Raw genomic sequence first — 54,618 nt, forward strand, 5'->3', positions numbered from 1 at the left:
TGACCACCACGATCCGCTACGCCGACCTTGTCGAGAGCGTTGCCGCCGCGCTGCAGTACATCAGCTACTACCACCCGGCCGACTACATCCAGCATCTGGCGCGCGCCTACGAGCGCGAGCAGAGCGCCGCCGCGAAGGACGCGATCGCGCAGATCCTGACCAACTCGAAGATGTGCGCCGAGGGCCGCCGACCGATCTGCCAGGACACCGGCATCGTCAACGTCTTCCTCAAGATCGGCATGGACGTGCGCTGGGCCGACTTCCCGGGCTCCATCCAGGACGCCGTCAACGAAGGCGTGCGCCGCGCCTACAACCATCCGGACAACAAGCTGCGCGCCTCGGTGCTGTCCGATCCGATCTTCGAGCGCAAGAACACCAAGGACAACACGCCCGCGGTGATCTTCATGGAAGTGGTGCCCGGCGCGACGGTCGACGTGATCGTCGCCGCCAAGGGCGGCGGCTCCGAGAACAAGAGCAAGGTCTACATGCTCAACCCCAGCGAGTCCATCGTCGACTGGGTGCTCAAGACGGTGCCGACCATGGGCGCGGGCTGGTGCCCGCCGGGCATGCTGGGCATCGGTGTCGGCGGCACGGCCGAGAAGGCCGCGCTGCTGGCCAAGGAAGCCCTGATGGACGACATCGACATGTACGAGCTGCTCGAGCGCGGCCCGCAGAACAAGCTCGAGGAACTGCGCGTCGAGCTGTACGAGAAGGTCAACGCGCTGGGTATCGGCGCGCAGGGCCTGGGCGGCCTGACCACCGTGCTGGACGTCAAGATCAAGACCTATCCGACGCACGCGGCCTCCAAGCCGATCGCGATGATCCCCAACTGCGCGGCCACGCGCCACGCGCACTTCGTGCTCGACGGCTCGGGCCCCAGCTACCTGGAGCCGCCCAGCCTGGACCTGTGGCCCGACGTCCAGTGGGCACCGGACTACAACAAGAGCAAGCGCGTCGACCTGAACACGCTGACCAAGGCCGAGGTCGCCAGTTGGAAGCCGGGCGACACGCTGCTGCTCAACGGCAAGATGCTGACCGGCCGCGATGCCGCGCACAAGCGCATCCAGGACATGCTGGCCAAGGGCGAGCCGTTGCCGGTGGACTTCACCAACCGCGTCATCTATTACGTCGGCCCGGTCGATCCGGTGCGGGACGAAGTGGTCGGCCCGGCCGGCCCGACGACCGCCACGCGCATGGACAAGTTCACCGACATGATGCTGGAGCAGACCGGCCTGATCGCGATGATCGGCAAGGCCGAGCGCGGCCCGGTCGCGATCGAGTCGATCCGCAACCACAAGTCGGCCTACCTGATGGCCGTCGGCGGCTCCGCCTACCTGGTGTCCAAGGCGATCAAGGCGGCCAAGGTCGTCGGCTTCGAGGACCTGGGCATGGAAGCGATCTACGAGTTCGACGTCGTCGACATGCCGGTCACGGTGGCCGTCGACGCCGGCGGCACCAGCGCCCACATCACCGGCCCGGCCGAGTGGCAGCAGCGCATCGCCTCCGGCAAGCCGGTCAAGATCCCCGTCGCGGCGGGCTGACGCGTCAGCCGCCGTACATCTTCGACAGCTTGTCGACGATGCCGGCGGTCTGGCCGAAACCGGACATCGTCTTGTCCAGCGCCGTGTACTGCCGGCGCAAGCGCTTCTCGTAGTTGGCCACGCGATCCTCCATCGCGTCGGCCCGCTTGCCGTTGGACTTCAGGTTGTCCTGCAGGCCCTTGGTCCGCGTCGTCAGCGTGCCGTCCATGCCCAGGATCTGATCGGTGAGCGTGCGCAGCTTCACGGCCACGCCGCTGTTCTCCGCGTTGTCCTTGTCGACGCCCATGAACAGCTGCTTCATGTCGGCGCGTTGTGTCAGCGCCTTGGTGAACTTGCTGTCGTTGACGGTGATGGAGCCGTTCACGCCCATGCTCAGGCCGATGTCGGACAGGTGGCCCAGCGCGCCGGCCAGCGTGGTGCCCGCGGCGATCGCGCCGCGCAGCCGGTTCTGGATGCCGACGGCGGCGCTGTCGCCTTGCAGCGTCGCGGCGGCCTTGTTGTCGGCGTCGTACTTGGTGTTCTCGCGCAGCAGGCTGACCGCGGCGTTGTAGGCGGTGACGAAGTCGGTCACCACCTTCTTCAGCGCGTCCTTGTCCTGGCTGGCCGTGACGGTGGCGACGCCGGTCTTCATCAGCGTCATCGTCACGCCGTCCACCGCCGAATCGATGGTGTTGGTCGCCGACGAGATCGACAGCCCGTTCACCGTCAGCAGCGCGTTGGCCGCCTTCAGGTCTTCGCTCATGCGCGAGGTCTGGCCGGCGACGCCGAAGGACAGATCCGCCAGCGAGGGCTGGCCGTCCGCGGGCGGCGACGACGGCGCGGCGGTGAGGCGGAAGCCGTTCTCCGCGCCGGTCTCGCGCGAGCGGATCACCAGCCGCGAGCCGTTCACGTCGTTGACCAGCGAGGCGATCACGCCGCTGCCGGAGCCGTTGATCTTGTCGCGGATGTCGGCCAGCGAGTCGCGCGGCGGCTCGATGGTGATCGACTTGGGCGAGCTGCCGGCCTTGCCGGTGAAGGTGGACTTGTCGGCGTTCCACTCGCCCAGCTCCAGCGTCAGCGTGCCGCCGCCGAGCTTGTCGTCCTTCTTGAACATCGGGCTGGACAGGCTTTGCGCCGCCGCCAGCCGCGTCACGTTCATTGCATAGCTGCCCTCGGCCGCGCCGGCGCCGCCGGTGGCCGAGACGATGGTCGCGTCCGACGAGGACGCCGCCACGCTCTGCCAGGTCTCCGGCTTGGTCAGCTTGGCCGCCGCGTCGCGCAAGGCGCCGAGCGTGGACTGGATCTTCCCGAAGGCCGAGATCTTGGTCTTGATTTTGTCGCTCGAGGCGTTCAGGTCGTCGATCGGCTTGCGCTCGACCGACACCAGCTTCTGGACGATCGCCTCCACGTTGAGGTTGCTGCCCAGTCCTGTCGAAGTGATGCCCATCGCTTTCTCCCTGCTGTCCGACGCGCCCTCGGCGGGGCCCCTGCCCCTGGCCGGCATGTGTCACATCTCACAGGCGAAGGTTAAGGAACATTGCTGCGTCGTGAACTGATCAGATAGGCACGAAACACGACCCTGTTTGGTGCTTCGGCATCCCCGCGCACCCAACGTCGCCTCCGGCATCGCCGCCGTGGACGAGCACCGAGCCTCCCTAGTTCAAGGGTTTCCCCCGGGCGCGGCCGCCATCCATCCTCCCCGCCAGCGTTTCGCCTCGCGTACGGCGCACTTCATCGCAGCGCGGGAACCGGGGCCGGACCCCGCTTCCAGAATCCGCCGCGTGCCGATGTCAGGCATGTTTTTCGGGCATGGGATTCGGGAGTCAGAGCGATGAAACATTGGATACGGCGCGGCCTGTTCGGCCTCGCCACGCTGGCATTCCTGGCCGGCGCGGGGGCGTTGGCGGCGGTGCAGATGGCCGACACGAAGATGAACCGCCGCATCGAGGTCGCCGGGCGCGACCTGCACATTCCGCAGGACGCGAAGAGCCTGGAACGCGGCCGCTACCTGTATGCGACGCGCGGCTGCGTGGACTGCCACGGCGCCAACGGCGCGGGGCGCCGTTTCATCGACGCCGACGGCATGCGCGTGGCCGGTCCCAACCTCACGGCCGGTCCTGGCAGCGTGACACTGGGCTATACGCCGTCGGACTGGGACCGCACGCTGCGCCACGGCGTCAAGCCCGACGGCCGGCCGCTGCTGATCATGCCCAGCCAGGACTACAACCGCCTCACCGACGAGGACGTCGGCGCGCTGGTCGCCTACGTGCAATCGATGCCGCAGGCCAGCGGCGGCCCGGCGGAGATGCAGTTGCCGCTGCCGGTGCGCGTCCTGTACGGCCTGGGGCAGATCCCGGACGCGGCCTCGCGCATCAACCACGACCTGCCGCCCGAGCCGCCGGTGCCCGCCGGCCAGACGGTCGCGCACGGCCGCTACCTCGCGGCGATGTGCATCGGCTGCCATGGGGAGAAGCTGCAGGGCGGGCGCATTGCCGGCGCGCCGCCGTCCTGGCCGTCCGCGGCGGATCTGGACGACCCGCTCGGCGTGATGGCCTCGCGTTACGGCGATGCCGCGGCCTTCGCCGCGATGATGCGCAGCGGCAAGCGGCCGGATGGCTCGGGCATCGCCGTGATGCCGTTCGAATCGCTGCGCGAGCTCAGCGACGACGACATCGCCGCCCTGCATCGCTACATCCGCCTGCGCGGCACGCAGGTGGCGTCGGGCGACTGAACCACCCCGCCGCCGGCGGGCCGATCGGCGCGATCAGCCCGCGGAGGGCGCCGCGGACGATGCCGGCGCCGCGGATGCCGCGACCGCCTCCGGCGCCGCGTGCACCACGCGCTGCGGGAACGGGATGTCGATGTTCAGGCGGTTCAGCAGACGCAGGATGGTCAGGTTAACCTCGGAGCGCACGCCGCCCTGGCCGTTGTGGGGATCGGAGATCCAGAAGCCGATGGTGAGCTCCAGCCCGTCCGCGGCGAAGTTGCTCAGCGTCACCGACGGCCCCGGCTCGGACAGCACACGCGGCACGCGGCGGACCTCCTCGACCAGTTGCGGGAACAGCGCGTCCACGTCGGTGCCATAGGCCACCTGCACCACCGTCGACACCCACACCTGCGGATCGGCCAGCGACAGGTTCTCCACGCGCGTCGTGATCAGCGACTCGTTGGGCACGATCGCCTCGCGGCCGTTGAGCGCGCGGATCACCGTGTAGCGCGTCTTGATGTCGCTGATCTTGCCCTCGAAGTTGTCGACCTTGACCATGTCGCCGATGCGCAGCGAGCGCTCGGCCAGGATCATGAAGCCGGAGACGTAGTTCGCCGCGATCTTCTGCAGGCCGAAGCCCAGGCCCACGCCGACCGCGCCGCCCAGCCAGGACAGCGCGCTCAGGTTCAGGCCCACCATGTTCAGCGCCACCATGGCGCCGACGACCAACAAGGCGGTACGCGTCAGGTTGACCGCGATCTTGCGCATCGACAGGTCGACCGACTGGCCGCGCAGCAGGCGCGATTCCGCCACCGACGACAGCCACAACACGAAGATCATCACGCCGCCGACCTGCAACGCGCCCACCAGCACGTCCAGCACCGTGGGCGTGATCTGGCCCTTCTTGGCCAGGAAGGTCAGTTGGTAGTGGTCGAGCTCGTCCAGCACCACCGGCAGCACGCCGACGATCCACAGGATCGAGCCGATCCAGGCGACCCACGACACGCTGCGCTCCAGCAGCCGGATGCCGCGGGAGTCCGGCATCGCCGCCCGCAGCACGCGCGCCACCAGCCGGATCACGACCAGCGACAGCAGCACCGGGATGACGACCCGGAACAGCGCCACAGGCTCGCCCAGCAGCGGCATCAGGCGCCGGGCGCCCAGCGCCAGCAGCAGCGCGATGACCGGGAACAGCACGCCGTCGAAGACGCGCCGCCCGAGCAGCACCGACTGGCGTTCCGGCGACGGCGTGACGTGCTTGCCGATGCCGCGCACGATCAGCCACGACAGCGCCAGGCAGGCGATCACCAGCCCGACCTCGATCAGCGCGGTCGGGCGGCTCAGCATGGTGAGCAGCGATTCGAGCTCGTTCAGGCTCAGGGAGTGGTTCAGGGATTGGCTCAAGAGGGCAACCGGGAAGCTGGTGAAACCGTTGATCGGAGGACGCCGGACGCGCGGGACGGCGCGGCGGGCGGGTTGATGTCGGGAGGCCGTGTCGGCGGGAGGCGGTCCGCGGGTCGGGGCGTCGGTCGGATGTCGGCGGGCGGGGTCAGATCCCGGCCAGCGTGCGCAGGTGCACGCCGACGCTGCGCGCCAGCGCGCCCAGGTCGTAGCCGCCCTCCAGGCAGGACACGATGCGACCCTTGGCGTGGCGCCGGGCCACATCCATGATGCGCAGCGTGATCCATTCGTAGTCCGCCTCGACCAGACCGAGCTGGGCGAGGTCGTCGTCGCGATGGGCGTCGAAGCCGGCGGAGACGAAGATCATCTGCGGCCGGAAGCGCTCCAGCGCCGGCATCCAGATCGCCTCGATCATCTCGCGCACCTCGGCGCCGCGGGTGTACGGCGGCACCGGCACGTTGAGCATGTTGTCGCCCTTCGGATCGCCGCCGCTGTACGGATAGAGCGGGTCCTGGAAGATGCCGACCATGAGCACGCGGTCGTCGCCGGCCAGGATGTCCTCGGTGCCGTTGCCGTGATGGACGTCGAAGTCCACCACCGCCACCCGGTCCAGGCCGCGCACGTCCAGCGCATGCCGCGCGGCCACGGCCACGTTGTTGAAGAAGCAGAAGCCCATCGCCTGGTCGCGCGTGGCGTGATGACCGGGCGGCCGGACGGCGCAGAAGGCGTTTTCGGCGCGGCCGTCCAGCACCAGGTCGGTGGCCTGCACCGCCGCGCCCGCCGCGCGCAGCGCCGCGCCCCAGGTGTGGGCGTTGGCCCAGGTGTCGGGGTCCAGCGCCTTCATCGGCTGGGGCACGCCCTCGCGCGCCTGCTGCTCCAGCCCTTCCAGCTCGGCCTTCAGCTCGGCGACATAGAGGGGGGAGTGGGCACGCTCCAGCGACTTCAGCGCGACGCGATCGGCCTCATGCCGATCGAGCGCGGCGTCGATGCCGTGGGAGATCAGCCAGTCGTCGATCGCGGCCAGCCGCTGCGGGCATTCCGGGTGACCGGCGCCCATGTCGTGACGAAGGCAATCGGGGTGGCTGATGAAGGCGGTGGACATGGTCGGGGCATGCGCTTGGCGTCGTCGAACCAGAGGGATTTTGCGATATGGTGCGGCGATGATCTCCGACGCACCGACCTCCGTCTCCCAGCCGCTGGCCGACCTGCGCCGGCAGGTTAGCACGATCATCAAGGGCAAACAGGCGCAGACCGAGGACTGCCTGGCCTGCCTGCTGGCCGGCGGCCACCTGCTCATCGAGGACCTGCCCGGCGTGGGCAAGACGACGCTGGCGCATGTGCTGTCGATCTCGCTGGGGCTGCGCTTCTCGCGCGTGCAGTTCACCACCGACCTGATGCCGGCGGACCTGCTGGGGGTCAGCATCTACACCCCCGGCGCGCAGGCCGCGGGCGGCGCGCCCTTCCAGTTCCACCCCGGCCCGGTCTTCAGCCAGGTGCTGCTGGCCGACGAGATCAACCGCGCCGGCCCCAAGACGCAGAGCGCGCTGCTGGAGGCGATGGAGGAGTACCAGGTCAGCGTCGACGGCACCACCCACGCGCTGCCGCTGCCGTTCTTCGTCATCGCGACGCAGAACCCCAGCGAGCAGCTCGGCACGCATCCGCTGCCGGAGTCCCAGCTGGACCGCTTCCTGATGTGCATCAGCCTGGGCTACCCCGATCGCCAGGCCGAGCGCGAGTTGTTGATGGGCCAGGACAGCCGCGAGCAACTGCGCGCGCTCAAGCCCGTCATGACGCCGGACCAGTTGCGCGCGCTGCAGCGCCAGGTGCTGGAGGTCCACGTGTCGCCCGCGCTGCTCGACTACCTGCAGGCGCTGCTGGAGGCGACGCGGTCGGGTGAATGGTTCCAGGAAGGCCTGAGCCCGCGCGCCGGGCTGGCGCTGCTGCGCGCGGCCCGCGCCAAGGCGCTGCTCAGCGGGCGCGACTACGTGTCGCCGGACGACGTCCAGGCGATCCTGCCGCAGACGATCGCGCACCGGTTGCGGCCGCGCGGCGGCAGCGCCCGCGGCGCGCGCGAGCAGGTGCGCGCGATGATGGCCGCGGTGCCGCTGCCTTGATGTTGTCGGTCACCGCCGACCGGAGCGCGTCGTGCCGCTGCCCTCGCTGAAACCGCCCCGCGTGCGCTGGCCCTGGCAGCGCCGCTGGGAGGCCTGGTGGCAGGCGCGCCATCCCGCCAGCGACACCACCGCGCTGACGCAGCGCAACCTCTACATCCTGCCCAGCCGGCCCGGCGCCGCCTTTTGCGCGACCTTGCTGGTGCTGCTGCTGGCCTCGATCAACGACCAGTTGAGCCTGGGCTACCTGCTGACCTTCCTGCTCGGCGGCGCGGGGCTGGCCTCGATGCATGCGACGCACGCCAACCTGCGCGGACTCAAGCTGGACCTCAAGACGCCGCCGCCGGCCTACGCGGGACAGCCGTTGATGCTGGACATCCGTCTGCACAACCCGGGCGCGGCGCGTTTCGGGGTCGGCCTGCGCCTGCCCGGCGGCGCCGCGAAGGACACCGGCTACGCCGACGTCCCGGCGCAAGGGCACGCCCAGCTCCATCTGCAGGTCAGCCTGCCCACGCGCGGCCGGCACGCGCTGCCGCGGCTGCGCGTCGAGTCGCACTTCCCCTTCGGCCTGTTCACCACCTGGAGCTACTGGCGTCCGGCGGCGCAGGCCTGGATCTACCCGGCGCCCGAGCTCGACGCGCCGCCCGCCGCGGGCGCCGAGGAGGCCTTGCCGCAAGGTCAGGGCCAGCCCGGCCTGGGCGACGACCCCGGGCTGCGGCCCTACCGCCACGGGGACTCGCCCCGCCAGATCCTGTGGAAGAAGTCGGCGCTGGCGCTGGCCCAGCCGTCGTCGCCCAGCGGGGCCGCCGCCGCGCTGCTGGTGCGCGAACGCCTGGGCAGCCGCGCCAGCGAGCAATGGCTGGACCTGGCGGCCACGCGCGGCCTGCCGTTCGAGCAACGCCTGTCACGGCTCGCAGCCTGGGTCCAGCGGGCCGAGGAAGCGGGACTGCCCTACGGCCTGCGGCTGCGCGGCGTGGCGCTGGCGCCGGACCTCGGCCCCGATCACTTCCGCGCCTGCATGGAAGCGCTGACGCTGGCGGAGGCGCAGCCATGAGCACCCCGCCCGCCACCACCACCACCACCATCACGGCCACCGCCGGCCGGCGCAGCCCGTTGCCGCGCGAGGCGCGCGACACGCTGTTCCTGCTGGCGATCATCACGGCGACGCTGCTGCCGCACGCCGGCCATCTGCCGTGGTGGTGCGCCGTCGTCACGGCCGCGGTGCTGGGCTGGCGCGCGCGCCTGGCCTGGCGCAGCGAGGCGTTGCCGGGGCGTTGGAGCCTGCTGGTGGTGCTGGCGCTGGTGGTCGGCCTGACCTTCGCGACCCACAAGACGCTGCTGGGCCGCGAGGCCGGCATCACGATGCTGGCGATGCTGATGGCCCTGAAGACGCTGGAACTGCGCGCGCGGCGCGACGCCTTCGTCGTGTTCTTCCTCGGCTTCTTCTTGGTGCTGACGCAGTTCCTGTTCTCGCAGTCGCCGCTGATCGCGGTCTGGACGTTGCTGTGCGTGTGGGCGCTGCTCTCGGCGCTGGTGCTGGCGCAGATGCCGCAGGGCGTGCCCAGCCTGAAGCTGGCCGCGCGCATCGCGGCCCGCAACACGCTGATCGGCGTGCCGGTGATGATCGCGCTGTTCGTGCTGTTCCCTCGCCTGCCCCCGCTGTGGGGCCTGCCCAAGGACGCGGGCGCGCGCACCGGCCTGTCGGACACGATGAGCTTCGGCGCCTTCGCCGACGTGGTCAACGACGACACGATCGCGATGCGCGTGCGCTTCGACGGCGCGCCGCCGGCGCAGCCGCTGCTGTACTTCCGCGCGCAGGTGTTGACGCGTTTCGACGGCAAGACCTGGACCGGACCGCGCGTGACCTGGAGCCCGCGCGAGGACGAACGTCGGCTGACCGGCCCGGTGCTGCGCTACGAGGCGACGATGGAGCCGCTGCGGGTGACCGTGGTGCCGCTGCTGGAGGTCAACCCGGCGGCGCCCGGCACGCGCATGGCGGTGGGCCGCCAGACGGCGACGGCGGGCGCGCAGGGCCAATGGCAGGTGCCGCAACCGATCACCGAGCGCGTGCGGCTGCGTCAGGAGGCCTGGCCCCAGGCGCGATGGGGCACCAACGCGAGCCGCTCCGACCGCAACGAATCGCTGACGCTGCCGGCGGCGCTGAACCCGCGCGCGCTGGCGCTGGGGCAGTCCTTGCGCGAGCGTTTCGCCACGCTGGACGACGACGCGCGCGCCGAGGCCGTCAACCGCGAGCTGCTGACCCGCATCCGTCGCGACGGCTTCAGCTACACGCTGGCGCCGGGCATCTACGGCGAGACCACGCCCAACACCATCGACGAGTTCTGGTTCGACCGCAAGCTCGGCTTCTGCGAGCACTTCGCGTCGGCCTACGTCGTGCTGATGCGCGCGGCGGGCGTGCCGGCGCGGGTGGTGACCGGATTCCAGGGCGCGGATCCCGCGCTGCAGGACGGCGAACTGGTGATCCGCATGAGCCAGGCGCATGCCTGGGCCGAGTACTGGACCGCCGCCGACGGCTGGCGCCGGGCCGACCCGACCGCGGCCGTGGCGCCGGAGCGCATCCAGGGCCAGCCGCTGCGCCCGCCGCCGGGCGTCATCGCCGGCGCGCTGGATCAACTGCGTCCCGGACTGCTGCTGGAGCTGCGCAACGCCTGGGAGTCGCTGAACAACCGCTGGCAGCAGAACATCCTGAACTTCTCGGCGGGCGAGCAGATGAGCCTGCTCAAGCGGCTCGGCTTCGACGATCCGGACTGGACCGCGCTGGCGCAGGTCGCCGGCCTGCTGATGGCGCTGACGGCGGCGGCCGGCGCCGGCGTGGCCGCCTGGCAGCGGCGGCCGCATGATCCATGGTCGCGCCAGCGCGCCCGCGTGCGGCGCGAGCTCGACCGCCTGGGCCTGGCCACCCGCGACGACGAGACGCCGCGCCGCTGGGCCGAACGGCTCGCCGCCCGGCATGGCGACGCGGCGGCGGCGCTGGTCGCGTCGCTGTTGCAATTGGAAGCGCAGCGCTACCGCCAGGACCAGCCCGCCGGCACGTCACAATGGCAACGGCGATTCGCGACGCTGTGCGCCGAGTTGCGGGAGCGTGCGGCGCGATGAGCGACGTCCCCGCGCCGACCGGTGGCCGACCCGATCGCTCCATGCCCCACCTCGCGCGCGCGGTCCCGCCCGGACCCGCGCCCCACCCTGGATCCGCCGCCCGACCGGCGCCCTTGCCCGCATGACCGCAGTCCGCCGACTTTCTCCTCGCCGCGTCTTCCTCCGCTCCCTGCTCCAGGCCTCGCTGGCCGCGTCGCCGCTGATGCTGGCCGCGTTGCCGGCGGCGGCGGAGACCGCCTCGAAGCCCGCCGCCAAGCCCGCTCCCAAGTCCAAACCCAAGGCCGCCGCCAAAGCCCGGGCCGCCCGCAAGCCGGCGGTGCAGCCGCCCTTCGGCGAGCGCGCCGACGTGATGGCCTTCGCCGACGCGCAGGCCGAGTCGCTCGGCTACCGGCGCGAGGAACTGCGCGCGCTGCTGGCGCTGGCCCGGCCGCAGCCGACGGTGCAGCGGCTGATCCTGCCGGGGCCGCCCGGACAGGCGAAGGACTGGGGCGCGTACCGCCAGCGCTTCATCGAGCCACAGCGGCTGCAGGCCGGCCTGGCGTTCTGGGCGCAGCACGAGGCGGCCCTGTCGCGCGCCGAGGCGACCTACGGCGTGCCCGCCGAGGTGATCGCGTCCATCATCGGCGTGGAGACCTTCTACGGTCGCATCATGGGCGGCTTCCGCGCGCTGGACGCGCTGGCCACGCTGACCTTCGACTACCCGTCACCGCTGCCGCCGGGCGCGCGCGACCGCAGCCCCTTCTTCCGCGAGGAACTGCGCCAGTTCCTGATCCTGGCGCGTGAGAACGGCCTGGATCCGCTGTCGCTGAAGGGCTCGTACGCGGGCGCGATGGGCTGGGGCCAGTTCATGCCCGGCAGTTGGCGCCGTTACGCGATCGACTTCGACGGCGACGGTCACATCGACCTGATCGACAGCCCGGTCGACGCGATCGGCTCGGTGGCCAACTTCCTGCGCGAGCACGGCTGGCAGCGCGGCATGCCGACGCACTACGAGGTCCAGGTGCCCAACGACACGGCCGCGCGCGCGCAGCTGCTGATCAGCGACGTGTTGCCGCAGCTGGACGCGCGGCAGTTCGAATCGGTCGGCGCCCAGCTCTCGCCACAAGGCCGCGCGCACAACGGCCCGCTCGCGCTGATCGAGCTTCAGATGGGCGGCGCCGCGCCGATCTATGTCGCCGGCACGCAGAATTTCTACACCGTCACCCGCTACAACCAGAGCAGCTATTACGCGATGGCGGTGATCGAGTTCGCCAGCACGTTGGCAAGCTGGCGCCGGGCCACCGGCGCGCCGGTGGCGACACCGGCGTCGGGGCCGGCCAGCGGGCAGTGAGGCGGCGCGCCGGTCAGCGCTTGGGCGGCTGGGGTTTGACGTCGTCGTCCTTGCCCGGCACCGGGCGGCCGCCCTGGCGTCCGGGATGTCCGGAGTGGCTGCGATCGACGTCACCGGGCGACTCGGGACCGGTCTGACCGGTTTCCCCGACCCGGTGATCCGTGTCGTCATGCTCGAGCCCACCCAGCAGGCCGGGCGGGAAATCCTGGCGGGTGCGTGAGGTGTTCATGCGGGTCTCCTGGAGCAGGTGATCCGCACGGGCAAGGCGGATGCCGGCCACGGCGCCGGCCCCGCCCGGCCCTCGGCTTCAGCCCTTGCGCGCCGCGCGCAACCGGCGCATCACCGGCTCGTTGAGCTGCTTCGCCAGTTGATTCCACCTGGCGCTGACCTTGTCGATGCGGGCCAGCAGCGGCTGCGCGGTCGCGCTGTCTCCGCGGCCGAGCGCCCAGATCGCGTACTCCGCCCAGACCTCGACGCTGCCGAAGCGCTCGGACGCGGCTTCGAACTCCGCGCGCGCCTCCACGTCCCGGTCCAGGCCCGCCAGCGCGCGAGCGGTCAGCAGCGCCACCGGCTCGGCGCGGAAGTCGGGCTTCTCGGCGCGGATCGACGCCAGGTGTTCCAGCGCCTGGGCCGGCTGGCCGCTGAGCAGGCATGCGTGCGCGGCCCCGAGACGGATCTCCAGGTCCTTCGCGAACGGCCCGCGCAGGCAGGACTGGTACTGGCGCGCCGCCTCGGCGGCATCCCCGGCGGCCAGCAGCGCCGCGGCCAGTCGCATCTGGTTCTGCGCGGTGGGGGTGTCGTCGAACGCGGTCCGCGCCTCGCGCAGCTCGCGTCCCGGATCCATCGCACGCCCGGCGGCGCGGACCGCCCGGACGGCACCGCGCTCGATGCGCGAGTGCGGCAGGATGATCACGAACAGGTAGACCAGACTGCCCAGCAGCGGAAACGAAAACAGGATGATCAGCCAGTACAGCTGCTGGCCATGGCGCACGACGTGAACGGCGCAGAACAGCGCCAACAGGATGTGCAGACCCAGTCCGACGAATGGCATCGCCTTTTCCTCCCTCGATCGATAGCTTTGTTGACTTCTTCGCGAGCGCGGATTTTGCTCGATGGCAAGACCTGGCACATCCGGGCCGCTCCGGGCGGCGTTCGGGCCATGAGCGGCGACCGCACGCCGGAAACGAAGAAGGCGCCTCGCGGCGCCTTCGATCATGAGTTCGGGGGAAGGTCAGGGACGGTTCGAGGCGTGTTGGACGTCGACCGTCGACGGATCAATGGACCAGGCCGATCCACTCGCCACGACGCTGGTAGGCGTCGAACAGTTCCTGGGCGACGGCCTGCAGGCGTTCGTCGCCCCGGGCGTGAGCCTGGGACAGGCGCTCCAGCGCGTAGAGACGGTCGTAGAGCATGCGGGTCGGTTGCAGGGTCAGGCCGTGCTCGCCCATCAGGTCCTGCAGCACCAGCAGGTCGTCCATGCTGGCGGAGCCGGCCACCGTCAGGCCGAGATCCGGCACCAGTCCCCAGGGAGCCTGGGCGGTTTCGGGCATCAGGTGCGGGGGGATGGTGGTCAGCATGGCGGTCTCGGCGGATTCATGTCGGCGTGGGAAGGATCATGAACCGGCCGGCCGGGAACTTGAGCGGGAAAAGCGCCGGTTTTCCCGGCCAGTTCCGGCGATCGACGCGGTCGCGACGCCGTCGCGTCAAGGCCGCCTCAGGGACGGGGCTTGGCGATGAAGGTCGACAACTCGTTGCACCAGACGGCGGCGCGCAGTTCCAGCTCGTTGAGCGGCTGGACGTCGATGCGGGCGTCCAGCAGCATCTTCGCGGAGGCCTGGTTGAGGCCGATCTGATGGTCCTTCTTCTCCAGGTAGACGACGCGCTGGATGCCGACCTGGATGATGGACTGGACGCAGCGCGGGCACGGGTACTGCGTCGTGTAGATGGTGCTGCCGGTGAGCGGAAGCACCACGCAATTGAGGATCGCGTTGACCTCGGCGTGGACGATGTAGCTGTGGCGCGAGTTGGCGGGGTCGTTGTCGTCGTCGGACCAGTAGGCCGGGTCGTTGTCGTCGCAGCCGCGCGGCAGGCCGTTGTAGCCCACCCCGACGATCTTGTAGTCCGCGCTGGCGATGCAGGCGCCGTTGCGCTTGCGGCTGTCCTTGGATCGGGCGCTGGCCAGCAGGGCCACGCCCATGAACATCGAATGCCAGTCGATCAGCGGTTGGTTGTCCATGGGGAGAGCGGAGACGGAGAGCGTCCGGGGACGAAGGCGGAGAAGTGTAGTGGAGGCGGGCGCGGGGGCGCTGGCTCATGCGCTCCAGGATGACTGCCGCACGCTGATTCAGTCAGTCAGCCACAGGGATGTTGGGAAGGCGCGCGTGCATCGCCAAGCAATGAGTCATAGGCCGGGAACCCGCGCGCCGGTACGGTGACATGGCGCCCGACACCGCCTTCGCGGATGTTGCATTTCCTATGTACTTATTGACTCATGCATAGCTTTCACAACACACTGGACTGGATGACACCCCGTCCGAAACGACCACCGTCGTTCCATGAGCAGGCCGTTCTCGAGCTGGCGGAGCGACGATCACTGTTCCGCGCCCGAGACGTGCTCGACGCGGGGATTCCGTCCATGACCTTGAGCCGACTGGTCCAGGCCGGCCGCCTGCAGCGCATCAGCCATGGGGTGTATGCGCCGCGGGAGCGGGACGTCTCGGAGCATGTCTCGTTGGCGGAGGTGTGCATGCGTGCTCCGCGGGCGGTGGTCTGCCTGCTTTCCGCACTTCGATTCCATGACATCGGAACGCAGGAACCTGGCGACGTCTGGATCGCGCTACCGCCGAACGTGGCCGTCCCCCGCATCACCTCGCCCGCGGTGCGCGTGACCCGCATGTCGGGCGAATCGTTCTCGGAGGGCATCACCGAGCACGTCGTGGACGGCGTTCGCGTGCCTGTCTTCGACATCGCCAAGACGATTGCGGACTGCTTCAAGTTTCGCAACAAGATCGGCCTGGACGTCGGGCTGGAGGCCATCCGCGACGGGTGGTCCCGGCAGGCATTTCTCGCCGACGACCTGTGGCACTACGCGACGCTTGACCGCGTGACGAATGTGATGCGTCCCTACATGGAAAGTCTGATCACATGAGCCGCAACATCGCCGCTTCGGTGCGCGATCGGCTTTTGAATCTGGCTCAGCGCAACGATCTCAACTACTCGCGCGTCATGACCCGCTTCGGGCTCGAGCGTCTTCTCTATCGAATCTCCGCGTCGCCCTACGCGTCGCTCTTCCTCTTGAAGGGGGCCTTGCTCTTCTCGCACTGGTACCACGATCGTGGTCGGCCGACACGCGATGCAGACTTCCTCGCTCTCAATCCAAACGACGTGTGCCAACTCGTGGCGATGTTCCAGGAGGTCTGCGCCATTCCCGGCGATGACGGCGTCTTCTTCGACCCCACGTCCGTGCAGGGTCGCGATCTTGGGATCGCCGAGAAAGGCGTTGTCCGCATCACATTGGTCGGCGATCTGAATCGCGCGCGGCTGACCATCCAGATCGACATCGGCTACGGCGACCCCGTTTCACCAGGGCCTGAGAGCATCGCGTTTCCAACGCTCCTTGAAGACCTTCCGGCGCCCCGCTTGCTGGCGTATCCGAAGGCCACGGTGGTTGCCGAGAAGCTCCATGCCATCTGGTCGCTCGGCATGTCCAACACGCGTCTGAAGGACTACTACGACCTCGACATGCTGCTTCACGACGGCGACGTAGACCCAGCACAACTGAAGGAGGCGATTCGACTGACCTTCGAGAAAAGACGCACGCTGCGCCGACCAGGCGTGCCCGTTGGATTGTCTGGGCGCTATGCCAGCGATTCCGCGAAACGCTCACTATGGGCAGGCTTCCTGAAGAAAAATGGTCTCGCGGACTCGGCCCTCGACGATGTTGTCAAGCGGTTGGCAACCGCGCTTCAACGCCTTCAAGTCATCTGAGCCAAGCCTCGTCACGCGCCACTTCGGCGCGCGACGTCATCTTGACCCGCTCGCGCCAGACGGCCTCCCAGCCTTCGCGCTCGCGTACCCGCCTCACTTCGCCGCCATCACCCCCTTGTTCGCCAACGCATCCGCGCGCTCATTGCCCGGATCGCCGGCGTGGCCCTTGACCCAGCGCCAGTCGACCGTGTGCAGCTTGCGCAGCGCGTCCAGCCGCTGCCAGAGGTCGGCGTTCTTCACCGGTTTGCCGTCCGCCGTTTTCCAGCCGCGGCGCTGCCAGCCGCTGATCCACTCGGTCATGCCCTTGCGGACGTACTCGCTGTCCGTGTAGATCACGATGTTGCAGCTGCGCTTGAGCGAGGTCAGCGCCTCGATCACGGCCGTCAGCTCCATGCGGTTGTTGGTCGTGTTGCGCTCGCCGCCGAAGAGCTCTTTCTCGTGCCCGCCGCTGCTCAGCCAGGCGCCCCACCCGCCCGGGCCCGGATTGCCCTTGCAGGCGCCGTCCGTGTAGATGACGACGCCAGGCTTGGCGATCTTGGGGGCGGCGGCGGTGGCGGATGCAGGAGCGGTGGAATCGGTCATGAAGGGAACGAAGAAGGAATCTGTCGTCGGGCGCCGGTGTTCAGTCCTGCGCCCGATCGCGGCCGGAGCCGACGCGGTGGTGATGATGGTGATGTACGGCGGCCACGGCCGGGGCGGTTTTCGCGACGCGCTTCTTGCCGCGCGCCAGTCCGATCAGCCGCATGCCGTGCACGCGCTTGACCGCGATGACGCCATACAGCGCGCCGAGCACCGTCCACCACTTGCCGCCCGGCTTCTCGATCCACTGCCAGCGCGTCAACCAGGACTCGCTCAGCAGCGGGGGCCGATAGCAGCCGAACTGCGCGCGCTCGACCTCGAAGGACAGCAGCCTCAGCCAGTCGCGCAGGCGCCAGTAGCCGATGTACTCGCCCTCCTCCGGCAGATAGAGCCGCGGCGGACGGCCCAGCATCCGGCCGTTGACGCGGGCCAGATTCCGCCTCACCGCCCACAGGCTGGCCGGGTTCAGACCGAGGATCACGACTCGCCCTTCTGGACGCAGCACCCGCTCGACCTCGCGCAGGCAGCGGTGCGGATCGGACGCGAGTTCCAGCGTGTGCGGCAACAACACGAGATCCAGGCTGTTGGACTCGAACGGCAACGCCTCGAACTCGCAATAGACCGCGGCGCGGCCGGCCCCGTTCATCTCGACGCCGGGCTGGGCCTGCGGCTCGGGCTGGTATTCGAGCGGATGCACGGCGGGTCCGCGCGAGGGTGGTCCCGCCATCGGTTCGCGATGCGACGGCGCGTGGACATGGTTCAGCGCGAGCCATCGGTTCGTCATGCGATTGGTCCGCAGGCCATGCAATTGCGGCAAGCCCAGCTGCAGCGCGTGGTAGCCGAACCAATCGATCACGGCGGCGTCGATGAAGCGCTGTTCCCAAGCCAGCAGATAGCGGCCGGCGGGCGTGCGCAGCCACTCGGCGAGCTCGGCCGCGGCAGTGCCGTTCGCGGGGGGCGCCTCTACAATCGGCGCCACTTCGTCGTCCTGGCCCGGTGTCTTCATCGGTGGGACCTGATCGCCTTGCGTGCATGAACCTCGTCGCCGTCCCCGCCTTCACAGACAACTACATCTGGCTGCTGCATGACGGCAAGGAGGCGCTCGTCGTGGATCCAGGCGATGCGACGCCGGTGCGTGAGGCACTGCGCTCGTTGGGCCTGGACCTGCGAGGCATTCTAGTGACCCACCACCACAACGATCACGTCGGCGGCCTGCGCGACCTGATGCCGTTGCTGGGAAAAGGCGCAACGATCTGGGGGCCGGCCAACGAGTCCATGCCGGTGTCGGTTGAACCTTTGCGCGAAGGCGACCGCGTCGAGTTGCTCGGCCAGGTGTTCGACGTGCTGGACGTCCCCGGCCACACCGCCGGTCACATCGCTTTCGTGCTGAAGCAACCGACGGACGGCTCCTCGCCCATCGCTTTCTGCGGCGACACGCTGTTCTCGGCCGGCTGCGGCCGCCTGTTCGAGGGCACGCCGGCGCAGATGCACGACTCGCTGTCCAAGCTGGCCGCGCTCCCCGGGGATACCCGGGTGTGCTGCGCGCACGAGTACACCTTGTCGAATCTGCGATTTGCTCGCACAGTCGAGCCCCAGAACGAGGCGGTCGCGCGCCACGAGGCCTGGTGTCTGGCCCAGCGCGAACGGCACCTGCCCACCCTGCCCTCCACCGTTGCCGTGGAGCTCCAGATCAACCCCTTCCTGCGCTGCGACGTCCCCGACGTCCGCGAGGCCGCCCAGCGGCACGACTCGCGCGTCACGGCGCAGCCGGCCTCGGTCCTGGCCGGCTTGCGCCAGTGGAAGAACGATTTCCGTTGAGAGTCCGATGCATCGACACCCGTCCCCCGCCGCTCCCGCCCAAGCCCATTCCGCCTCCTCCGACTCCGAACGTCCGGCCTCCAAACGTCCGGCCCTGTCCCTGATCGCCGCGCTGCTGCCGCTGGTGCTGGCCGCCTGCGCGACGAAAACCGCGCCGCTGGCGAGCAACGACGAGGCGCGGGCCGCCGCCCAGCAGACGGTGAAGGCGGTCGAGGCCGCCGCGTCGGCGGTGGCGCCGTCGAAGACGCAGGTCGCGGCCGCGAGCGGCGCGCCGGTCGCCAAGCTGGACGTGCTGCTCGAGGACAACCTGAATCCCGGCGAGAAGGTCGACCTCGACGCGCCGCAGGCCCACGTCGACCTGTGGGCCCGCATGCGCGCCGGCATGGCGATGCCCGACCTGGACAACGACCTCGTGCGCAAGGCCGAGGACTGGTACAGCACCCGGCCCGACTACGTCGCCCGCATGACCGGCCGCGGCAGCCTCTACCTCTATCACGTGGTCGAGGAAGTCGAGAAGCGCAACATGCCGATGGAGCTGGCGCTGCTGCCCTTCGTCGAGAGCGCCTTCCGCAACGACGCGCAGTCCACCGCCAAAGCGGTCGGCATGTGGCAGTTCATGCCGGCCACCGGCCGCGACTTCGACCTCAAGCAGAACCTCTTCCGCGACGACCGCCGCGACGTGCTGGCCTCCACCAAGGCCGCGCTGGACTACCTGCAGCGCCTGAGCAAGATGTTCAATGGCGACTGGCAACTGGCGCTGGCCGCCTACAACTGGGGCCCGGGCAACGTCGGCAAGGCGGTGGCGCGCAACCAGAAGGCCGGCCTGCCGATCGACTACGACAACCTGCGCATCCCCGACGAGACCCGCTACTACCTGCCCAAGCTGCAGGCGGTGAAGAACATCCTGATGCGCCCGCAGGCCTACGGCCTGGCGCTGCCGGCGGTGGCGAACCATCCGTACTTCCTGTCGGTCAACATCGACCGCGACATGGACGTCGCCCGCGCCGCGCAACTGGCCGAGCTGGACGAGGACACCTTCCGCCAGTTCAATCCGTCGATGAACAAGCCGGTGATCCTGGCCGCCAGCAGCGGCCAGATCCTGCTGCCCTACGACAACGCCAGCACCTTCGTCGCCAACCTGGAGCGCCATCGCGGGCCGCTGGCCTCGTGGACCGCGTGGGTGGTGCCCAAGACGATGAAACCCGGCGATGCCGCCAAGCAGGTCGGCATGAGCGAGACCGGCCTGCGCGAGATCAACCGCATCCCCGCCCGCATGCTGGTGACGAAGGGATCGACGCTGCTGGTGCCGCGCAGCGCGTCGCGCGACCAGGACGTGTCGGAACACCTGGCCGACCATGCCAGCATCGCCTTCGCGCCGGACGTGCCGCCGATGCGCCGCGTCACGCTCAAGGCGGGCAAGGGCGACACGGTGGCGAGCGTCGCGCGCCGCTACCGGCTGGGCACGACCCAGCTGGCGCAGTGGAACAAGGTCAGCACCAAGGCCACCTTCAAGCCGGGCCAGCAGGTGATCGCGTATGTGCGCGAAGGTCAGACCCTGGCGGCCGTGGAACCGGCCGGCAAGTCGACCCCGGCTTCCGCGAAATCGGCCAAGAACGCCAAGGTCACGCGGGTGGCGTCCAGCAGCACCAACAAGGCCGTCAAGAACGCGCCCAAGACGCGCAGCGCCAAGGTCGCGACCGGTGGTGGCGGCAACACCGTGGCGACGAAGACGGCGCTGCGCTGACGCGCGACCAGCATCCAAGGACGACGGGCGCTCGATGGAGCGCCCGTTTTTCGTTCGACATCTTCACGTGGTGCCTTCACGCGGCGTCGTCGCCAGGCGTCGGCGCCAGAAGCTTCGCCTGACGTTTCGCCACGCGTTGTCGTTCGATGCGCCAGCACGCCCCCCGGAGGCCGGAGGCGCCTCGACATCAGACGAAGAACAGCCCGATCGACAACGCCACGCCGACCGCCCACACCAGGCTGCGCAGGCTGGGCAGGTCGGCCAGGTACAGCGCGATGAAGACCAGGCGCGAGGCGATGAAGGCCATCGCCAGCAGGTCGATGCGCGACTGGTCGTGATGCATCTGCTGCGCCGCCAGCACGCCGGCGATGAACAGCGGCAGCGCCTCGAAACCGTTGGCCTGCGCCGCATTGGCGCGTGCCTGCCAGCCGGTCTGACGGCCCAGCCAGGCCCGCGGGTCGTGGTTGTCGAAGCCGCCCTCGCGGCGACGCTTGCCGAAGCCCCTGGACTTGGCCAGCGCGGCGGACAGCACCGGCAGCAGGCAGGCGACGATCAGGCAGTAGTTGGCGAGGGTCATGGCAAGGAGCGGCGGAGCGCTTGAACGGGGGAACGTGAAGGCATGGGCGACGGATCAGGTCGCGCGGCGATCGACCAGCGCATGCGCGATCGTGCCGAGGTCGACGTACTCCAGCTCGCTGCCGACCGGCACGCCGCGCGCCAGGCGCGTGCTGCGCAGGCCGCGCGCGCGCAGCGCCTCGGCCAGCACATGCGCGGTGGCCTCGCCCTCGGCGGTGAAGCTGGTGGCGAGGATGACTTCTTCCACCTGACCGTCGACCGCGCGAGCGAGCAGTTGGTCGACACCGATCTCGCGCGTGGAGACGCCGTCCAGCGGGCTGATCCGGCCTTGCAAGACGAAGTAGTAGCCGTGGTACGAGGCGGTGCGTTCCATCGCCGCCTGGTCGGCCGGCGATTCGACGACGCACAGCAGCCGCGCGTCGCGATGCCGGTCCTGGCAGATCGGGCAGACCGGCGCCTCGCTGAAGGTGTGGCAGCGCTCGCAGTGGCCGATGTTGCGCGCCGCGTCCTGCAGCGCGCGGGCCAACGTGTCGGCGCCGGCGCGGTCGTGCTGCAGCAGGTGATACGCCATGCGCTGGGCCGACTTCTGGCCCACGCCGGGCAGGCGCCGCAAGGCCTCGATCAATTGCTCGAGCGCGGTCACCGGGGTCCGATCAGAACGGGAACTTCATGCCCGGGGGCATCGGCATGCCGGCGGTCAGCTTGGACATCTTTTCCTGGCTGACTTCCTCGGCGCGGCGCACGCCGTCGTTGAACGCGGCGGCGACCAGGTCTTCCAGCATGTCCTTGTCGTCGGCCAGCAGGCTGGGGTCGATGACGACGCGCTTGACGTCGTGCTTGCAGGTCATCGTGACCTTCACCAGGCCGGCGCCGGACTGGCCCTCGACCTCGATGTTGCCCAGCTCGTCCTGCGCGCGCTTCAGGTTGTCCTGCATCGCCTGGGCCTGCTTCATCAGACCTGCGAGTTGACCCTTCATCATGATGGTGATTCCTTGTTCAGAGATTCGAGGACCGTCGACCCGGGTCGACGGTTCCGGGGGATGCCGGGCGGGCACCGATGCGATGGGCGGATTGTCGCCGAGGACGCCGCCGGCTTCAGCGCGGCTTGATCGATCCCGGCAGGATGCGCGCCGTCTTGAACTGGGCCAGCAGGCGCTGGACCTCGGGATCTTCAAGAATGATCGACTCGGCCTGGCGCTGGCGCGCGCGCACCGTCATCGTCTCCCGCAGCGCGGGGGAGTCCGAGGCGCGCCCCGCCTCCAGGTCCAGCCGCACCGGCTTGCCCACCAGCGCCGCCACCGCCGCCTGCAGCTTCTCCTGCAGGCCGGCCTGGCGCAACGATTCGCGCTCGACGCGGAAGCGCCAGCGCTGCGGCTCGGCGCTTTCGTCGATCTCCAGGCACTCGGCCTGCAGCGCGAGCTCGCGGGTCAGCGCGGTCAGACCCAGTTGCGGCACGGTCGCATGCCAGCGCTCGCCCAGCGGCGTCAGGACCAGCTCGACCTCCTCGGCCGCAGTCGAGACATAGATGCCGTCCCCGCCCTGGTCCGGCATCGGATCGTCGGCATCAGGCAGCGACTGTCCGACGGCCGCGTCCTCGTCGGACGGCGGCGGCGCGTCCAGCCAAGGCGGCGGGCCGTCGTCGTCATGCGGCGGGGACAGGTCTTCCGGCTCGTCCGAGTCGGCGACCGCGGTGGGCGGCGGAGCGGCGCGCGGGCGCAGGCGTTCGCTGAAGCGGGTCGCGGGAGCGCCACCTTGCGCGGCGCGTAGCGGACCCGAAGGTCCCGACGGGCGAGGCGCTGCCGGCGGAGCCGCCGCGAGCTCGGGTTCGGGCGTCGGCGCGGACGCCGGGGCGGCGGCCGGAGCAGGAGTCTGGGCAGGCGTCCGAGCCGCGACGGGCGCCGGGCCGGGCTCGACGGCAGGCGGCGGCTCCGGGCGTTCGTCCACGGCCGAAGACGGCGCGTCGGTCGCCGCGGTCAGCGCGGCGGGCGCAGGATCGGGCGCCGCTGCTGGCGCGGCCGCGGGCTCGGGTTCAGGTTCTGGCGCGGTGGCCTCCGCGACGCGCGGCACGGCAGGCGCGGGTTGGACCGGCACGGGCGCAGGCGCGGCGCTTTGCGGCGCCGGAGCCGGAGCCGCCTGAGGGCGCGCGACCGGCGTCGTCATCGACGTCGGAGCCGCGGCAGACGCAGAGGCGGCGGACGTCGCCGGCGCGGCGCGCGCGGCGCCCTCGGGCGCGGTCGGCTGTCGGGCCCCCTGCCCGTTCGGACGGAACGCCATCATGCGCAGCAGGGCCATCGTCAAGCCCGCGTATTCGTCGGGCGCCAGCGGCAGCTCCTGCCGGCCGTGCAGCGCCATGCTGTACATCAGCTGGATCTCGTCGCCGGGCAACTGGCTGGCGAGCGGCAGCAGCTCGGCCAGATCGGGATCGGTGGCGTCGAGCGCGCCGGGCGCCGCCTGCGCGACGGCCAGGTGCTGCAGCGCGACCGCCAAGTCCTCCAGCGTGCCGCCGGCCGACAATCCCATGTCGCGCAGCCGGTCGGACGCACCGACCAGCGCCGCGCCGTCACCCGCGATCAGCGCATGGAGGATGGCCTGGACATGACCGCGGTCGACGCTGCCGAGCATCTGCCGCACGCCGGCTTCCTTGAGCTCGCCGGAGCCAAAGGCGATCGCCTGGTCGGTCAGCGACAGCGCATCGCGCATCGAGCCGCGCGCGGCGCGCGCCAGCAGGCGCAACGCGCCGGCCTCGTTGGGCACGTGCTCGTTCTGCAGCACGCGCGTCAGGTGTTCCAACACGGTCTGCGGCGCCATCGGCCGCAAGTTGAACTGCAGGCAGCGCGACAGCACGGTGACCGGCACCTTCTGCGGATCGGTCGTCGCCAGGACGAACTTCAGGTACTCGGGCGGCTCCTCGAGCGTCTTCAGCATCGCGTTGAACGCGGTGTTGGACAGCATGTGCACTTCGTCGATCATGTAGACCTTGAAGCGCCCGACCACCGGCTTGTAGACCGACTGGTCCAGCAGCTGCGAGATTTCCTCGACGCCGCGGTTGGAGGCGGCGTCCAGTTCGACGTAGTCGACGAAACGGCCCGCGTCGATGTCGCGGCAGGCGTCGCACACGCCGCAGGGATGGGCGGTGATGCCGCCGGTGCCGTCGGGCCCGACGCAATTCAGCGACTTGGCCAGGATGCGCGAGACCGAGGTCTTGCCCACGCCGCGCGTGCCGGTGAACAGGTAGGCGTGATGCAGACGCTGCTGCGTCAGCGCATTGGCCAGGGCCTGCACCACATGCTCCTGACCCATCAGCTCCTCGAACGTGCGGGAGCGGTACTTGCGTGCGAGGACCTGGTAACTCATGGCGCGGCATTCTACGGGGCGGCTCTCCCCCAGCGGACGGGGGGCGGGAGATGCGGCGTCCGGGTTTGTCAGGAGAGGCTGATGGCGCTGAAGGATAATCCGCGCCCATGAGCACCCATGCCCCGCACGATCCCTCCTCCGGAACGCTGAGCTATGAACAGGCCGGCGTCAATTACGACCTGATCGACCCCCTGAAGATCAGCGCACAACGCGCGGCGGCCGCGACGGCCGGCCACCTGAGCGCGCACGGCTTCACCGAGGTCAAGGCGTCGCGCGGCGAATCCGCGTACGTCGTGGACGTGGGCCCGTTCTACATCGCCTCCATCGTCGAGTGCCTCGGATCGAAGGCGCTGGTCGCCGACGAGATGGCCACGCTGACCGGCAAGAGCTATTACGACGGCATCGCGCAGGACACGATCGCGATGGCCGTCAACGACCTGATCACCGTCGGCGCCACGCCGCTGGTGGTGCAGGCCTACTGGGCCGCGGGCGGTTCGGACTGGTTCGGCGACGCGCAGCGCGCGCAGGCGCTGGTGGCGGGCTGGAAGAAGGCCTGCGACGTCTGCCAGGTCGCCTGGGGCGGCGGCGAGACGCCGGCGCTGGCCGGCATCGTCGAGTCGGGTCGCATCGACCTGGCCGCGTCCTGCACCGGCCTGATCAATCCGAAGGAGCGCCTGTCGGTGGGCGACAAGCTCGGCGCCGGCGATGCCATCGTGCTACTGGCCTCGTCCGGCATTCACGCCAACGGCCTGAGCCTCGCGCGCAAGCTGACCGAGCGCTTGCCCGACGGCTACCTGACCGAAGTCGAACCCGGCCTGAGCTACGGCGACGCGCTGCTGGCGCCGACGACGCTGTACTCGCCAGTGACCGAGGCCCTGTACAAGGCCGGCATCACGCCGCATTACTGCGCCAACATCACCGGCCACGGCTGGCGCAAGCTGCTGCGCCACCCCGGCCAATTCACCTACCGCATCCACACGGTGCCGCCGGTGACCCCGGTGCTGAAGTTCATGCAGCAGCATGCGCAGCAGGATGACCGCGAGGCCTATTCGACGCTGAACATGGGGGCCGGTTTCGCCATCTTCGTGAAGGCGGATCAGGCGGCGAAGGTCGTCGAGATCGCCCAGTCCTGCGGCATCGCCGCCTGGGATGCCGGCCGCGTCGAGGACGGCGACAAGCAACTGCTGATCGAGCCGCTGAACATCCGCTTCGGGGACGACGATCTGCAGCTGCGCTGATCGGGGTCAGGTCTGAAGGGAACGAGGGGCGCCGAGGCGCCCCTCGTTCCCTTATCTGCTGCGGACCCAGACTGCAAAGCCGCACTGCGCCGGCACTTGTCGCCTCGATATCTGAGCGCTGCCCGCCCGTCCACGATTTCAGCCAGATCGCGGGCCAGCAGGAAAACGGCGGAGTAGGCACGGGACACCGCGCCACGTCCACTCGCCTCCCCGGGGCGAGAGCGCAGATGGTCCGCCACTTCGAACGCTTTGCTTCAACATGAGGGCTGCCTTTCCATCACCGACACCTTGTCGATGGAAGGCTCCCATTCTCGAAATCCGCGCGCTGCCCGTCATGACTCAAAACTGTGGGCGATGGGGGATGCGAAGAGGGCCCTCCTTCGGATGAGAAGCGCCCCCGCGTTCCCCTGATTGACATCCCACGGCGGGGTGACGAAGCTTCCCGCTCATGGATTGGTTCTACAGCCCGATGGTGAAGATGCACACGCTGCTGGCGTGGTGCAGCGTGGGCTTGTTCGTGGTGCGCGGGCTGGCGCATCAATTCGGCGCGGCGTGGATCATGGACGAACGGCTGCGGACGATCGTCTTCAGCAGCCATGTGCTGATCGTCGTGTCCGGCATCAGCCTGTGGGGCGCCCTGCACCACGACCCGCGCTACGAGCCCTGGATGACGGCCAAGTTCATCGCGCTGGGCTTCTACTTCGCGACCGGTCACTGGGCGGTCGGCCGGGGGGAGTTTCGCGTGATCGGCTACCTGCTGGCGCTGCTCGCGCTGGGCTACGTGGCGGCGGTGTCGGTGACGCGGCAGGTGCTGCTGGGGCTGGCCTGACCGCAGGCCGCGCGGATCGCACCGTCAGCTCGCGCGCCGCGGGCCCCGCGAATGCGTGACGATACGACTCGGCATCTCGTCGGGGGCGCGATAGCCGAGCGAAACGGCCACCGCGAGCACGAGCGCGCGATGGCGCACGGTCAGCCGACGAGCTTCCACCCTGCTTGCCACAGCTGGCGCACGGCGTCGGCGTAAAGGGTGCGTCGCAGATCCGCTGGGCGATCGCCAGCGCGGCCTTCCACCGCCGCGCTGAGCCACTGCGGGCCGATGTCTCGGGAAAGACGGGCCTGACCGTGGCGATCGGCGCGCAGCAGCGCCAGGCGCCAGGCCGTGCTCAGGCGATGGGAGCGGGCATCGTCGGCCAGCGCGCCGATCCAGTCGTCCGACTGGAGACGATGGGCGGCCTTGAGCAGGTCGCGGTCGGAAGGGAAGCGGGAGAACTCGGCGACCGGCTCACCCCAGGGGTCGCGCAGGACACGGACGGGTTGGGTCGGGCAGGCCGCGCGCACGAGGCGGCGGCGGGTCAGCAGCGAATCGAACTGAGCCAGACGAGCAGACATGAAAAAACTCCGAGAGCCCACGGACATCACCGGCGTTTGCCGGCCCGGGGCATCATCGGAGCCGCAACGCTTTAGCCGTACTTGTTGACCGCCCGCAAGTAGTTGGTAAATCGGCGGTGGACCTCTCGGCAGCGCCGTGAGGTCCGGGGCGGATTAGAGCACAGGGCCCTCGACCGGGTCCACGGTCCGGCGGCGCGGATCGCACGAACGTCCTCGCCGCGTCGGGCGTCTCCCATCCGTGGTCCGGGGCCCCTCGAAAGCTCGGCTAGAATCCACCGCTGACGGGCCTCCTCGCATGGAAGCACGGCCAACTGGGTCAGGTGGGGAACCAAGCAGCCCTAACTGTTGTGACCAGTGCCGAGGGTAAGGCTCGTCAACCCTCATTCAGAATGAAACCGCCTCCGTGGCGGTTTTTTCGTTTCTGGCGCCATGAGCTTGTGTTGAACGCGTTCGAGTTCCCAGATCTCGTGTTTTATTGAATCGACACTGGCGAATCGCGCAAGTCGACAAACAGCGCCCGGAACCGCGCCCATCGATCATCCGATTGCATGGCAGCCTGAATGGTCGACAGGCTAGGCCCAACCTCTCCGCGGCGATGAGCCCTCTGTCGGAGCGCCCGGTCCAGGCTGTGCCGCACCCCTTGCCTTGGCCATCCAACGACTGATTCCAGTGGGTATACCCACCATTTCCTGTGTGGCCTCGACGCCGAAATCTCGGCCTTCCAGATTTCATTGACCGATTCGTACCGATGGTCATGTGAACCATGAATCAATGCGGCAGGTGCCTGAAAACACCGACCGGCACCCACCACCTTCTTCACGAAACCAGCGGAAGGTATTCGTGTCTTGGTTGCAATGAGCTTGCATTGAATTGGAGTTGTTCATGACCGTCATGACCGCCGAGTTTTTTGAATCCCTGGAAACGACGTCGGTGGGAGCCTCTCCCATCCGTCCGAACCCGTCCCCATCGCCCGGCTTCGCCGGCTCGCCACCGGAACCGCCCGGGCCCGAGATGACCGAGGTGGAGCACGACTTGCTGAACCACCGACCGCTGCGCCGCATGTCCGCGGACCAGTTCGAGGAGTTCCTGTACCGCGCTCGCATGTATCCGACCTTCAGCCGCTTCGCGCCGGGCAACGCCGAGTTCTTCGCGCCGCGACGCGACGTCTCGGTCGCCATGGCGCTGGCCACGCTGCGCAAGCGGATCGAGCACGCGGTGGCGATCGCGGAGATGGTCGCCCGCCTGGAACGCGCCCATGTCGACGACGACTCCCGGCTCGACGACGACGACGAAGCCGTCATCGCCGTCTCCGGCATCCGCGATGACCTGCGCGAGGCGCTGGGCATGCTGGGCGTCGTCGAGCAGGCGCTGCGGGACGGCCGCGCCGCCCTGAAGATCCTGACGCGGGTCGGGTGATCCGCGCCGCCATGGCGCCAGGGCCGGCAGGTTCAGGGCACACTGCGCCCGACACGTCGTCAGCCCTGAGCGCCATGAAAACCCCGCCCTTCACCCTGCTGCCCTGCCGCCTGCCCGGCATCGAGGCCGTGCGGGCGGACACCAGCCGCGCCTTCGGCCGCCACGTCCACGATCAGTTCGGCATCGGCCTGATCGACCGCGGCGCGCAGAAGTCGGCCAGCGGTCGGGGGCTGGTGGAGGCGATGGCCGGCGATCTCATCACCGTCAACCCCGGCGAGGTCCACGACGGCACGCCCATCGGCGACGGCGGACGGTCGTGGCGCATGCTTTATCTGGACCCAGACGTCGTGGTCGATCTCGTCGCCGACATGACCGGGGACGCGAGCACCCGATCGCTCGCTGGACCAGGCGTCGGCACCGCCGAATTCACGCAGCCCACGCTTCACGATCCGCGGCGAGCTCGCGCGTACAGGGCGCTCTTCGCCGCGCTGACGGCAAGCGCTCCCTGCCGCGACTCGCTGCTGGCCGAGCAGGCGCTGCTGAGCTTGCTCGCCGGCCTGTTGCGGTCTGAAGCGGAGGAGCCTCGAGCGATCCCGGCTGGCATCGCCTCGGCGAGAACGATGATCGACGACGATCCCGCAGCGGCGTTGCGCCTGCACGACCTCGCCCAAGAAGCGCGGCTGAGCCGCTACCAATTCCTGCGCGGCTTCACGCGGGCCACCGGCCTGACGCCCCATGCCTACCTCGTGCAGCGCCGACTGCACCGGGCTCGACGGCTGATCGGCCAGGGTCTGCCACTCGCCGAAGTAGCGGTGTCGAGTGGGTTCTGCGACCAGAGCCATCTCACTCGGCACTTCGTCCGCAGCTTCGGCCTGTCGCCAGCGCTTTACGCCAAGGCGGCGCGCTGACGACCTGGCCACCGCGGCGCCTCAGCCTCAGCCTCAGCCTCACAGGCACACGCACACGCACACGCACACGCACACGCACAGGCACAGGCAGCCGCGTCCATTGAGTCTCAGCCTCGCGCCTCGGTTCCGGTATCCGGCTTGGGCCCGACGTTGAACGTTGACGCTGCAATTTCGTCCAAGACACCCCTTCAGCGCGGACGGAGGATGGCAGCCTTCTCCATCGTCATCGCCGAGGTCCGATCTTGTCGTTCGCCAGCACCGAGTTCCTGCTCACCTCCTTCATCGTTGTCGCGTCGCCGGGCACCGGCGCGCTGGTCACGCTGGCGGCTGGCCTGTCGCGTGGCGCGCGGGCCTCGCTGGTCGCGGCGTTGGGCTGCACGCTGGGCATCGTCCCGCACATGCTCGCGGCGATCACCGGGCTAGCCGCGTTGCTGCACGCCAGCGCGATGGCCTTCGACGTCATCAAGTACGCCGGCGTCGCCTACCTGCTTTACATGGCATGGATGGCCCTGAAGGAACACGGGCCTCTGGCGATCGAACCCGAAGGCCCGACGCGCTCCAATGGGGAGGTCATCCGGCATGCGGTCCTGGTGAACGTGCTCAATCCGAAACTGTCCATCTTCTTCTTCGCCTTCCTGCCGCAGTTCATCGGCACCGACGACGCCGCGCCGACACGCCGGATGCTCGAACTCTCCGGCGTCTTCATGGCGATGACCTTCCTCGTGTTCGCGGTCTACGGCGTCTTCGCGGCCTCGGTGCGCGACCGCGTGCTGCGCCGCCCCGCGGTGCTGCAGTGGATGCGACGCGGCTTCGCGGCGGCCTTCGTCGGGCTCGGCGTCAAGCTGGCGCTGGTACAGCGCTGACGGCGCGCCGACACGCATCGACACCGCGCTGACCCCGATTCGGCGCGGCGGCAAGGGCGGCCTCCTCATGTGCTTCTACCAAAGCCTTCCTTGAATCCACCGCCGCCGCTGGGCACTCTCGCAGGCTGACTTCCACCCTCTCAGCCTTCGAGTCCGCCTTGAACCCCTCCAGCACGCCCCGCCTCGCGCCCACCGCCCTCCTCCGTCTCAGCCCGCTCGCGATCGCGGCCTGGGCCACGCTGTCCACGGCGTCCGGCCAGAGCCTCGCGCAGTCCGCGACGCAGCAAGCGTCGAGCGAACTCTCCCAGGTCGTCGTCACCGGCACCCGCCGCGGCGACCGCACGCTCGCGGAGTCCGAATCGCCGGTCGATGTGCTCAGCGGCAAGGACCTGCAACGCACCGGCGCGGGCGACCTCGCCAGCGCGCTCGGGCAGTTGCTACCCTCGCTCAACTTCCCGCGGCCGTCGCTGACGGACGCCTCCGACGCGGTGCGCCCGGCGCAGTTGCGCGGCCTCTCGCCCGACCAGACACTGGTGCTGGTGGACGGCAAGCGGCGCCACACCTCGGCCGTCGTCAATGTCAACGGCACGCAGGGTCGCGGCTCCGCGCCAGTGGACCTGAACGCGATCCCGCTGGCGGCGATCGACCACATCGAAGTGCTGCGCGACGGCGCCGCCGCGCAGTACGGCTCGGACGCGATCGCCGGTGTCATCAACATCGTGCTGCGCAAGGGCGCGGCCGGGGGCAACGTCAACCTGGAGGCCGGCCAGACCGATGCTGGCGACGGTGGCCGCGGCGCGGCGTCGGCCAGCCTGGGCCTGGCACTGGGTGGTGACGGCTGGGCGCGGCTGGCCTTCGAGACCCGCCATCAGCAGCGCACCAACCGGGCCGGGGTCGATACCCGCGACGCGGCCACCGAGCCGCGCCGCGGTCTCGTCAACAACCGCCTCGGCGATCCCGACAGCACCCAGCAGTCGGCCGTCGTCAACGCCGAGCTCGGCCTGACCGACAGCGCCCGGCTCTACGCCTTTGCCACCTTCAGCCATCGGAACACCACCTCGGCGGCGTTCTGGCGCACGCAGGCGACGGCCACGGCCAACAACGTCGCCACCCTGTACCCGCAAGGTTTCCTGCCGCTGGAGGAAAGCACCACCACCGACCTCGGCGCCGTGCTCGGCGTGCGGGGGCGCTGGGCCGACTGGAACTGGGACTTCAGCCTCGACCATGGCCGCAACCGCTTCGACATCGACGTGGCCAACACCGCCAACTACTCGCTGGGCGCGGCCAGCCCGACGCGCTTCGATGCGGGGCGCCTCACCAACCAGCAGACGGTGCTGAACGCCGACCTGTCGCGCGAGGTCGACGCCGGCCTCTTCGCGCCGCTGACGCTGTCGCTCGGCGCCGAATTCCGCCGTGAGCGCTACGGCATCGACGCTGGCGAGCCCGCCTCGTACCAGAGCGGCGGCGCCTCGGGCTTCCCCGGCTTCCAGCCCTCCAACGCCGGCAGCCACGGCCGCCACAACAGCGCCGTGTATGCCGGCGTCGAGGCGCAGTTCTCGAAAGACTTCAGCGCCTCGGCCGCGCTGCGCGGCGAGCACTACAGCGACTTCGGCGGCGCGACGTCCGCGAAGCTGTCCGCGCGCTACGCCGTGGTGCCCGCCGTGGCGCTGCGCGGCACGCTCGCCACCGGCTTCCGCGCGCCGTCGCTGGCGCAGCAGTACTTCGCGACGACATCGACCAACCTGATCAACGGCGCGCTGGTCGATGCCGGCACCTTCCCGGTGGAGTCGGCCGCCGCGGCGGCGCTCGGCGCCCGGCCGCTGAAGGCGGAGAAATCCCGCCACGCGAGCCTGGGCCTGCTGCTGCAGCCGACGTCCCACTGGCAGACCACGGTCGACGTCTACCAGATCGACATCGACGACCGCGTGCTGCTCTCCGCCAACCTCAGCCTGCCCGCGGCCTTGCGCGCCCAACTGGCCGCGCAAGGCGTGCTGGTCAGCGCCGGCCGCTACTTCACCAACGCGCTGGACACGCGCACGCGCGGCATCGACCTGGTCAGCACACTGAACCAGGACTGGGGCGCGTGGGGCCGCGGCGACTATTCGCTGGCCTACAGCCACATCAAGAACTCCATCCGTCGCGTCGCGGACAACCCGGCGCTGTTGACGGCCAACAACCTGGAGCTGATCGACCGTGTGTCGATCGCGCGGGCCACCGTCGGATCCCCGAAGGACAAGCTCGTCGCCAGCGCCGAGCACCGCTGGGGCCCGTGGAGCGGCCGCGTCGCGGTCAGCCGCTACGGCAGCTTCGTCGTGCGGCAGAGCAGCGCCGCCAACGACCAGACCTTCGGTGCCGCCTGGCTCGCGGACGTCTCGGCGGGCTGGGATTCGGGCCGTTGGAACGCGGTCGTGGGCGTCGACAACCTGACCAACCGCTACCCCGACCGGGTCATCGCCGCCAACGCCGTCGGCGGCATCCTGACCTACAGCCAGTTCTCGCCCTTCGGCTTCAACGGCAGGCAGTACTACGTGAAGGCCGGTTATCGGTGGTGACAGCGGAGAATTCCGACCTTTCAACCAGGGAGGAACTCACATGGAAAAGATGAAGCAACCCGCCACCGGCCCCGCGCGCCGCGCCATGGGCTCCAGCCTGGCGCTGGTCGTGGCCGCGTTGGCGGTGACGCCGTCGCTGTCGGCCCAGACGACGCCGACCTTCAGCGAATACAACAAGAACATCGCCCTGCTGGCCGCGCAAGGCACCGAGTACTACGTCAACTTCCACGAGCCCTTCAGCCAGCAGTGCATCTGGGGCGTCGCCTACATCAAGGCCGAGCAGAAGGGGCTCTACATCACGCTGCTGGCCGCCAAGCTCGCCGGCCGCAAGATCAACAAGATCACCTACCTGCAAGCGGGCGGCAACGGCACGATCTGCTATCTGGACCAGGTCGAGCTGCGCGACTGACGCGGCGCGGGCCCGTGCGGCCCAGCGCCGCCGACCCGTGCGTCACGCCCGCGGGCGCTCCCGGCGCGCTGCGTGCTCGCGCCCCCTGCCGAGGCCGTGGCCGCCCGGCGCGCCACGTCCTTACGCGGCCCGCGGCCGCGCCGGCGCCGGGCTGGTTAGCATCCAGCCCTCATGAGCCCGCCCTCGCCCCCCTCTTCGTCTGCGCCGTCGCCCGCCACGTCGTCCGCCACGTCGCCGGTCCGATCAACCTTCGGCGACGTGCTGCCGCTGCTGTTCGTCGCCGTCTGGAGCACCGGCTTCATCGGCGCCAAGTTCGGCCTGCCCGACGCGGAGCCGCTGACCTTCCTGTCATGGCGCTACGCCGCCGTGATCGTGCTGATGCTGCCGGTGGTGCTGCTGCTCCGCGCGCCATGGCCGGCATCGCGGGCCGCCTGCGGCCACATCGCCGTCACGGGCCTGCTGGTGCACGGGGTCTACCTCGGCGGCGTCTTCACGGCGATCAGCCACGGCCTGCCGGCCGGCATCACGGCCCTCGTCGTCGGGCTGCAGCCGCTGGTGACCGCGCTGGGCGCGCGCGCCTTCCTGGGCGAGCGCATCGGGCGGATGCAGTGGGTCGGCCTGGCGCTGGGCTTCGTGGGCGTCGGCCTGGTGGTCGCGCAGAAGGTCGCGACGGTCGCCGGCGCGGCGGTGCTGACGATGCTCGTCCCCGCCGTGATCGCGCTGCTGGGCATCACCGCCGGCACGCTGTACCAGAAGAAGTTCTGCCCGTCCTTCGACTTGCGGACCGGCTCGATCATCCAGTTCGTGCCCACGCTGATCGCCACCGTCGCGGTGGCGGCGATGACGGAGACCCTGCAGGTGCGCTGGACCGGCCACTTCGTCTTCGCGCTGGCGTGGCTGGTGCTGGTGCTGTCGATCGGCGCCGTGAGCCTGCTCAACCTGCTGATCCGGCGCGGCAGCGCGGTGAACGTCGCCAGCCTGTTTTACCTGACGCCCCCCACCACGGCGTTGATCGCCTGGGCGCTGTTCGGGGAGACGCTGACGGGCCTGTCGATGGTCGGCATGGCGCTGGCGGCGGTGGGCGTCTGGCTGGCACGCCGCGTCAGTGGCAAGTGATGCTGCGCTTGCCTGATTCCGGTCGTTCTTGCGGATGCCGCGCAGGATCAGCAGGAACAGTCTTACCCGCAGCACGATCGGCGCGTAGGCCGATGACATGGGCGGATGAACACCGGCGAGTCGGCGGCCAGGCAGGCGAGACGCGCCGCGCGCACGGCAGCGGCCCGCTGTGGCTCGCGCATGAAAAAGGCGGCCCTTGAGGGCCGCCTGTCGTCCTCGCGGGGACGGCGCGGGAGGGTCAGTTGCGGTCGGCGCGGGCCGGCAACGTGCTGTCGGTCGCGGGGGTGCCCGCCGATGTGTTGTCGGTGCTCATCGGCGACGCATTGTCCCGGGGCATCGGATCGGTGGGCGTGCGCACATTCGCGTCCTGGCGCGTGTCCGTCGTCATGTTGTTGCCGTTGTTCTCGCTGCCCGTCGAGGGCTGGCTGTTCTGGCGGTTGGGGTCCATCGGCTGGCCGGTCATCGGATCGACCGCCGGCGTTGACGCGGGTGCCTGAGCGGACGGCAGCGGATCGTTCTGGCCGTTGTTGTTGGACAGCGGATCGTTGGTGCGATCGCGCGCGCCGACCGAGCCCGAGCTCCCGCCCTGGCCACCGCTTTGCGCGTGGAGGAAACCGACACCGGACGCCAATGCGATCGCCATGGCGACCGTCGTGATCTTGGAACGGGGGTTCATGAGAGTCTCCTTGAAGGGGATGAGGACGGAGAAGAAGTAGCCGGAGCGGCCGCGTCGCATCGCGCCGCCCTGCGCCCTCAGCCGGCAAGCCCGGTGCCCGCGACCTCCCAGGGCCCTGCCCGTGACCGCGCCGAGACTCGATGGATGCGGTGCGGGCGCCGCTTGAGGCACGGCGGACCGGCTCCCGCGCCGCCTCGTCCGGCCCCGCGCCTCGTGCCTCCGCGCGCATCGGCGATCAAAAAAAGGGAGCTCCGATCGGAGCTCCCTTCTCACGTCCAACGACGCGTGTCATGTCCGGACCACCGCGACCGACCGGTCGTCGGCGATCCCGCGACGCGACATCAAGCCTTGCGGCGGCGTGCAGCACCCAGACCGAACAGCGCGAGACCGACCAGCGCGATCGAGGTGGGTTCCGGCACGTTGTTGACGTTCGCCGTCAACGAGCCCAGGCCAAACCACCAGCTGCTACGGCCCGCGGTGCTGTTGTTGAATTCGATGCTATGGACGCCGTCGACGTGCGTCGTGAAGGTCAACAGGCTGTTGGCGGACGCCACCAGCGAGCCGGTCTCCAGCACGTGTCCGGCGATGTCGTAGGTCGTGTAGAAGCTGGAGATGCCGCCAGCGTTGAAGAACTGGAAGCTCAGGTCGCTCGCCAGGCCGTCGAAGGTGGCGCGCAGGATGCTCGCGGTGGGATAGGAACCCGCGGTCGCCGAGTTCGTCAGCAGGTTGTGACTGGCAAGGCCGACATAGGACGCCATCGTCGTCGTCGGCGCACCCGAAATCACCGGACCACCAGCCAAGGCGAAGGTCACGCCTTGCGTGCTGGCCACCGCGACACCGTTGCCGAAGTTGTTGAAGTCGATATTCACCGGCGCGGCCGCGGCCACCAGCGAGAACAGGGACAGCGCAGCACCCAGCAGCAGATTCTTTTTCATGTTGGACTCGTCGAAGTGGTTTGATTGACGGAATGCTCTAAGCAATCGCCGGGCCAACTCCGCAAGTCATTGATATGAAAAGGATTTTTCAGCTCCAGGCAAAAACTGGAGATACTCTGTAAAAAACCTCGACGGTGAAATGTCAATCCCTATCGTGATGTATTTCACGACTTTTCAGGGGACAGGTTCTCCCGCATCGGAGGCGCTGCATGGAAAACAGTCGAGGAAATGAAACGCGCCGCGGAAAAGAAAAAAGCCAGCACTGAGGCTGGCTTTTTCAGGCGTTGCGGGCAATGCGTCTTGGCGGAGAGGGGGGGATTCGAACCCCCGGTACGGGGATACCGTACGCCTGATTTCGAGTCAGGTACATTCAACCACTCTGCCACCTCTCCTGATTCGGTGTCTCGCGTGGTTGTTTGCGAGTAAGCCTAAGAGTATAGCGGGATTTTTTGGGTCCACGCAAGAAGTTGTCGCGCAGACCCGCCCCTTCAGCCGCGCAGGATCTCCAGACCGCCCAGGTACGGGCGCAGCGCTTCAGGCACGACCACGCTGCCGTCGGCCTGCTGGTAGTTCTCCAGCACCGCCACCAGCGTGCGGCCGACCGCCAGGCCCGAGCCGTTCAGCGTGTGCACCAGCTCGTTCTTGCCTTGCGCGTTCTTGAACCGCGCCTGCATGCGACGCGCCTGGAAGCCCTCGCAGTTCGAGCAGGAGCTGATCTCGCGATAGGTGTCCTGCGCCGGCAGCCACACTTCCAGGTCGTAGGTCTTGGCGGCGCCGAAGCCCATGTCGCCGCCGCACAGCGTGATCACGCGATACGGCAGGCCCAGCTTCTGCAGCACGGCTTCCGCGTGGCCGACCATTTCCTCCAGCGCCTCGTCGCTCTTCTCCGGATGGACGATCTGCACCATCTCGACCTTGTCGAACTGGTGCTGGCGGATGAGGCCGCGGATGTCCCGGCCGCCGCTGCCCGCTTCCGAGCGGAAGCACGGGCTGTGCGCGGTCAGCTTGATCGGCAGGGCCGCCGCGTCGAGCACCTGCTCCCGCACGCTGTTGGTCAGCGAGATCTCCGAGGTCGAGATCAGGTATTGCTCCTGCGCATCCTCGTCGCCGCCACGCAGCACCCAGAACATGTCTTCCTTGAACTTGGGCAATTGGCCGGTGCCTTCCAGCACCTCGCGGTTGACGATGTAGGGCGTGTAGCACTCGGTGTAGCCGTGCTCCAGCGTCTGCGTGTCCAGCATGAACTGGGCGAGCGCGCGATGCAGCCGCGCGGCCGGGCCCTTCAGGAAGGTGAAGCGCGAGCCCGACAGCTTGGCGCCGGTCTCGAAGTCCAGTCCCAGCGGTGCGCCCAGGTCGACGTGATCACGCGGCGTGAAGTCCAGCGCGCGCGGCGTACCCCAGCGGCGCACCTCGACGTTGCCGTTCTCGTCGACGCCCGCCGGCACGCTGGCCTGCGGGAGGTTGGGCACGCTCATCAGCATCTGCGCGAGCTCCTGCTGGATCGCGTCGAGCTTCTCGGCGCCAGCCTTCAGCTCGTCGGCGATGCCGCCCACCTCGGCCATCACGGCGCTGGCGTCCTCGCCCTTGCCCTTCAGCATGCCGACCTGCTTGGACAGCTGATTGCGCTTGGCCTGCAGCTCCTCGGTGCGGGTCTGCGTCTGCTTGCGGTCGGCCTCCAGCGCCTTGAAGCGCTCGACGTCCAGGTAGGGTTGCGGGTTCTTGCGGAACTGCAGGCGCTCGATGACGGCGTCCAGATCCTTGCGCAGCAGGGTGATGTCCAGCATGGTGTGTCTTTCGTGTTCTTGGCCGACGGCGGCCGCTCGGGCGCCGTCGCCGTCAATCGGATGGGGGCAGACTGCGAGGCCGCGGCACCGGCGCCGCGGCGTCGGTCAAGATCGCTGGCTGGTGACCTCGGCCATCGACTTGTCGCCCAGGCCCATCGGCAGCGGGAAGCGCACATGCTCCTCCACGCCCGGCAGCTTGCGGACCGTGGTGGCGCCCATCTCGCGCAGGCGCGTGATCACCGCCTGCACCAGCACGTCGGGCGCCGAGGCCCCGGCGGTGAGGCCGACCTTGGAGCGCCCCTCCAGCCATTCCGGCCGCAGGTCGTCGACGGCGTCGACCATGAAGGACGGCGTGCCCAGCCGCTCCGCCAGCTCGCGCAGGCGGTTGCTGTTGGAGCTGGTCGGACTGCCGACCACGATCACCACGTCCACCTGCGGCGCCAACACCTTCACCGCGTCCTGGCGGTTCTGGGTGGCGTAGCAGATGTCCTGCTTCTTGGGCTCGCGGATCTGCGGGAAGTGGCGCTTCACCGCGGCCAGGATCTCGGCCGCGTCGTCCACGCTCAGCGTGGTCTGCGTCACCACGGCCAGCCGCGACGGGTCCTTGACCTGCACGTGCGGCACGTCCGATGCTTCCTCGACCAGGTAGATGCCGTCGCTGAGCTGACCCATCGTGCCCTCGACCTCGGGGTGTCCCTTGTGGCCGATCATGATGAACTCGTAGCCCTCGCGATGCAGCTTGGCCACCTCGACATGCACCTTGGTCACCAGCGGGCAGGTCGCGTCGAAGATCTGGAAGCCGCGCGCCGCCGCTTCCTTGCGCACCGTCTGGCTGACGCCGTGGGCGGAGAACACGAGCGTCGCGCCGGGCGGCACGTCGGCCAGGTCCTCGATGAAAATCGCGCCCCGGCCCTTCAGGTCGTTGACGACGTAGGTGTTGTGGACGATCTCGTGCCGGACGTAGATGGGGGCGCCGAACTTCTTCAGCGCACGCTCGACGATCTCGATCGCGCGGTCCACGCCGGCGCAGAAGCCGCGCGGCTCGGCCAGGACGATGTCCTTGCCGATGTCAATCTCCGAGACGGCCACCGGCGTCTCCCGTTGCGTCGTGTCGGTCATCACAGCACCCCGATGAGCTGCACCTCGAAGCTGACCGGCTGGCCTGCCAACGGGTGATTGAAATCGAACAGCAGCCAGTCCTCGCCCAACTCGCGGACGACGCCCGCGTACTGCCCCTGGCCGTCCGGCGTCGGGAACTGCACGACGTCGCCGACGTGGTACTGCTCGTCCGGATCGCCCAGTTCCCGCATCAGGCTGCGCTTGACGCGCTGCAGCAGCTCCGGGTTGCGCTCGCCGAAGGCCTCGCCCGGCGCCAGCTCGAAGCGGGTGCGGGTGCCCTCGGACAGGCCGACCAGATGCGCCTCGATGGCCGGCGCCAGTTCACCGGCGCCCAGCGTCAGCGTCGCCGGCTTGTCGTCGAAGGTGTTGATCAGGTCCTGACCATCCGGCCCGCTGAGCCGGTAATGCAAGGTCAGGAACGAGCCTGGTTGAACGAGGGTCACTAGTCGGGGGGATGTTGTAAGTCGAAGGCGGATTTTAGGCTGGAGTGCCGTGACGCTTCCTCCGAGCATTTCCATGTCCCTCTGCCCTCCGACGATTGCCCCGCTTCGACCGCGCGAAAAGCTCCTTGCCCTGGGCGCCCCGGCCCTTGCCGACGCCGAGTTGCTCGCCCTCCTGCTGCGTACGGGCCTGCCTGGGCGTCCAGTCATGCGCATGGCGCAGGATCTGCTCGATGTCTCCGGCGGTTTCCGCGGCCTGCTGCGACAGGGGCCGGCCGTGCTGGAAGGCGTCAAGGGCCTCGGGCCCGCCAAACGCACGACGCTGCTGGCCGTGGTCGAGATGGCCCGTCGCGCGATGAACGAAGCGCTCAGACAGGCGCCGGTCTTCGAGCAGGCCGAGACCGTGCGCGCCTATCTGCGCCTGCAGTACGACTCGCTCGACGCCGAATGCTTCGCCGTGATGTTTCTCGACGTGCGTCATCGGCTCATCGCCCTGGAGACGATGTTCCAGGGCACCCTTTCCCATACCATTGTCCATCCCCGCGAGGTGGCGAAGCGCGCGATGAGCCTCAACGCCGCCGCCGTCGTCCTGGTCCACAACCACCCTTCCGGCCACACCGACCCGTCCCCCGAGGACATCGAGCTGACGCGCATGATGATGCAAGCGCTGGCCCTGGTCGAGGTGAGGGTGCTGGACCATTTCATCGTCGGCGCGGGCGATGCCGTTTCGTTGACCGACCTGGGCTATCTGTGACCGACCGACTGCGCAGCCTGCAGGACCTGCAGACGCTGCACCGAGAACTGAAGCTCCGCCAGCGCGCGGAGGAAGAGCGCCGCGAACGCGAGGCCGCCGCCGCGCGCCTGCGCGAGCACGAGGCCCGCATCTTCGAGCACAGCGTCGGCGCCGTCGTGCCCCTGCCCGCCAGCAACCGGGTGATCCTGAACCGGGGCCGACCGGAGCCCGAGCCACGCCAGCGCGAGCTCGACGAGCAGATGGCGTGGCAGCAGGCGCTGTCGGACGATTTCGACGTCGACTCGCTGTTGGAGACCGACGAGTCGCTGTCGTTCCGCCGGCCGGAGATCTCGGCGGAATCGGTCCGCAAGCTGCGTCGCGGCCATTGGTCCCTGCAGGCGCAGATCGACCTGCACGGCCTGCGCCGCGACCAGGCACGCGAGGCGCTCGGCCAGTTCATCCACGACAGCGCGCGCCGCGGCCTGCGCTGCGTGCGCGTGGTCCATGGCAAGGGCAACGGCTCGCCCGGCAAGGAGCCGGTGCTGAAGGCACGCGTGCGGCGCTGGCTGGTGCAGAAGCAGGAGGTGCTGGCCTTCGTCCAGGCCCGCGCCAGCGATGGCGGCAGCGGCGCGCTGATGGTGCTGCTCAACGCCACGTGAACCGCCTGAATCGCTCGGTGCTTTGGCCGTCCGTGCGACGCCAGCGGTCGTCGCGCCCTTGGGTCCCACGAGCCGCTCGGGCTGCTCGGTACACGAGACCCAACGTCATAGGGTCGCGTTGCCGCGTCGGATCGGCCACGCGGGCTTTCCCTCCCTGCCCGTTCGCGTTGTTTTGCGGAACAGCCGGTTGCACGCCAGCGTCGGCCTGGCTAGTCTGACCTCACGCCGGCGTTGAGAACAGTTCGCACCAACCGCAATCACGCATCCATCGTCGCGATGGGGAGGGAATCCGCATGTCCATGCACGTGTCTTCGACCTTGGCCCGCATCCACCCTGGCGTCAGCGGACGCCTGCACGCCCCGAGCTCCCGCACGACAGGGCTGGCGCTGGTCGCGCTGGTCCACGTGGCGATGGTCGCCGCGCTGATCAACGGGATGCATCGCCGCGCCGTGGAGGCGCCGCCGCCGATCGAAGTCCGCGCCATCAAGGACGACCCCAAGCCGCCGGAGCCGGTGGTGCGCGAGCTCTTCGAGCCGCCGCCCCAGCCCCTGCCCAAGGTCCTGACGGTGCCGGTCCCGGAGGTGCAGATCGACGCGCCCCTGCCCCCACCGACGATCCACGCCGAGGCAGCCATGGAGACGAAGAGCGATGGCCCCGTCACCACGACGACTCGGCGGGAAGAGCCGACCACGGGAGCGCCGCCGCTGACCCGCGGAACGGTGACCCAGCCCGGCCTGGTCTGCACGTCGATGGGTGCGCCGGATCTGCCGGCGACGAACTGGAGCGGTGAAGCGGTGTTCCGCGCCGTCGCCGACGTGCAAGGCGGCCGGGTGGTGGCCGTGCAGATCCAGGCGCTCAGTTCGGGACTGGACACGCGCACGCGGCGCTCCCTGTCCAACGCGATCGAGACCGCGCTGAAAACGCGCTACGTCTGCCCCGGCGAGCATCGTTTCCAGCAGGACTTCGCGTTCAAGATCGATTGATCCCGCCCTGACCGCCCTGACCCCGCCTGGTCCAAGCGCCGGGCGCGCCCAGAAACACCGAGGCGCCGCGACACGCATCACGCGTGTCCGGCGCCTTGTCGTTCCAGGGTTCATCGTGCCCGGGCTTGGAGCCTGGGGGCCCGGAGTCCGAGGATCAATGGAGCATCAGGCTCATGTGCGGCGAAGTCGGCGCGGTGAAGGCCATCAGCAGGCGCTCGGGCCGGAACTCGCCGACGGCCTCGACGCCCTGCCAATGTGTTTCGATCGCGTGCTCCAGGCCCTTCAGGACGCAGAAGGACATGAAGGCATGCTCCGCCTGATCCCCCTCGGCATCCACGTGCTGGAGCCGTACGCAAGCCGCGCGCAGGAAGTTCAGCATCTGGATGGGGCTATCGGTGGTCGGGCAATACCCGGCGCAGACCTCGATGTCGTCGCGGGCATCGTCGGACAGCCACAGACGGCCGTCGTCGATCCGGACATGCATCAGGTCGGGATTGGCGTCGATGCCGACCACATCGTCTTCGTAGAGCGTGAACATGATGGCCGGAACGGTAGACGATGCCGGCAAACCCGTGTTCATCGCGTTCGCGTCGCCGCGGACGGCGACGTTAGATTTGCACGGAGCCCGGCGCGTTTACAACCGCCGAGGCTGATGCGCGGGTCGAGCGATGTGGGAGCGCGGTGAACGCCCGGCTCAGACGCGGTCCTGAACCGGCTCTTTCAGAGTTGGCGCGGAGGGGGCCGCACGGCTCCTCGTGATGCCCGGCGCCTGCATGACGAAATACGAGAGGATGAAAAGTAAGGCGGAGCCGAAGAAATGCCCCAGCGCCTCCTCCAGATTCGTCCTCAGCAACCCGATCCCGATCGTCACCCCGGATCCCGCGACGGCAGCCAACGCAATGGCCGCGACCTTCCAAACGAACATCTTCCCAGCCCGATTTTTTATGTATCAAGACTGTAACCATCGAAGATGACCATCGGCTACGGGATGACACGGATCCTTGCGGCATTTCGCGGGTCGACGCCGACGATTTGATGCGCCATCGACAGCGGGACGCCGGTGCCGGGCCGGCGCTGCACCCTCACACGTTGCGCATCCAATCCGCCGTATTGGCGAACGACGCCGCCAGCCGGCGCTGCAACTCGACGTCGAGCTCGCATTCCACCATCGCCTGTGTCATCGCGCTCATCCACTGGTCGCGCTCGGCGATGCCGATGCGGTAGGGCATGTGTCGCGCGCGCAGGCGCGGATGGCCGAAGCGCTCGACGAAGTGGTCCGGGCCGCCCAACCAGCCGCACAGGAACCAGAACAGCTTGTCCCGCGAGCCGTCCAGCGTCGTCGGATGGATGGCGCGCAGCTGCGCGAAGCGCGGCTCCAGGTCCATCAGGTCGTAGAAGCGGTCGACGAGGCGCCGCACCGCGTCCTCGCCGCCGACCCAGTCGAACGGCGTGGCGGGGGCCGCGGAGCCGGCGCCTCCGGTCGGGGTGTCTTGGGGTTCGGACATGCGGGAAGACGGCGCGAACGCGCCCGAGGGAAGGAGGAGGACTGGGGATGCGAAAGGGGAGCGGCGACGGATGGGAAACGCGCACCCGACCGGCCGCGGGTGGCCTCAGGGCCGCGCGGCGCCCTGCTCCAGCAGCTTGGTCGCCAGGCCGCGGATCGACTGAGCAGCGTCGCAGCCGGGATAGTGTTCCAGCAGCAGTTGCCGCTTGAGCACGGCCTGCCGGACCATCGGATCGTTCTTCACCTCGCCCAGCAACTCCAGCTTGAAGGCCTGCCCGGGCGACGGCTCGATGAAGCGCTGCAGCACCTGCTGCAGTTGGCCGCAGATCAGTTTGCCCTCGCCGGGCCGGTTGGCCTGGTTGAGGATCAGGTACACCTCGCGGCGCTCCTGCTGCGTCGCCAGCACCTTGATGGTGGCGTAGGCGTCAGTCAGCGACGTCGGCTCGGGCGTCGCGACGACGAGCACGTCATGCGCCATCGACACCGCGAACAGCACCACGTCCGAGATCCCGGCGCCGGTGTCCAGCAGCACGTAGTCGAATCGCGGGCGCACCACCTCGAGGATGTGCAGCAGCTTGTCCCGCACGTCCGGCGTCAGGCGCGAGTACTCCACCATGCCCGACCCCGCCAGCAGCACGTGGAAGCCGCCCGGCGCCGGCAGGATCGCCTGCTCCAGCGTGCAGCGCTCGGTGAAGACATCGTGCAGCGTCAGCTTGGGGTGCAGGTTCAGCACCACGTCGAGGTTGGCCAGGCCCAGGTCGGCATCCAGCACCAGCACGCGCTCGCCGCGCGCGGCCAGGGCCGCCGCCAGATTGGCGGTCACGAACGTCTTGCCCACGCCGCCCTTGCCGCTCGTGACGGCCAAGGTGCGCGCGCCTGCGCGGGCTTTCGATGCAGCAGGAGCTGTTGTCATGCTCATTCACTATCCTGTTGCGTTACTGCGAACAACAAGCCTTTTTCCTCGGCGCTGACCAGCGAGTCGACATGACTCTCCAGGCAGGCGCGATTGCGGCCCTCGGCCTTGGCACGATAAAGCTGACGATCGGCCCGCTCCGTCCAGATCAGGGTGGACGACCGCACCCACTGGGGCGCGAACGCCCCGCCGATGCTGATCGTGCAAGTCAGCGGCGGCTGGCCATTGCCAACGCTGACGGCCAGTTCCTGCACCCGCTGACGGATGCGTTCCGCGACGGTCACGCCCACCGACGTGGGGCAGTTGGGCAGGATGATGGCGAACTCCTCGCCACCGATCCGCGCCACCGTGTCCATCGGCCGCACCGTCTGCCCGATCGACTGGGCGACCGCGCGGATCACCTGGTCGCCGGCGGCATGACCGTGCGTGTCGTTGACCGCCTTGAAGTGGTCGATGTCCAGCACCAGCAGCAGCGCCGGCTCGCCGGACCGCGCGACGCGATCGACCTCGCGGGCCAGCGCCATTTCGAAGCTGCGGCGGTTGACCAGCCCGGTCAACGCATCCTTGCTGGAGAGGTCGCACAGCGCGTCCAGGATCCCCTGCAGCCAGGCCTCCGAGTACGGCTCCGCGTCGGGCAGCATCGCCCCGGCCTGCTGCAGCAGCTGCAGGGCCAGGTCCAGGCGCAAGCGATGCGCGGCAATGAGACTTTGCGGATGTTCCAAGGCGACGAACTCAATTTCCGGCGCAGTCTAGCTTGCTTACCCCTCGAATGAGGTCGCATAAAAGGCGGGGTTCCCCCACCTCTTTCACACATCAAATGCGCGTCTAGCGCTGAAACTAGCTATTGCCGACAATGGCGACCACCCGGTGCTCCGGCATCTCACCTTCGAAGAACTCCAATAGCCCATGCGCCCAGGTCAACCGGCCCCCCTCCCGGCCTCGTCGCCCGTCGAGGCGATCGATCACGAGTTCAGCTTCAGCCGGGCCGACTTCGATCGGGTGCGGCAATTGATCTACCAGCACGCCGGCATCTCGCTGCACGACGGCAAGCATGCGATGGTCTACAGCCGCCTGTCGCGCCGGCTGCGCGACACCGGCCACAAGAGCTTCGCCAGCTACCTGCAATGGCTGGAAGGCGTGACCGGGCCGCAAGGGGACCAGGAGTGGCAGGAATTCGTCAACTGCCTGACGACCAACCTGACCTCGTTCTTCCGCGAGGAACACCATTTCCACGCCCTCACCGAGGACCTCAAGACGCTGACCGGCAAGCCGCTGCGCATCTGGTGCTGCGCGGCGTCGACCGGCGAGGAGCCCTACTCCATCGCCATGACCTGCCAGGAGGCGCTGGGCTCGGGCGGCGGCGTGCAGATCATCTCCAGCGACATCGACACCAATGTGCTCAACACCGCGCGCCGCGGCGTCTACGCGGGCGAGTCGCGCGGGTTGTCACCGCAGCGTCTGCGCCAATTCTTCCTCAAGGGCACCGGCGCCAACGAGGGCCGCATCCGCGTCAAGCCCGATCTGGCGCGCATGATCGAGTTCCGCCCGTTGAACCTGATGGACGCGACCTGGTCGCTGGGCGAGCCCTTCCACATCGTGTTCTGCCGCAACGTCATGATCTATTTCGACGCCCCCACGCAGCGCAAGGTGCTGGAGCGCATCCACAAGGTGATGCGTCCGGGCGGCCTGCTGTTCGTCGGGCATTCCGAGAACTTCACCGACTCCCGCGATCTGTTCCGGCTGCGCGGCAAGACGATCTACGAGCGCGTCGGCTGAGCGCGCCGCTCGCCAGGCCCGCCGATCCGATCGACCTCTCACAAGCATTCCACACCCCATGACCCTGCCCTCCGCCTCCTCCGCCATGCAGCAAAGCGCGGCGCTGGCCAGCGCCGGCGCGGCGCGCGTGGCCCAGCTCAAGTCGGTGACGCGCAAGACCGGCGAGGCCTCGTTCTTCTTCTACGAGGCGCACTTCAAGAACGCCGCCGTCAAGGTGCTGCCCGGCGAGTACTTCGTCGACAACGACGACCTGCTGGTGATGACCACGCTGGGCTCCTGCATCGCCGCCTGCCTGTGGGATCGCCACGCGCAGATCGGCGGCATGAACCACTTCATGCTGCCCGAGGGCCATGGCGACTCGGGCCGTTACGGCTCGTACGCGATGGAGTTGCTGATCAACGAGATGATGAAGCGCGGCGCCTCCAAGAACCGCATGGAGGCGAAGATCTTCGGCGGCGGGGCCGTCATCTCCGGCATGAACACCATCAACGTCGGCGAGCGCAACACCAACTTCGTCATCGACTTCCTGAAGCTGGAGCGCATCCCCATCGTGTCCAAGGACGTGATGGACGTGTACCCGCGCAAGGTGTGCTTCCTGCCCAAGAGCGGCAAGGCGATGGTCAAGCGCCTGGCCCCGACCAACACCGACGCGCTGGTGCAGCAGGACAAGGCGGCCGCGCAGCGCGCCCAGCCGGTGGCCAGCAGCGGCGGCTCGATCGACCTGTTCTGACCGACGCCTTCGACCGTCGAGAGTCGACCGTCCAGAGCCGACATTCGAGATCCAACATTCAAGATCCGGGACGACCGCAGTACCGAGGAGTAAAGACATATGGCCAAGACCACCGTCGTCGTGGTGGATGACTCGGCGCTCGTGCGCAGCATCCTGACCGAGATCATCAACCGGCAGCCCGACATGCAATGCATCGGCGCCGCCAGCGACCCGCTCGCCGCGCGCGAGATGATCCGCAACCTGAATCCGGACGTGATCACGCTGGACGTCGAGATGCCCAAGATGGACGGGCTCGACTTCCTGCAGCGCCTGATGCGCCTGCGACCGATGCCGGTCGTGATGGTGTCGACGCTGACCGAGCGCGGCGCCGAGGTCACGCTCAAGGCGCTGGAGCTGGGAGCGGTGGACTTCGTCGCCAAGCCCAAGATCGGCGTCGCCGACGGCATCCGCGGGCTGGCGCAGGACATCACCGACAAGATCCGCATCGCGTCCAAGGCGCAGATCCGCCGCCTGCACACGGCCGCTCCGGCCTCCGGGGCGCCGGCCACGGGCGGCGCCACCCCGCCGCTCAAGCCCGCCGCGCCGATCGCGAGCCTGGGCCGCTTGTCGACCGAGAAGATCATCTTCATCGGCGCCTCCACCGGCGGCACCGAGGCGACCAAGGACGTGCTGATCAACCTGCCGGCCGACTGCCCCGCGGTCTGCATCACGCAGCACATGCCGCCGGGCTTCACGCGCAGCTACGCGGCGCGGCTGGACGGCCTGTGCAAGATCCGCGTCAAGGAAGCGCAGGACGGCGAGCGCATCCTGCCCGGCCACGGCTACATCGCACCAGGCGGCATGCACTTCAGCGTGGAGCGCTCCGGCGCCAACTACATCGCCCGCGTGCAGGACGGCGAACCGGTGAACCGGCACAAGCCGTCGGTCGAGGTGCTGTTCAACTCGGCGGCGCGCGTCGTCGGCCAGAACGCGCTGGGCATCATGCTGACCGGCATGGGCGCGGACGGCGCCAAGGCGATGAAGACGATGAAGGACGCCGGCGCCTACAACCTGGTGCAGGACGAGGCGACCTGCGTCGTCTTCGGCATGCCGCGCGAGGCCATCAACGCCGGAGCCGCCGACGAGGTGCTGCCGCTGCAGCAGATCGCCACCCGGCTGATCGAGCGGCTGCGCAGCACGGCGGGCCTGTCGATGAACCGCGTCTGATTGACGGACCGACGCGGCATCGGCGCGTCACCGCGAGGCGGGATACTCCCCGCCGAACACGAAACGGGCGCTGGCGATGCGCCCGTTTCCATGTGCGGTCCCGTTTCCGCCGGTGTCGCTGCCGTTCTCGCTCACGTTTGCGTTCCCGGGACTTGCCGGCACCACCTCGTAGATCGCGATCAGCTCGCGCGCCACCGGCCCGGTCGGCGTCTGGTTGACGATGCGTTCATGGTCGATCACGGTGTTGCCGACGGCCACCCGATGCAGCAGTTCCGCGCGCGGCCTGGACGCCGCGAACCGTGCGGCCATTCGCTCGCGCAGCGCGTCGGCGCCTTCGGCGAGCAGGCGATCGGGATACTCGTAATGGCGAGCGTCCGGCGCGTAGATCGTCAGCAGCGCGTCGACGTCATGGGCGTTGTAGGCGTCGAGCTGCGCCTGGACCAGATCGGTGGGATTCATTGCGTGCGGACCTTCCGTCCGGGATTCGGATGAGAGGACGTGTTGCCGCGAGCGTCGCCCGAGCGCATGTCCGGATCGAGGCTCGCGCCCATCGTCGGACCGATGTTCGACCGTCCCGTCCCCGTGTCCGCGCCAGCACCCATGCCGGCACTCGCATGCGCCCCTGCTCGCGGCGAACTGCCGTCCGCGACGAGGATGCGCCTCGCCACTTGCACCTTCGCCAGGCGCTCGGCCTCGCGATCGGCGACGCGCTTGTCGAGCGCGGCGATCCGCAGCTCGGCGCCGACGTCGCTGAACGCGTGGGCGTTCGAGATCAGCAGCAGCGCGGCCAGCACCGCGACCACCACCACCAGCGCCGGGCCGATGACCGGGAAGCGCGGCCAGGGGGTGCAGGTGTAGCAGGGCAAGGCTTGGGGGATTTCAGGCTCGTTCATGGTCGCTCCTTCGTTTGCCGAGGGGGACAGGGGCCCGACCCAGGAGGGGTGGGCCTTTCCTCGACATGTTGGTCATGCTACGTAGGCAGAAACTGACTCACAAACGCTATATCCTTGCCTCTTTGAGTAGACAACCTACCCAGCAAGGACCCCCGACGATGCGCAGCCCTCGCCTGCCCCTGCAATACCTCGCCGCGTTCCGGGCCGCCGGACTGCACCAGAACCTGCGCGCCGCCTCCGAGGAGCTGAACCTGACGCACAGCGCGGTCAGCCAGCAGATCCGGGCGCTGGAGCTGCAGTTGGGCTTCCCGGTCTTCGACCGCCAGGGGCGGCGGGTCGTGCTGAACGCCGCCGGGCAGGCGCTGCTTCGAAGCGTCGAGCGCGCCTATCAGGAGCTCGACCAGGGCCTGCGCGCCGCGACCGCGGCGCATGGCGTCGAACAGCGCAGCCTGCGCATCACCCTGCTGCCGTCCTTCGCGCAACGATGGCTGCTGCCGCGGCTGGGCCGATGGCACGCCTGTCATCCGGAAGTGACGCTGGAGATCGAGGCTACGCCGCGCCTCGTCGACCTGGAGCGCGAGGGTTTCGATCTGGCGCTTCGCCAGGGGCTGGGCCCGTGGCCCGGCGTGATCAGCGAGCCGCTGTTCGATCTCTCGATGCTGCCGGTGGCCTCGCCCGCGCTGGCGCATCAGCTCATCGGTCAGCCACTGGAAGCGCTGGCGCAGGCGCCGCTGCTGGGGGATCCCGGGCAATGGGAGACCTGGTTCGAGCAGGCCGGGCTGCGCCGGCAGGTGGTGCCGGTGGCGATCTTCAACGACTTCGGCATCCTGCTGCAGGCGGCCGAGCAAGGCATGGGCGTGGGGCTGACGCGCGAGCTGCTGGCGGCGGACGCGCTGCTCGACGGGCGGCTGGTGCGGGTCGCGCCGCGGCAGGCGATGCTCAAGGAGCCGCAGCGGTATCACATCCTCTATCCGCCGGGCTCCAAGGACGAGCCGGCGCTGCGCGCCTTCATCGACTGGCTGCACCAGGAAACGGCGCAGTCGCGCGCGGCACTGGACGGCTCCCTCACCTGCCTGGCCACGGGCAAGGTGAGCGCCGCGGCGGCCAGCCCGCCGGCCTGACACGGACCGGCGCGTCCAGCGTCGATGGCACGGGGGACGCGCACCACGGGCAGGCGATCGCGCCTGCTCGCGCAGTGCTCATTCCGCCTATCCGCGCCGGGTGGCGCCCGCGGCTCGCGCGGCTCAAGACGCCAGGAACAGCTCCTGCAAGTCGCTGAGGAAATCGAAGCCCCGCGGCGTCGCGCGGATCACCGTCGGGTCCGTCTCCAGCAGGCCCTTCGCGCGGCCTTGCTCCAGGGCCTTGGCGATGCTCGACGGCGGCAGGCCGGTGCGCTCGAGGAAGCTCTGCATCGGCACGCCCTCGCGCAGGCGCAGCGCATTCAGCATGAACTCGAAGGGCAGCTCGCCGCGCGCGACCTCGTTCTCGTTGGACACCGCCTGACCCTCGGCCGCCTTGGCCATGAAGGTCGCCGGATCGCGCCAGCGGACCTGGCGCAGCACGCGGTGCGCGAAGGAGAGCTTGGTGTGCGCGCCGGCGCCGATGCCCAGGTAGTCCCCGAACTGCCAGTAGTTGAGGTTGTGGGCGCAGCGGTGGCCGTCGCGCGCATAGGCCGAGACCTCGTAGCGCCCCATGCCCTTCGCGCCGGTGCGGGCGGTGATCAGGTCCAGCATCTCGCTGGCCAGGTCGGGGTCGGGCAGCTTGTCCGGCGGCGCGTTGGCGAAGCGCGTGTTGGGCTCGATCGTCAGGTGATAGACCGACAGATGCGGCGGATCGAAGGCCAGCGCGGTCGCGAGGTCCTGGTCCAGCTCCGCCAACGTCTGCTCCGGCAGCGCGTACATCAGGTCGATGTTGAAGGTGCCGAAGGCGCGGGCCGCCTCCTCGATCGCGGCGCGCGCCTGCGAGCCGCTGTGCACGCGGCCCAGGGCGTGCAGCTTCGCGTCGTCGAAGCTCTGCACGCCGATGGACAGCCGCGTCACGCCCGCCTGCGCGAAGCCGGCGAAGCGGTCGCGCTCGAAGGTGCCGGGGTTGGCCTCCATCGTGATCTCGCAGCCGGGCTCCAGCGGCAGGCGTGCGCGCAGGTCGGAGATCAGCTCGGCGATCTGCTCCGGCGGGAACAGGCTGGGCGTGCCGCCGCCGATGAAGATCGACACGACCGAGCGCCCCCAGATCAGCGGCAGCGCGGCCTCCAGGTCGGCGCGCAACGCGGCCAGGTACTCGCGGGCAGCTTCGACGCTCAGCTCGCGGCCGTCGCGCCATTCATGCGAGTTGAAGTCGCAGTACGGGCACTTGCGCAGACACCACGGCAGATGCACGTACAGGGACAGCGGCGGCAGCGCCGACAGCGTCAGCGTGCCGGGCCGCATCATGCGGATGATGTCAGCCAAGGTGCCAGGCCTCGCGCATCTGACGCAGCAGCTCCTGCGCGGCCAGCGCGCGATGGCTGAGGCGGTTCTTCTCGTCGGCGCCCAGCGCCGCGACGCTCTTCCCGAGCTCGGGAATGAACATCAGCGGGTCGTAGCCGAAACCGCCCTCGCCCTGCGTGGCGGCCAGGATCTCGCCCTGCCAGCGGCCCATCGCGATCAAGGGCTCGGGGTCGTCGGCCGAGCGCACCGCCACCAGCGCGCTGACGAAACGCGCGCGCCGATCGGTCAGGCCGCTCATCTTTTCCAGCAGCACGCGGTTGTTCTCGTCATCGCTCTTCTCGCGCCCGAACAGCGTCGCGTAGCGCGCCGACAGCACGCCCGGCATGCCGCCCAGCGCCTCGACCGCCAGGCCGGAATCGTCCGCCAGCGCCGGCAGGCCGCTGTCGCGGGCCGCGTGGCGGGCCTTGGTCAAGGCGTTCTCGACGAAGGTGTGGAAGGGCTCTTCCGCCTCGGGAATGCCCAGGCTGCCCTGCGTCACGAGTTCCAGCCCGAGCGGCTGGAACAGCGCCTGCAGTTCCTTCAGTTTCTTGGCGTTGTTGGAGGCCAGGACCAACTTCATCGCTTGCTCCGATCGTCTGGATTCATCACGGGTGGACGGTGACATCGACATCGAGGTCGACACCGCCGTCGACATCAAATTCGAAAGCGCCGACGGCCCCTCGCGGGGCCGTCCGGGCGGCGTCTCCGAGGGTCAGAGACCCAGGGCGTGCCGCTGCGCGGCGAGCAGGTCGCGGATGCCCTTCCCGGCCAGGTTCAGCAGCACGTCGACCTCGGCGCGGGTGAAGGCCACGCCCTCGGCGGTCCCCTGCAACTCCACGAAGTGTCCCGCACCTGTCATGACCACGTTCATGTCGGTGTCGCAGGCCGAGTCCTCGACGTATTCGAGGTCCAGCAGCGCCTGGCCGTCCAGGATGCCGACCGAGATCGCCGCGACCGCGTCGCGCAGCGGCGATTCGGTGATCTTGCCCTGCGCCAGCAGCCAGGTCACCGCGTCGTGCGCGGCCACGTAGGCGCCGGTGATGGCCGCGGTGCGGGTGCCGCCGTCGGCCTGGATCACATCGCAGTCGATCTGGATGGAGCGCTCGCCCAGCTTGCTCAGGTCGAAGACGGCGCGCAGCGAGCGCCCGATCAGGCGCTGGATCTCCTGCGTGCGCCCGCTCTGCTTGCCGCGCGCGGCCTCGCGGTCGCTGCGGGTGTGGGTGGCGCGGGGCAGCATGCCGTATTCGGCGGTGACCCACCCCTCGCCGCTGCCACGCTTGTGCGGCGGGACCTTTTCCTCGACGGAGGCGGTGCACAGCACCTTGGTGTCGCCGAACTCGATCAGCACGGCGCCCTCGGCATGGCGGGTGTACTGGCGGGTGATGCGGACCGGACGCAGGGCGTCGGCCGCGCGCCCGGCGGGGCGGCTGGCGATGGCAGTCATGGGAATTCCTTCAGCTGGGTTTCTTGCCGGCGCGGCGGATCGCGTCCTGGATCTCGCGCACGGCGGAATCGATCTCGGCCTCGTCCAGTTGCACGTCCTGCGCGGCGCCGTGGATCGTCGAGGCGAAGCCCTGGTCGTCCAGGTCCTGGGTGGAGATCGAATCGGGGGCTTCGCCCTCGCCTTCCCACTCCACGGCCAGGGCGGTGACGTTGTCGCTGCGCGCGCCGGCCTGGCGCAATGCCTGCTCGACCAGCTCCGGCACCGCGTCGGCGACATTGCGGCTGTCGGACAGGTGACGCAGGATGTCGGCGTCGGAGACGGAGCTCCACAGACCGTCGGAGCACAGCAGCATGCGGTCGCCGTTCTGCAGCAACACCGGGCCGTTGACGTCGATCATCGGCTTGCCGGGGCTGCCCAGGCAGGTGAACAGCACGTGCCGGTTGAAGCGCTCGGCGCCGGTCGCGTGGCGGCCGAGCGCCTCCTGCAGCTCGCTGTAGGAGTGGTCGCGGGTGCGGGCGATCAGCTCGGCGTCACGCAGCAGGTACATGCGCGAATCGCCGCAGTGGGCCCACCACAACTGCCCTTGCTGCATCACGCCCACGACGACCGTCGTGCGCGGCGTGTCGTTCATGCCGCGCTGCGCGGCGTAGGCGATCAGTTGCTGATGGGCGAGCAGCACGGCGGTCTCGAGGAACTGCGCCGGCTGCTTGAGGACCGGCTGCGCGTCGCGCTGGAACAGCGCGGCGACGTTCTGCAGCGCCATGTGCGCGGCGACCTCGCCCTCGGGATGGCCGCCCATGCCGTCGGCAAGCGCGAACAGGCCGGACTCGCGGGTATAGCAATACCCCATGCGGTCCTCGTTCTTCTCGCGGCCGCCACGGCGGCTCACCTGGTAGACCGAGAACTTCACGCCTTCGCCCCGGTCTTCAGGTTCTCCAGCTGCAGCTTGAGGCGCTCGCTGAAGCTGAGCTTGGTGTAGCGGCGCTCGGTCTCCCGGGACAGCTCCTTCTGCAGCGCGAAGACGCTCTGCGGACGGGTCAGCGGGTCCAGCGACATGCACCACTCGGTCACTTCGAGCAGGTTGTCGGAATAGACATTACGCAGCCGCGACAGGGACAGCCCGAGGCGATCCTTCTCCAGGCGCTGCGGCGCGTCGTTGGGCGGGTAGCCCTGCATGCAGGCGTAGATGCAGGCGCCGATCGCGTAGATGTCGGTCCACGGGCCCAGGGAGCCGTCGCGGCGGTACATCTCGGGCGCGGCGAAACCCGGCGTGTACATCGGCCGGATGAAATTGCCTTCCTTCGACAGCACTTCGCGCGCCGCGCCGAAATCGAGCAGCACCGCCTTGTTGTCGTTGGTGATGAAAATATTCGCCGGCTTGATGTCCAGGTGCAGCATCTTGTGCTGATGGACGATGCGCAGGCCTTTGAGAATTTCGTCGAAGAGCGAGCGGATGGTTGATTCGCGGAAGACCTTGTCGCGCTTCAAATCTCGCGCGGTCACGATGAAATCCTGCAGGGTATCGCCCTGCAGGTAATTCATGACCATATAGACGGTCTCGTTTTCGCGCAGGAAATTCAACACCGAGACGACGCTCGGATGGGAAATTTGCGCGAGTGAGCGGCCTTCTTCGAAAAAGCTGCGCAGCCCCAACCGATAGAGGGGCTGTTTTTCGGGCTTCACGCGAGGCGTGAGCTCTCCGGGGGATCGTTCGGCCAACGATGACGGGAGGTATTCTTTCAGCGCCACCAAATGATGGTCGGGGTCTTCGGCCAAATAAACGACGCCGAATCCACCCGCGGCCAACTTCTTGATGATCTGATAGCCCCCCACCACCGTGCCTGCGGGCAAGGGCGCCGGTTTCGGCTTTGACATAATCGCGATTCGATTGCTCTACCGATAGCTGATGCCAGTTTACAGCATGACCGGTTATGCCAGCGCCACGGCACAACCCTCGAACTCCGGCGAAACCCCTAGCTCCGTGGCCGCTCCGGCGGTGACGGTGGAGGCCCGGTCCGTCAATGGCCGTTTTCTCGACCTGAGCTTCCGCATGCCCGACGAGCTGCGCTCGCTCGAGCCCGCACTGCGCGACCTGGTCACCGCGCAGGTCAAGCGCGGCAAGATGGAGTTGCGCATCAACATCCAGCGCGATACCGACAGTTCCTGGCCGAACCCGCAGCCAGACCAGCTCAACCGGCTGTCGCGGCTGGAATCGCAGGTCCA

At 69.0% G+C, this 54,618-nt stretch carries 57 protein-coding genes, 1 tRNA gene and 1 other RNA gene (2 of these 59 cut by a window edge); 27 read left to right on the forward strand and 32 right to left on the reverse strand.

The window, feature by feature from the left end; translation table 11 throughout:
* Positions 1–1,541, forward strand: the 3' portion of a protein-coding gene (locus CDN99_RS01435) for a fumarate hydratase (protein ID WP_088382337.1). The gene continues 1 nt to the left of window position 1, outside the view; 1,541 of the gene's 1,542 nt are visible here — the last part of the coding sequence; the start codon is cut by the window's left edge — 2 of its three bases fall inside, at positions 1–2; its stop codon occupies positions 1,539–1,541.
* 4 nt (positions 1,542–1,545) lie between these two features.
* Here CDN99_RS01435 and fliD read toward each other — a convergent pair whose 3' ends face one another.
* Positions 1,546–2,967, reverse strand: a complete 1,422-nt coding sequence (gene fliD / locus CDN99_RS01440; protein ID WP_158218726.1) for a flagellar filament capping protein FliD — start codon at positions 2,965–2,967, stop codon at positions 1,546–1,548.
* 384 nt (positions 2,968–3,351) lie between these two features.
* On the opposite strand from fliD, the gene CDN99_RS01445 reads away from it, so the two are divergent.
* Positions 3,352–4,251, forward strand: a complete 900-nt coding sequence (locus tag CDN99_RS01445) for a c-type cytochrome (RefSeq protein ID WP_088382339.1) — start codon at positions 3,352–3,354, stop codon at positions 4,249–4,251.
* Positions 4,252–4,284: 33 nt separating this feature from the next.
* On the opposite strand, the gene CDN99_RS01450 is transcribed toward CDN99_RS01445, so the two are convergent.
* Together CDN99_RS01450 and CDN99_RS01455 are read right to left on the reverse strand one after the other, a co-directional pair.
* Positions 4,285–5,631 carry a mechanosensitive ion channel family protein gene (locus CDN99_RS01450; protein ID WP_238139313.1) on the reverse strand — a complete coding sequence of 449 codons (1,347 nt, stop codon included), beginning with the start codon at positions 5,629–5,631 and terminating at the stop codon, positions 4,285–4,287.
* Positions 5,632–5,776: 145 nt separating this feature from the next.
* On the reverse strand, positions 5,777–6,730 hold the full coding sequence (locus CDN99_RS01455) for a histone deacetylase family protein (RefSeq protein ID WP_088382340.1): 954 nt from the start codon (positions 6,728–6,730) through the stop codon (positions 5,777–5,779).
* 58 nt (positions 6,731–6,788) lie between these two features.
* Between CDN99_RS01455 and CDN99_RS01460 the strand changes: the two genes are divergently transcribed.
* The 4 genes from CDN99_RS01460 to mltB all read left to right on the forward strand — a co-directional run bounded on the left by CDN99_RS01460 (position 6,789) and on the right by mltB (position 12,186).
* On the forward strand, positions 6,789–7,742 hold the full coding sequence (locus tag CDN99_RS01460; RefSeq protein WP_088382341.1) for an AAA family ATPase: 954 nt from the start codon (positions 6,789–6,791) through the stop codon (positions 7,740–7,742).
* A gap of 31 nt (positions 7,743–7,773) precedes the next feature.
* Positions 7,774–8,793, forward strand: coding sequence for a DUF58 domain-containing protein (locus CDN99_RS01465; RefSeq protein WP_238139314.1), 1,020 nt, complete (start codon positions 7,774–7,776; stop codon positions 8,791–8,793).
* The gene (locus tag CDN99_RS01470) at positions 8,790–10,856 is read left to right on the forward strand and encodes a transglutaminase TgpA family protein (RefSeq protein WP_088382342.1); all 2,067 of its coding nucleotides are present in this window, start codon (positions 8,790–8,792) and stop codon (positions 10,854–10,856) included. Before CDN99_RS01465 ends, CDN99_RS01470 begins: the two co-directional genes overlap by 4 nt.
* A 121-nt stretch (positions 10,857–10,977) precedes the next feature.
* Complete coding sequence (gene mltB / locus CDN99_RS01475) at positions 10,978–12,186, forward strand: lytic murein transglycosylase B (protein ID WP_238139315.1); 1,209 nt, start codon at positions 10,978–10,980, stop codon at positions 12,184–12,186.
* 13 nt (positions 12,187–12,199) lie between these two features.
* Here the strand turns inward: mltB and CDN99_RS01480 are convergent, their stop codons facing one another.
* The 4 genes from CDN99_RS01480 to CDN99_RS01495 all read right to left on the reverse strand — a co-directional run bounded on the left by CDN99_RS01480 (position 12,200) and on the right by CDN99_RS01495 (position 14,422).
* Positions 12,200–12,415, reverse strand: coding sequence for a hypothetical protein (locus CDN99_RS01480; RefSeq protein ID WP_088382343.1), 216 nt, complete (start codon positions 12,413–12,415; stop codon positions 12,200–12,202).
* A gap of 78 nt (positions 12,416–12,493) precedes the next feature.
* The gene (locus CDN99_RS01485; RefSeq protein WP_088382344.1) at positions 12,494–13,237 is read right to left on the reverse strand and encodes a tetratricopeptide repeat protein; all 744 of its coding nucleotides are present in this window, start codon (positions 13,235–13,237) and stop codon (positions 12,494–12,496) included.
* Positions 13,238–13,460: 223 nt separating this feature from the next.
* Positions 13,461–13,763: a hypothetical protein gene (locus CDN99_RS01490; RefSeq protein ID WP_088382345.1), complete on the reverse strand. Its 303-nt coding sequence runs from the start codon at positions 13,761–13,763 to the stop codon at positions 13,461–13,463.
* A gap of 137 nt (positions 13,764–13,900) precedes the next feature.
* Positions 13,901–14,422, reverse strand: coding sequence for a deoxycytidylate deaminase (locus CDN99_RS01495; protein ID WP_088382346.1), 522 nt, complete (start codon positions 14,420–14,422; stop codon positions 13,901–13,903).
* Positions 14,423–14,707: 285 nt separating this feature from the next.
* On the opposite strand from CDN99_RS01495, the gene CDN99_RS01500 reads away from it, so the two are divergent.
* The gene (locus CDN99_RS01500; protein ID WP_088383286.1) at positions 14,708–15,334 is read left to right on the forward strand and encodes a type IV toxin-antitoxin system AbiEi family antitoxin domain-containing protein; all 627 of its coding nucleotides are present in this window, start codon (positions 14,708–14,710) and stop codon (positions 15,332–15,334) included.
* Positions 15,331–16,173, forward strand: coding sequence for a nucleotidyl transferase AbiEii/AbiGii toxin family protein (locus CDN99_RS01505; protein ID WP_088382347.1), 843 nt, complete (start codon positions 15,331–15,333; stop codon positions 16,171–16,173). Before CDN99_RS01500 ends, CDN99_RS01505 begins: the two co-directional genes overlap by 4 nt.
* 93 nt (positions 16,174–16,266) lie before the next feature.
* Here the strand turns inward: CDN99_RS01505 and rnhA are convergent, their stop codons facing one another.
* Positions 16,267–16,755: a ribonuclease HI gene (rnhA, locus tag CDN99_RS01510; RefSeq protein WP_088382348.1), complete on the reverse strand. Its 489-nt coding sequence runs from the start codon at positions 16,753–16,755 to the stop codon at positions 16,267–16,269.
* 40 nt (positions 16,756–16,795) lie between these two features.
* Complete coding sequence (locus tag CDN99_RS01515; protein ID WP_088382349.1) at positions 16,796–17,758, reverse strand: class I SAM-dependent methyltransferase; 963 nt, start codon at positions 17,756–17,758, stop codon at positions 16,796–16,798.
* Positions 17,759–17,784: 26 nt separating this feature from the next.
* Between CDN99_RS01515 and gloB the strand changes: the two genes are divergently transcribed.
* The gene (gene gloB / locus CDN99_RS01520) at positions 17,785–18,570 is read left to right on the forward strand and encodes a hydroxyacylglutathione hydrolase (RefSeq protein WP_088382350.1); all 786 of its coding nucleotides are present in this window, start codon (positions 17,785–17,787) and stop codon (positions 18,568–18,570) included.
* A gap of 7 nt (positions 18,571–18,577) precedes the next feature.
* Complete coding sequence (locus CDN99_RS01525) at positions 18,578–20,314, forward strand: transglycosylase SLT domain-containing protein (RefSeq protein ID WP_088382351.1); 1,737 nt, start codon at positions 18,578–18,580, stop codon at positions 20,312–20,314.
* Positions 20,315–20,501: 187 nt separating this feature from the next.
* Here CDN99_RS01525 and CDN99_RS01530 read toward each other — a convergent pair whose 3' ends face one another.
* The 4 genes from CDN99_RS01530 to dnaX form a co-directional block, all read right to left on the reverse strand.
* Positions 20,502–20,891: an MAPEG family protein gene (locus CDN99_RS01530; protein ID WP_088382352.1), complete on the reverse strand. Its 390-nt coding sequence runs from the start codon at positions 20,889–20,891 to the stop codon at positions 20,502–20,504.
* A 54-nt stretch (positions 20,892–20,945) separates the two neighbouring features.
* Complete coding sequence (gene recR, locus CDN99_RS01535; RefSeq protein WP_088382353.1) at positions 20,946–21,533, reverse strand: recombination mediator RecR; 588 nt, start codon at positions 21,531–21,533, stop codon at positions 20,946–20,948.
* Between the two features lie 10 nt (positions 21,534–21,543).
* Entirely contained in the window at positions 21,544–21,873 is a 330-nt protein-coding gene (locus CDN99_RS01540; protein ID WP_088383288.1) for a YbaB/EbfC family nucleoid-associated protein, read from the reverse strand.
* Positions 21,874–21,985: 112 nt separating this feature from the next.
* Entirely contained in the window at positions 21,986–24,244 is a 2,259-nt protein-coding gene (gene dnaX / locus CDN99_RS01545; RefSeq protein WP_088382354.1) for a DNA polymerase III subunit gamma/tau, read from the reverse strand.
* Positions 24,245–24,351: 107 nt separating this feature from the next.
* Here dnaX and CDN99_RS01550 point away from each other — a divergent pair, with 107 nt between their 5' ends.
* Together CDN99_RS01550 and CDN99_RS01555 are read left to right on the forward strand one after the other, a co-directional pair.
* A complete protein-coding gene (locus CDN99_RS01550) occupies positions 24,352–25,482 on the forward strand; it encodes an AIR synthase-related protein (protein WP_088382355.1) in 1,131 nt (376 codons plus the stop codon).
* 448 nt (positions 25,483–25,930) lie between these two features.
* Entirely contained in the window at positions 25,931–26,311 is a 381-nt protein-coding gene (locus CDN99_RS01555; protein ID WP_088382356.1) for a SirB2 family protein, read from the forward strand.
* 140 nt (positions 26,312–26,451) lie between these two features.
* On the opposite strand, the gene CDN99_RS01560 is transcribed toward CDN99_RS01555, so the two are convergent.
* A complete protein-coding gene (locus CDN99_RS01560) occupies positions 26,452–26,871 on the reverse strand; it encodes a hypothetical protein (RefSeq protein WP_088382357.1) in 420 nt (139 codons plus the stop codon).
* 280 nt (positions 26,872–27,151) lie between these two features.
* On the opposite strand from CDN99_RS01560, the gene ffs reads away from it, so the two are divergent.
* The 7 genes from ffs (at position 27,152) to CDN99_RS01595 (ending at position 34,135) form a co-directional block, all read left to right on the forward strand.
* Positions 27,152–27,249, forward strand: an RNA gene (ffs, locus tag CDN99_RS01565) — signal recognition particle sRNA small type.
* Positions 27,250–27,753: 504 nt separating this feature from the next.
* A complete protein-coding gene (locus tag CDN99_RS01570) occupies positions 27,754–28,287 on the forward strand; it encodes a hypothetical protein (RefSeq protein ID WP_141100589.1) in 534 nt (177 codons plus the stop codon).
* 74 nt (positions 28,288–28,361) lie between these two features.
* On the forward strand, positions 28,362–29,195 hold the full coding sequence (locus CDN99_RS01575) for an AraC family transcriptional regulator (RefSeq protein WP_088382359.1): 834 nt from the start codon (positions 28,362–28,364) through the stop codon (positions 29,193–29,195).
* Between the two features lie 242 nt (positions 29,196–29,437).
* Positions 29,438–30,058, forward strand: a complete 621-nt coding sequence (locus CDN99_RS01580) for a LysE family translocator (protein ID WP_088382360.1) — start codon at positions 29,438–29,440, stop codon at positions 30,056–30,058.
* Positions 30,059–30,216: 158 nt separating this feature from the next.
* On the forward strand, positions 30,217–32,610 hold the full coding sequence (locus CDN99_RS01585) for a TonB-dependent receptor plug domain-containing protein (protein ID WP_088382361.1): 2,394 nt from the start codon (positions 30,217–30,219) through the stop codon (positions 32,608–32,610).
* Positions 32,611–32,650: 40 nt separating this feature from the next.
* Positions 32,651–33,019, forward strand: a complete 369-nt coding sequence (locus CDN99_RS01590) for a hypothetical protein (protein WP_088382362.1) — start codon at positions 32,651–32,653, stop codon at positions 33,017–33,019.
* A gap of 171 nt (positions 33,020–33,190) precedes the next feature.
* A complete protein-coding gene (locus CDN99_RS01595) occupies positions 33,191–34,135 on the forward strand; it encodes a DMT family transporter (protein ID WP_088382363.1) in 945 nt (314 codons plus the stop codon).
* A gap of 238 nt (positions 34,136–34,373) precedes the next feature.
* On the opposite strand, the gene CDN99_RS01600 is transcribed toward CDN99_RS01595, so the two are convergent.
* The 6 genes from CDN99_RS01600 to CDN99_RS01625 all read right to left on the reverse strand — a co-directional run bounded on the left by CDN99_RS01600 (position 34,374) and on the right by CDN99_RS01625 (position 39,092).
* On the reverse strand, positions 34,374–34,811 hold the full coding sequence (locus CDN99_RS01600) for a hypothetical protein (RefSeq protein WP_088382364.1): 438 nt from the start codon (positions 34,809–34,811) through the stop codon (positions 34,374–34,376).
* 341 nt (positions 34,812–35,152) lie between these two features.
* A complete protein-coding gene (locus CDN99_RS01605; protein WP_088382365.1) occupies positions 35,153–35,746 on the reverse strand; it encodes a PEP-CTERM sorting domain-containing protein in 594 nt (197 codons plus the stop codon).
* A 301-nt stretch (positions 35,747–36,047) separates the two neighbouring features.
* A tRNA-Ser gene (locus CDN99_RS01610) sits at positions 36,048–36,138 on the reverse strand.
* Between the two features lie 96 nt (positions 36,139–36,234).
* On the reverse strand, positions 36,235–37,530 hold the full coding sequence (serS, locus tag CDN99_RS01615; RefSeq protein WP_088382366.1) for a serine--tRNA ligase: 1,296 nt from the start codon (positions 37,528–37,530) through the stop codon (positions 36,235–36,237).
* A gap of 105 nt (positions 37,531–37,635) precedes the next feature.
* Complete coding sequence (gene ispH, locus CDN99_RS01620; protein WP_193531671.1) at positions 37,636–38,649, reverse strand: 4-hydroxy-3-methylbut-2-enyl diphosphate reductase; 1,014 nt, start codon at positions 38,647–38,649, stop codon at positions 37,636–37,638.
* Positions 38,649–39,092, reverse strand: coding sequence for an FKBP-type peptidyl-prolyl cis-trans isomerase (locus CDN99_RS01625; protein WP_238139316.1), 444 nt, complete (start codon positions 39,090–39,092; stop codon positions 38,649–38,651). The genes ispH and CDN99_RS01625 overlap by 1 nt, the downstream gene beginning before the upstream one ends.
* A gap of 73 nt (positions 39,093–39,165) precedes the next feature.
* Between CDN99_RS01625 and radC the strand changes: the two genes are divergently transcribed.
* From radC to CDN99_RS01640, 3 genes are all read left to right on the forward strand, one after another.
* A complete protein-coding gene (radC, locus tag CDN99_RS01630) occupies positions 39,166–39,843 on the forward strand; it encodes a RadC family protein (protein WP_088382367.1) in 678 nt (225 codons plus the stop codon).
* Positions 39,840–40,481 (forward strand): Smr/MutS family protein, encoded by a 642-nt coding sequence (locus tag CDN99_RS01635; RefSeq protein ID WP_088382368.1) that lies wholly within the window; start codon positions 39,840–39,842, stop codon positions 40,479–40,481. Before radC ends, CDN99_RS01635 begins: the two co-directional genes overlap by 4 nt.
* A gap of 293 nt (positions 40,482–40,774) precedes the next feature.
* Complete coding sequence (locus CDN99_RS01640; RefSeq protein WP_088382369.1) at positions 40,775–41,464, forward strand: hypothetical protein; 690 nt, start codon at positions 40,775–40,777, stop codon at positions 41,462–41,464.
* Between the two features lie 154 nt (positions 41,465–41,618).
* Here the strand turns inward: CDN99_RS01640 and CDN99_RS01645 are convergent, their stop codons facing one another.
* The 5 genes from CDN99_RS01645 to CDN99_RS01665 all read right to left on the reverse strand — a co-directional run bounded on the left by CDN99_RS01645 (position 41,619) and on the right by CDN99_RS01665 (position 44,603).
* Positions 41,619–42,044, reverse strand: coding sequence for a hypothetical protein (locus CDN99_RS01645; protein ID WP_141100590.1), 426 nt, complete (start codon positions 42,042–42,044; stop codon positions 41,619–41,621).
* A gap of 114 nt (positions 42,045–42,158) precedes the next feature.
* The gene (locus CDN99_RS01650; RefSeq protein ID WP_088382371.1) at positions 42,159–42,389 is read right to left on the reverse strand and encodes a hypothetical protein; all 231 of its coding nucleotides are present in this window, start codon (positions 42,387–42,389) and stop codon (positions 42,159–42,161) included.
* Between the two features lie 157 nt (positions 42,390–42,546).
* Positions 42,547–42,969 (reverse strand): group II truncated hemoglobin, encoded by a 423-nt coding sequence (locus CDN99_RS01655; protein ID WP_088382372.1) that lies wholly within the window; start codon positions 42,967–42,969, stop codon positions 42,547–42,549.
* 105 nt (positions 42,970–43,074) lie between these two features.
* Entirely contained in the window at positions 43,075–43,887 is an 813-nt protein-coding gene (locus tag CDN99_RS01660) for a MinD/ParA family protein (RefSeq protein WP_375134408.1), read from the reverse strand.
* Positions 43,884–44,603, reverse strand: a complete 720-nt coding sequence (locus CDN99_RS01665; protein ID WP_310732459.1) for a GGDEF domain-containing protein — start codon at positions 44,601–44,603, stop codon at positions 43,884–43,886. The genes CDN99_RS01660 and CDN99_RS01665 overlap by 4 nt, the downstream gene beginning before the upstream one ends.
* 184 nt (positions 44,604–44,787) lie before the next feature.
* On the opposite strand from CDN99_RS01665, the gene CDN99_RS01670 reads away from it, so the two are divergent.
* The 3 genes from CDN99_RS01670 to CDN99_RS01680 all read left to right on the forward strand — a co-directional run bounded on the left by CDN99_RS01670 (position 44,788) and on the right by CDN99_RS01680 (position 47,593).
* A complete protein-coding gene (locus CDN99_RS01670; protein ID WP_088382373.1) occupies positions 44,788–45,657 on the forward strand; it encodes a CheR family methyltransferase in 870 nt (289 codons plus the stop codon).
* Between the two features lie 58 nt (positions 45,658–45,715).
* Positions 45,716–46,387: a chemoreceptor glutamine deamidase CheD gene (cheD, locus tag CDN99_RS01675; RefSeq protein WP_088382374.1), complete on the forward strand. Its 672-nt coding sequence runs from the start codon at positions 45,716–45,718 to the stop codon at positions 46,385–46,387.
* 99 nt (positions 46,388–46,486) lie between these two features.
* Entirely contained in the window at positions 46,487–47,593 is a 1,107-nt protein-coding gene (locus CDN99_RS01680; protein WP_088382375.1) for a protein-glutamate methylesterase/protein-glutamine glutaminase, read from the forward strand.
* Between the two features lie 27 nt (positions 47,594–47,620).
* Here the strand turns inward: CDN99_RS01680 and CDN99_RS01685 are convergent, their stop codons facing one another.
* Positions 47,621–48,052: a nuclear transport factor 2 family protein gene (locus CDN99_RS01685; RefSeq protein WP_088382376.1), complete on the reverse strand. Its 432-nt coding sequence runs from the start codon at positions 48,050–48,052 to the stop codon at positions 47,621–47,623.
* A complete protein-coding gene (locus tag CDN99_RS01690; protein ID WP_088382377.1) occupies positions 48,049–48,486 on the reverse strand; it encodes a hypothetical protein in 438 nt (145 codons plus the stop codon). The genes CDN99_RS01685 and CDN99_RS01690 overlap by 4 nt, the downstream gene beginning before the upstream one ends.
* A 158-nt stretch (positions 48,487–48,644) precedes the next feature.
* Between CDN99_RS01690 and CDN99_RS01695 the strand changes: the two genes are divergently transcribed.
* A complete protein-coding gene (locus CDN99_RS01695) occupies positions 48,645–49,607 on the forward strand; it encodes a LysR substrate-binding domain-containing protein (RefSeq protein ID WP_088382378.1) in 963 nt (320 codons plus the stop codon).
* Between the two features lie 123 nt (positions 49,608–49,730).
* Here CDN99_RS01695 and hemW read toward each other — a convergent pair whose 3' ends face one another.
* From hemW to CDN99_RS01720, 5 genes are all read right to left on the reverse strand, one after another.
* Positions 49,731–50,915, reverse strand: a complete 1,185-nt coding sequence (gene hemW, locus CDN99_RS01700) for a radical SAM family heme chaperone HemW (protein WP_088383298.1) — start codon at positions 50,913–50,915, stop codon at positions 49,731–49,733.
* A gap of 10 nt (positions 50,916–50,925) precedes the next feature.
* The gene (rdgB, locus tag CDN99_RS01705; protein WP_088382379.1) at positions 50,926–51,531 is read right to left on the reverse strand and encodes an RdgB/HAM1 family non-canonical purine NTP pyrophosphatase; all 606 of its coding nucleotides are present in this window, start codon (positions 51,529–51,531) and stop codon (positions 50,926–50,928) included.
* A gap of 132 nt (positions 51,532–51,663) precedes the next feature.
* Positions 51,664–52,395 (reverse strand): ribonuclease PH, encoded by a 732-nt coding sequence (rph, locus tag CDN99_RS01710; RefSeq protein ID WP_088382380.1) that lies wholly within the window; start codon positions 52,393–52,395, stop codon positions 51,664–51,666.
* Between the two features lie 10 nt (positions 52,396–52,405).
* Positions 52,406–53,305 (reverse strand): PP2C family protein-serine/threonine phosphatase, encoded by a 900-nt coding sequence (locus CDN99_RS01715; RefSeq protein ID WP_088382381.1) that lies wholly within the window; start codon positions 53,303–53,305, stop codon positions 52,406–52,408.
* Positions 53,302–54,270 carry a serine/threonine protein kinase gene (locus CDN99_RS01720; protein ID WP_058936168.1) on the reverse strand — a complete coding sequence of 323 codons (969 nt, stop codon included), beginning with the start codon at positions 54,268–54,270 and terminating at the stop codon, positions 53,302–53,304. Before CDN99_RS01720 ends, CDN99_RS01715 begins: the two co-directional genes overlap by 4 nt.
* 31 nt (positions 54,271–54,301) lie before the next feature.
* Between CDN99_RS01720 and CDN99_RS01725 the strand changes: the two genes are divergently transcribed.
* Positions 54,302–54,618, forward strand: partial view of a YicC/YloC family endoribonuclease gene (locus CDN99_RS01725; protein WP_088382382.1) — the start only. The gene runs 601 nt beyond the window's last position; 317 of the gene's 918 nt are visible here — the first part of the coding sequence; it begins with the start codon at positions 54,302–54,304; the stop codon falls past the right edge of the window.

Origin of the sequence: Roseateles aquatilis (assembly GCF_002205645.1) — a bacterium.
Classification (GTDB): Bacteria; Pseudomonadota; Gammaproteobacteria; order Burkholderiales; family Burkholderiaceae_C; genus Roseateles; species Roseateles aquatilis.

Bases quoted from the DNA above. Each gene is read 5' to 3' on its own strand.
- CDN99_RS01500 (WP_088383286.1), top strand. From the start codon at position 14,708: ATGACACCCCGTCCGAAACGACCACCGTCGTTCCATGAGCAGGCCGTT.
- mltB (WP_238139315.1), top strand. From the start codon at position 10,978: ATGACCGCAGTCCGCCGACTTTCTCCTCGCCGCGTCTTCCTCCGCTCC.
- CDN99_RS01670 (WP_088382373.1), top strand. From the start codon at position 44,788: ATGCGCCCAGGTCAACCGGCCCCCCTCCCGGCCTCGTCGCCCGTCGAG.
- CDN99_RS01690 (WP_088382377.1), bottom strand. From the start codon at position 48,486: ATGAACGAGCCTGAAATCCCCCAAGCCTTGCCCTGCTACACCTGCACC.
- CDN99_RS01655 (WP_088382372.1), bottom strand. From the start codon at position 42,969: ATGTCCGAACCCCAAGACACCCCGACCGGAGGCGCCGGCTCCGCGGCC.
- CDN99_RS01470 (WP_088382342.1), top strand. From the start codon at position 8,790: ATGAGCACCCCGCCCGCCACCACCACCACCACCATCACGGCCACCGCC.
- CDN99_RS01600 (WP_088382364.1), bottom strand. From the start codon at position 34,811: ATGAACCCCCGTTCCAAGATCACGACGGTCGCCATGGCGATCGCATTG.
- rnhA (WP_088382348.1), bottom strand. From the start codon at position 16,755: ATGACCGATTCCACCGCTCCTGCATCCGCCACCGCCGCCGCCCCCAAG.
- ispH (WP_193531671.1), bottom strand. From the start codon at position 38,649: ATGACCGACACGACGCAACGGGAGACGCCGGTGGCCGTCTCGGAGATT.
- CDN99_RS01575 (WP_088382359.1), top strand. From the start codon at position 28,362: ATGAAAACCCCGCCCTTCACCCTGCTGCCCTGCCGCCTGCCCGGCATC.
- CDN99_RS01460 (WP_088382341.1), top strand. From the start codon at position 6,789: ATGATCTCCGACGCACCGACCTCCGTCTCCCAGCCGCTGGCCGACCTG.
- CDN99_RS01595 (WP_088382363.1), top strand. From the start codon at position 33,191: ATGAGCCCGCCCTCGCCCCCCTCTTCGTCTGCGCCGTCGCCCGCCACG.
- CDN99_RS01495 (WP_088382346.1), bottom strand. From the start codon at position 14,422: ATGGACAACCAACCGCTGATCGACTGGCATTCGATGTTCATGGGCGTG.
- CDN99_RS01515 (WP_088382349.1), bottom strand. From the start codon at position 17,758: ATGAAGACACCGGGCCAGGACGACGAAGTGGCGCCGATTGTAGAGGCG.
- gloB (WP_088382350.1), top strand. From the start codon at position 17,785: ATGAACCTCGTCGCCGTCCCCGCCTTCACAGACAACTACATCTGGCTG.
- CDN99_RS01490 (WP_088382345.1), bottom strand. From the start codon at position 13,763: ATGCTGACCACCATCCCCCCGCACCTGATGCCCGAAACCGCCCAGGCT.
- CDN99_RS01550 (WP_088382355.1), top strand. From the start codon at position 24,352: ATGAGCACCCATGCCCCGCACGATCCCTCCTCCGGAACGCTGAGCTAT.
- CDN99_RS01530 (WP_088382352.1), bottom strand. From the start codon at position 20,891: ATGACCCTCGCCAACTACTGCCTGATCGTCGCCTGCCTGCTGCCGGTG.
- CDN99_RS01695 (WP_088382378.1), top strand. From the start codon at position 48,645: ATGCGCAGCCCTCGCCTGCCCCTGCAATACCTCGCCGCGTTCCGGGCC.
- hemW (WP_088383298.1), bottom strand. From the start codon at position 50,915: ATGATGCGGCCCGGCACGCTGACGCTGTCGGCGCTGCCGCCGCTGTCC.
- CDN99_RS01505 (WP_088382347.1), top strand. From the start codon at position 15,331: ATGAGCCGCAACATCGCCGCTTCGGTGCGCGATCGGCTTTTGAATCTG.
- CDN99_RS01660 (WP_375134408.1), bottom strand. From the start codon at position 43,887: ATGAGCATGACAACAGCTCCTGCTGCATCGAAAGCCCGCGCAGGCGCG.
- rph (WP_088382380.1), bottom strand. From the start codon at position 52,395: ATGACTGCCATCGCCAGCCGCCCCGCCGGGCGCGCGGCCGACGCCCTG.
- CDN99_RS01650 (WP_088382371.1), bottom strand. From the start codon at position 42,389: ATGTTCGTTTGGAAGGTCGCGGCCATTGCGTTGGCTGCCGTCGCGGGA.
- CDN99_RS01525 (WP_088382351.1), top strand. From the start codon at position 18,578: ATGCATCGACACCCGTCCCCCGCCGCTCCCGCCCAAGCCCATTCCGCC.
- radC (WP_088382367.1), top strand. From the start codon at position 39,166: ATGTCCCTCTGCCCTCCGACGATTGCCCCGCTTCGACCGCGCGAAAAG.
- dnaX (WP_088382354.1), bottom strand. From the start codon at position 24,244: ATGAGTTACCAGGTCCTCGCACGCAAGTACCGCTCCCGCACGTTCGAG.
- CDN99_RS01445 (WP_088382339.1), top strand. From the start codon at position 3,352: ATGAAACATTGGATACGGCGCGGCCTGTTCGGCCTCGCCACGCTGGCA.
- fliD (WP_158218726.1), bottom strand. From the start codon at position 2,967: ATGGGCATCACTTCGACAGGACTGGGCAGCAACCTCAACGTGGAGGCG.
- CDN99_RS01640 (WP_088382369.1), top strand. From the start codon at position 40,775: ATGTCCATGCACGTGTCTTCGACCTTGGCCCGCATCCACCCTGGCGTC.
- serS (WP_088382366.1), bottom strand. From the start codon at position 37,530: ATGCTGGACATCACCCTGCTGCGCAAGGATCTGGACGCCGTCATCGAG.
- CDN99_RS01685 (WP_088382376.1), bottom strand. From the start codon at position 48,052: ATGAATCCCACCGATCTGGTCCAGGCGCAGCTCGACGCCTACAACGCC.
- CDN99_RS01680 (WP_088382375.1), top strand. From the start codon at position 46,487: ATGGCCAAGACCACCGTCGTCGTGGTGGATGACTCGGCGCTCGTGCGC.
- CDN99_RS01590 (WP_088382362.1), top strand. From the start codon at position 32,651: ATGGAAAAGATGAAGCAACCCGCCACCGGCCCCGCGCGCCGCGCCATG.
- CDN99_RS01570 (WP_141100589.1), top strand. From the start codon at position 27,754: ATGACCGTCATGACCGCCGAGTTTTTTGAATCCCTGGAAACGACGTCG.
- CDN99_RS01485 (WP_088382344.1), bottom strand. From the start codon at position 13,237: ATGCCATTCGTCGGACTGGGTCTGCACATCCTGTTGGCGCTGTTCTGC.
- CDN99_RS01555 (WP_088382356.1), top strand. From the start codon at position 25,931: ATGGATTGGTTCTACAGCCCGATGGTGAAGATGCACACGCTGCTGGCG.
- CDN99_RS01605 (WP_088382365.1), bottom strand. From the start codon at position 35,746: ATGAAAAAGAATCTGCTGCTGGGTGCTGCGCTGTCCCTGTTCTCGCTG.
- CDN99_RS01480 (WP_088382343.1), bottom strand. From the start codon at position 12,415: ATGAACACCTCACGCACCCGCCAGGATTTCCCGCCCGGCCTGCTGGGT.
- CDN99_RS01645 (WP_141100590.1), bottom strand. From the start codon at position 42,044: ATGAACACGGGTTTGCCGGCATCGTCTACCGTTCCGGCCATCATGTTC.
- cheD (WP_088382374.1), top strand. From the start codon at position 45,716: ATGACCCTGCCCTCCGCCTCCTCCGCCATGCAGCAAAGCGCGGCGCTG.
- rdgB (WP_088382379.1), bottom strand. From the start codon at position 51,531: ATGAAGTTGGTCCTGGCCTCCAACAACGCCAAGAAACTGAAGGAACTG.
- CDN99_RS01455 (WP_088382340.1), bottom strand. From the start codon at position 6,730: ATGTCCACCGCCTTCATCAGCCACCCCGATTGCCTTCGTCACGACATG.
- CDN99_RS01560 (WP_088382357.1), bottom strand. From the start codon at position 26,871: ATGTCTGCTCGTCTGGCTCAGTTCGATTCGCTGCTGACCCGCCGCCGC.
- CDN99_RS01720 (WP_058936168.1), bottom strand. From the start codon at position 54,270: ATGTCAAAGCCGAAACCGGCGCCCTTGCCCGCAGGCACGGTGGTGGGG.